This is a genomic window from Streptomyces sp. NPDC029122, assembly GCF_055569445.1.
In genome coordinates, this window is the sequence record NZ_JBVHWK010000002.1 from 66140 (window position 1) to 110244 (window position 44105).

Genomic DNA, 44105 nt, shown 5'->3' on the forward strand with positions numbered 1-44105 from the left:
TCGGCAACACCACGCCCCCTGAATCCCCTCCCAGAGAAGAGTCCCCCCCTCCCCCCCCCCCCCCCCCCCCCCCCCCCCCCCCCCCCCCCCCCCCCCCCCCGGCCCCCCCGGGCCGTGCTCCGTGGCGGGTCGTCAGGTGCGCGTCCAGCGCTGGTTGCTGCCGCCCGAGCAGGAGTAGAGCTGGATCAGGGTGCCGTTGGCGGTGCCGTTGCCGGCGGCGTCCAGGCAGAGGCCGGACTGGACTCCGACGACGGATCCGTCGGAGTTGAGGCGCCACTTCTGGTTGTCGCCGCCCCAGCAGGTGTAGATCTGGACCTTGGTGCCGTTGCCGGTGCCGGCGGCGTCCAGGCACTTGTCGCCGTAGACCCTGAGCTCGCCCCCGGCGGTGTACGACCACTGCTGGTTGGCGCGGTTGTTGCAGTCCCACAGGTTGAGCTGGGTGCCGTCGGTGGTACTGGCACCGGGGACGTCCAGGCAGCGGCCCGAACCGATGCCCTTGACCTGTCCGGTACCGGGCGTGGGGGTCGGAGTGGGGGTGGAGGAGCCGGCGTTGAGCGCGTTCAGCACGGAGGTGTGGGCGGGCTTCTTGTTGCCGTTGCCGTCGAACAGCAGCGGCGTTTGCTCCGACCGCCAGGAGTCGGTGTCGCGCACACCCCAGACGGTGATGCCGAGGCAGCGCGGAACGGCCAGGCAGTCCTTGGTCACGTTGGCGTAGGTCGTGGCCGAGGCGCCCTGGATGTCGAGTTCGGTGACGGCCACGTCCACGCCGAGCGCGGCGAAGCTCTGCAGGGTGGTGCGGAAGTTGCTGTTGTACGGGCTGTCGTTGTTGAAGTGGGCCTGGAAGCCGACGCAGTCGATCGGGACGCCGCGCTGCTTGAAGTCCCGGACCATGGCGTACACGGCCTGCGTCTTGGCCCAGGTCCAGTTCTCGACGTTGTAGTCGTTGTAGCAGAGCTTGGCGGCCGGGTCGGCGGCGCGGGCGGTGCGGAAGGCGACCTCGATCCAGTCGTTGCCGGTGCGCTGCAGGTTGGAGTCGCGCCGGGCGCCGGAACCGCCGTCGTCGAAGGCCTCGTTCACGACGTCCCACTGGGCGATCTTGCCCTTGTAGTGGGCCATCACGCCGTTGATGTGGTGGGTCATCGCCTGGCGCAGCGTGCTGCCGCTCAGGTTCTGCATCCAGCCGGGCTGCTGCGAGTGCCAGGCCAGGGTGTGGCCGCGTACCTGCTTGCCGTTCCGCACCGCCCAGTTGTAGACGCGGTCGCCCGCGGCGAAGTCGAAGCGGCCCTGCTGGGGTTCGGTGGCGTCGATCTTCATCTCGTTCTCGGGCGTCACCATGGTGAACTCGCGGGCCGCGATCGAGGTGTACGCCGGGTCGCCCAGCCTGCCCGAGGCGACGGCGGTGCCGAAGTAGCGGCCGCTCTGCGCCGCCGCGGCACCGAGCGTGCTCTCGGCGGCGTGTGAGGTCAGCGGAGCCACCAGCAGGGCGGCCGAACCGAGGACGCCGGCGACCAGCGCCGTACGGAGAACGCCGGCCTTCCGGCGGACGGTGGACGGGGGAATGGCATTCGAGCCCATGAAAGAGCCTCCAGGAGAGAAATTCCACGGAAGGATGGGAGTGCGGCAGAGTGAATCCGCGTGAACGACGCCCGCGTCCATTGACAGAGGACGCTCACCGGCGTGAAATATCCGAGGCCGGCACCCGGCACCCGGACGCAGACGGGGGATATCGCCTCGGCCTCAGTCTGGAAACACCGCCGAAACATGTCAAGAGTTTCGTAATTGTTTCGAGAATCCGGGTCCCTCCGAATAGTTCAATTCCCGCTTTTCATGGAACGATCCTCATCGAAAGCATTTCGATGAGGATCGCTCGACCGGGGCTGCGGCTGAAAGCCCGGGTCACATCAGAACGGTGGTCAGTAGCCGTAGACCATCTTGTAGGCGACCTCCGGCAGGAACTGTCCGGCCGTGGAGCCGGCCCCGGCGCCGCAGTTGCCGTCGGACTCGCCCGGGATCTTGATCCACAGCAGCATCTCGGCACCGCCACCGCGCTGGGTGGGCGTACCGATCCGGCGGCCGGCGGGGTTGCACCACTGGCCGTCGGAGCCGTTGCCGTTGCGGCTGGTGTCGACGACGAACGGCTTGGTGTGGCCGTAGGCGCGCAGGGCGGAGTTGACCGCGTTGCCGTAGGAGGTGTTCTGGTCGGTGGTGAAGTAGTTGGAGACGTTCAGCGCGAAGCCGCGCGCCCCGCCGATCCCGGCGGCGGCGAGCTGCCGCGCCATGGTCGAGGCGTCGACCCAGCCGGGGTTCCCCGCGTCGAGGTAGACCCAGGTGTTCGGTGCCTTGGCGCGGAACTGGGCGATCGCGTTCTTCAGCATGGCGTTGCGCTCGGCGATCTGAGCGGGGGTCATGCAGCTCTCGTGGCCGAGCGCGTCGGGTTCGAGGACCACGACGGCCGGGCGGCTGCCGATGCCGCCGGCGAAGGCGGCGATCCAGGCGTCGTACGCGGCGCGGCTGCCGGCACCGCCGCCGGAGTGGCCGGCGCAGATGTCGCGGTGGGGGATGTTGTACGCGACCAGGACCGGCAGTTTGTCGGAGGAGTCCGCGCGGCCGGCGTAGGCGCCGACGGCGGTGGCGATGTCGCCGCTCCAGTTGCCGAACCAGCGGGCTGCCGGGGTGTTGGCGATGGAGGTCCGGATCGCCGCCGCCCGCCCGTCGCCGGGGTTCGCGTTGGTCCAGCGCAGGGCGGAGTTGTCGGGGTCGGTGTAGAAGCCGCTGGTCATGGTGGTCGGGTCGGCGGCGTATGCCGGGCCCGCGTTGAGCAGGGCGAGAGCGGCGGTGAGCGCACCGGCCAGCAGGGCGGACGCGGCTCGGACGGACGTGCGCATGGGTCTTCCTCCGGTGGGGGTGGGGAAGCGGAAGCGCTTCCAGTTTTGACAGGGGGACGGACCGAACGGGAACTGATCCTGCTGCCGGCCAACACGCGTTCTCCCGTCGCCGCGGGCGCCTGCGGCGATCGGGGACCCCGGGCCGGCTCAGACGAAGCGCCACAGGTGGTCGGCCGTGCCGCTGTCGTCCCAGAGGACGGCCTGGGCTCCCCGGGCGGTGGAGGCGCCGGAGACGCCGAGGACGCGGCCGCTGCCGGCGCACTCGATCCTGAAGGTGTCGCCGCCGCCGTGGCGCAGGCGCCACCGGTGGCCGGGGGCGCCGTCGTCCGCCCACTGGACGATCCGGGTGCCGTTGGCGGTGCCGCCGTTCTCCACGGCGAGGACCTTGCCGCTGTGGGAGTTGCGCAGGCGCACGTGGCCGCCGGTGTCGGCGACGGCCGTCCAGAGGTGGTCGGCGGTGCCGCTGTCGTCCCACTGGACGGCGAGGCCGCCGTCCGCGGTGGACATGTCCCGGATGCCGAGGACGAGTCCGCTGGCGGCGTTCCGGATGCGTCTGGCACCGTCGGGGACGAACTGCCACTGGCCGGCGGGGGCGCCGGTGTCCGGTACCTGTACGGCCGCGGCGCCGTTGGCGGTGGAGCCGTCGGCGATGCCGAGCAGCTTGCCGGTGTGGACGTTCCGGAGCTTGTGGTAGCCGTCGCCGGTGTCGATGACGGTCCACCGGTGGTCGGCGGTGCCGTTGTCGGACCACTGGATGACCGGGGCGTCGTCGGCGCCCGACATGCCCTGCACGCCGAGGACCTTGCCGCTGTGGAGGTTGCGCAGCCGCAGCGCGCCGCCGTCGACGAGGAGGATCCAGTTGTGGTCGGCGGTGCCGGAGTCGGTCCACTGCAGGGCGGGTGCCCCGTCGGCGGTGGACATGTCCCGGATGCCGAGGACGAGACCGCCGGTGGCGTTGACGAGCCGGAAGCCGCCGGGGCCGTCGGTCCGCCAGTAGACGGTGTAGTTGAAGCCCTGGGCGTCGTGGAACGGGCCGAGGCCGACCCTCGTTCCGTTGGCGGTGGCCGTGAAGGCGAGGGCGGTGCTGCTGGTCCGGGTGATCGACGAGGGGTCCAGGGCCGGGAGGGAGGACAGCCTGGTGCTGCCGTAGTCGCCGGCGAGGACGACGGGGCCGTAGGCGATCGCCGCGACACCGGGGTTGTCGTTGGCCGGCTGGAGGGCCACGCGCATGGGGAGCTTCACGGTGACGGTGTCCCCCGGGGCCCAGGTCCGGGTGAGCGTGGCGTAGGTGCCCGGGGCGGCCGCGACGCTCTGGGCGACGCCGTTGACGCTGACGGTGGCGCCCGAGGCCCAGGCGGGGATGCGGACGCGCATCGACCAGGACCCGCCGGCGCCGCCGGTGACCTTGAGGGTCGTGGTGTCGCCGGCCGGGTAGGAGGTGCTCTGGGTGACCGTGATGCCCCGCTGGGTCCAGGTCAGGACGGAGGGGAGGAACAGGTTCACCGTGAGGGTTGTGCCCTCGTGGAAGTAGATCGAGTCCATCAGCTTGGTGTTGGACTCCACACCCGTTCCCTGGCAGCACCAGAACGTGCCGTAGTCGGTGCTCCAGGTGCCGCCGCCCCACGCCGGGCCGACGCCGCGGCGGCCGCCCGGGTTGAGGGGGGTGAAGTAGGTGACGTGCCCGTGCGGGTCGGCCGGGTTCTGGGCGCCGATGACATGGTTGAGCAGCGCCTTCTCGTAGAAGTCGAAGTACGACGCCCTGCCGGGGTCCAGCTGCCACAGTTCCCGGGTCAGCTTGAGCATGTTGTAGGAGTTGCAGAGTTCGCAGGTGTCGGGGACGAGGAAGCCGGAGATGGCGTCCGGGGCCCGGAAGTGTTCCGCCTGGCTGTTCCCGCCGATGGCGTAGGTGTGCGCGGTGGTGCAGATCGTCCAGGCGTTGGCGGCGATGTCGCGGTAGCGCGTCGCCCCGGTCGCCCTGTACTCCCGGACGGCTCCTGTCCACTTGGGCACCTGCGTATTGGCGTGCAGACCGCTCAGCCGGTCCTGGTTCGCGGCGAGGGGGTCGAAGGCCGCCGCGTGGTCGAACCGCTGGGCTGTGGCCAGCCAGCGTGCGTCGCCGGTCCGCAGGCAGAGGTCGGCCAGTACCTCGTTCATGCCGCCGAACTCGACGCCCAGCACCGACTGCATCCGGCTGGGGCTGAGCGCGGCGGTGCGGCGGTCGACCCAGCCGGCGAGCGCGAGGAGCACGTCGCGGGCCTGTGTGCTGCCCATGAGGCGCCACACGTCGAGCAGACCGGCCATGGTCTTGTGGAGGCAGTAGTAGGGGACGTTGCCGTTCTTCAGTGTGCCCGCTTCGAGGCTGGTGAAGTCGGACTCGGGGAAGCCCGAGAGGTAGCCGGCGGAGAAGCCCGCGGCGGAATTGTTGGCCTGGCACCGGGCGAGTCCGGCCACCATGCGGTCGGCCTGGTCGCGGCAGGTTACGTCCCCCAGGGCGGCGTAGGCCTGGGCCCACGCCGTCAGGAAGTGGCCCTGCACATGGGTGCGGAAGGGGAACGCCGGATCGTCCCAGCCTCCCGGCGGGGCCGCGGCGTTGGTGGAGAGCCGGTGGTTGGCGCGGAAGTTGTACAGCAGGCGGTCGACGTCGACGAAGCGGAGGTAGGCCAGGGTACGGTCCTGGTTGTCGAGCCAGCGGCTGCTGGTGAGCCGGACCTGACCCAGGTCGAAGGGGAGCACCGATACCGCCGCGCCGGATCCCGCCAGGGCCGTGTCGGCCGCGGCGGACACGGTGTTCAGTACGGGGCCGGCAGCCGTGGCCGCGGCCGCGGCCCCGGTGGTCTTGATCATGGCGCGGCGGCTGAAGGGCGGAACCGGCATGGCGAACTCCATGGTCCGTGAGAGTGGGGGTGCCGCGCACGAGGGCGGTCGGGCTTCGGCCGGCGACGGTGGGTCCGGTGCGGAGGCCGCCCGCTGCGCACGAGTGTTAACGCTCACAATTGGGGTGTCAATACCTGCTACGGCATCGACGGCGTCAGGGCCTGCCCGGCGGTTCCTGTGGGCTCGGATACGTGATGTCGAACCCCGTGAAGTGGGCCCGGTTGGTGGAGGGACGGCCGTTGGAAGTGGCGTAGAGCCCGAGCTGGACGCTGGTGAACAGCGGGATGAGGAAGGCGGCTTCGACGGTGGTGAGGTCCTGCCAGGTTCCGTCGGGTGCCGCGTGGGCGAAGGTGTGGCTGAAGCCGCGGATGCGGATCCCCAGGCGGAGGGGGCCCGGGGGACGGGAACCTCGGCCAGGACCTCGGCCCCGCGGCGGAGGCTGAGCCCTGCCGCGGTGCGGAGGAAGAGGAGATGGGCGTCGTCGTCCACCACGACGGCGAGGCCCGCCTCTTCGCCCGGTGTGGTGGGGGCGAAGCGCAGTTCGGTGGAGACGTCGCAGTCGGGCTGTTCCTGGGGGCGGGCCAGGAGCGACGGGGTGGTGCGTTCGCCGAGGCGCTCGGGGCGCAGCTGGAGGCGGAGTCCGTCGCCGGTGGTCCAGAACCGCTCCGGCGGTGTGCGCAGGCAGCTCCAGTCAGGGGAGAGCGTGGTGAAGTCGTCGTGGACGGGACGGCGGGGGCCGGTGTGGACGACGGGGGAGAAGACCGGCCAGCCCGCGTCCCAGGTGATCCGGCTGAGGAAGGTCTCGCGGCCGAGGGCGGAGCCGGGGCGGACGCCCAGGAGGACGGCCCGCCAGTCGCCGTCCGGGGTCCGGACGAGGTCGGCGTGCCCGGTGCAGGTGACCGCACCCGTGGCGGGCGGGAGCACCGGGTTGCCGGGGGCGCCCTCGTAGGGGCCGGTCACCCGGAGGGCGCGGGCGGCCACCACGCTGTGGTCCACATCGGTGCCGCCCTCGGCGGTGACCAGGAGGTAGCTGCCGCCGGTCTTGTAGAGGTGCGGGGCTTCCGACCACCGGGCGCCGGGGCGGCTCCCCGACCACAGGACGTGCTCCGGTCCCGTCAGCCGTCGTTCGTGCGGGAGGTACTCGCGCATCCAGATCTCGGTGCGGCCCGCGGCTTCGTCCACGACCCGTGCGGCCGTGAACCAGGCCCGGCCCCGGCGCCGGCCGTGCCCGTCGCCGTCCCCGTCGCCGTCCCCGTCGTCCGGCCCGTCGTCGAAGAAGAGCGACGGATCGAAGCCCTCACCGTCCAGCCAGTGGGGCTCCGACCACGGCCCCGCCGGGTCGGTCGCCGTGACGACGAAATGGCCGGGGCCGTCCATCAGCGTGCAGACGAGGTGGAAGACCCCGTCATGGTGCCGGATCGTCGGTGCGAACAGGCCCCGAGAGGGCTCGCACCCGTCGAGGTCGAGCTGGGACGCCCGGTCCAGCGCGGAGCCGACGCGCCGCCAGTTCACGAGGTCGCGGCTGTGGAACACGGGTAGGCCCGGGAACCATTCGAAGCTGGACGTCACCAGGTAGTAGTCCGCCCCCGCCCGGCAGACGGACGGGTCGGGCCGGAACCCGGGCAGCACGGGATCGCCGGAGAAGCCGGTCACGGCACCGGGACGATCTCGACCGGCACGGACAGCACCCGGTCGGCCGCCGGGTGGCGTACGGGGCCTTCCAGAGTGAAGGAGCCCTGGAGCGGAAGATCGCCGCTGGACCGTCCGACGGCCACGCCGATCTCCCCGGGCTCCACCCGTCTGCGCAGGTCGAGCCCGGTGAAGGAGGTCCGGTCGGCATGGACCGAGAAGGTGACCCGGGCGGCCGCGCCCGGCCGCAGCTCGACCCGGGCGAAGCCGGCGAGCCACCGCCGCGGCCGGACGACGGACGCCACGGGGTCGGAGAGGTACAGCTGGACCACTTCGGTCCCGGCCACCTCGCCGACGTTGCGCACGGTGACCGAAACGGCGACGGCCCCGTCCGTCGCGGCGACGGGATCCACGGAGAGCTCCGAGCAGGTGAAGCTGGTCCAGCTCAGCCCGTGCCCGAACGGGAACAGCGGGGTCGGGTCCACCGAGCTCCAGTCCGTGCGCCCGCCGAGCCTGGCGTGCAGGTAGGTGCCGGGCTGGCCGCCGACCTGGCGGGGGATGGAGACGGGCAGCCGCCCGGACGGTTCCGCGGCGCCGCTGAGGATCCCGGCCAGCGCCGTCCCGCCCTCCTCGCCGGGGAAGAAGGCCTGCACCACGGCCGATGCGCGCTCGGCCAGCGTGCCGAGCGCGTAGGGCCGTCCGGAGACGAGGACCAGGACGGCCGGCACCTCCGAATCCAGGACGGCGGAGGCGAGTGCGGCCTGATCGCCGGGCAGGCCGAGGGTCTCGGCGTCGCAGCCCTCGCCGGAGGTGCCCCGGCCGAACATGCCCGCCCGGTCCCCGAGCACGAGCAGGTTCACGTCCGGATCGTCCGCGGTGACCGTGAACCCGGCGGCGGTGAGCGCCTCGCCGAGCGTCGGGATCTCCAGCCCGAGGTCCCCGGGCAGCGCGACGTGGTTGGGGAAGGAGTAGCAGCCGAGGAAGGACTGGGGGTCGTCGGCGTAGGGCCCGCTGATCGCGACCCGGCACGGCCGCAGCGGCAGGATGCCGTCGTTGGCGAGCAGTACGGTGGACCGTTCGGCCAGGAGCCTGGCCAGTGCCCGGTTCTCCGGCGGGTCGAGGTCGACCGGCTCGGGTGTGACGGGTTCCCAGTCGGGGTCGAGCAGGCCGAGCCCGGCCTTCTGGAGCAGGACCCGTTCCGCGGCCCGGTCGACGAGCTCCTCGGGCACTCTTCCCGCCCGTACGAGTTCGGTGAGCGGCTCGCCGTAGCACCGGGCCGTGGGCAGTTCGACGTCGATCCCGGCGGTCAGCGCCAGCGCGCCGGCCGCGCCCCGCGATCCGCTGACACCGTGCCGGGTCTCCAGGAAGGAGACGGCGTAGTAGTCGGCGACGACCACACCGCCGAACCCGAGCTCGCCCCTGAGCAGTTCGGTCAGCAGCCCCTGGTCGGCGGCCACCGGGACGCCGTCCACGTCGGTGTAACTGTTCATCACCGACCGGGCGCCCCCCTCGCGCAGTGCCCGTACGAAGGGCTCGACCAGTACGTCGGCGAACTCGCGCGGTCCCGAGGCGACGGGGGCCATGTTCCGGCCGCCGCGCGAGGCCGAGTACCCGGCGAAGTGCTTGAGGGTCGCCACGATCCCGGCGCCCTCCAGCCCCTGCACGTAGGCGGTGCCGATCGCTCCGACGAGGTAGGGGTCCTCGCCGATGCACTCCTCGGTCCTGCCCCACCGGTAGTCGCGGACCACGTCGAGCACCGGAGCCAGCCCCTGATGGACGCCGACCCGCCGCATTCCCGCGCCGATGGCGGCGGCCATCCGGCGCACGAGCCCGGGGTCGAAGGAGGCGCCCCAGGCCAGTGGCCCGGGGAAGACCGTCGCTCCGAACGTCATGAACCCGGTCAGGCACTCTTCGTGGGCGATCGCCGGTATCCCGAACCGGCCGGCTCCGGTCACCTGCCGCTGGAGCGAGGCGAGCCGCTCCATCCCGGCTTCCGCGGTGATCGGCGCGGTGCCGTACACCCGGGTGAGCTGGCCGAGGCCGTGGGCGACGATGTCGTCGAGGCCGGGCGCGGACTCGCCGGAGTCGTCCTCCATCGGGGCGACCGGTGCGCCCGGATCCGAGGGCAGCGCCCAGAAGCCGGCGAGCTGACCCGCCTTCTCCTCCAGCGTCATCCGCTGCAGCAGATCGGCGACGCGTACGGGCACGGGCAGGAGGGGGTCACGCCAGGGCTCGGTCAAGGAGTTCTCCTAGGGACGGGGCGGGGCGGTGGAGAGCCGGACCTTGAGTTCGGTCGAAAGCTCCATCCGGGGGCTGACCAGGGGCTGGCCGTCCAGGAGCTGGAAAAGGCTGCGGGCGGCGAGCCGGCCCATCTCCTCCAGTGGCTGGCGCACCGTCGTCAGCGGCGGTGACAGCCATTCGCACATCGGCAGGTCGTCGAAGCCGACCACGCTGAGGTCCCGCGGGACGCTCAGCCCGGCCTGCCGGGCGGCTTCGTAGACGCCCATCGCCTGCTGGTCGCTCCCGGCGAAGACGGCGGTCGGCGGTTCGGGGAGGGCGAGCAGTTCCCGGGCGCGCCGGAACCCGCCCTCGTGCTGGAAGTCGCCGAACCGGATCAGGTCGCGGTCGACCTCGATCCCGGCCCGCTCCAGCGCGGCGCGGTACCCGTCGATGCGGGCCTGGCTGCAGAGCATCTCCTTGCGCCCGCCGATCGCGGCGATCCGGCGGTGCCCCAGCTCCAGCAGGTGCTCGGTGGCGGCGAGGCCGCCCGCCCAGTTGGTCGCGCCGATGCTCGGCACACCGTTGCCCGGCAGGTCGATCGGGTCGATGACGACCAGCGCCACCCCGGCCTGTTCGACCTGGGCGCGCTGGGCCTGGGTGACCGAGGCGGTGACGAGGATGACGCCGTCGCTGTGGTGCAGGACCGGCAGTGCGGCCCAGCTCGAAGGCGTGGCCTCGCCCGGCGGGACGAGCGATACGACGGTGCCGACGCCGCGCCGGGCGCACTCGGCCTCGACGCCGCGCAGTATCTCCACCGCCCACGCGCTGTCCAGGCCGCCGATGATCAGGTCGACCAGGCCGGACCTGCGGGCCCTGGCCTGCGCGCCGGGATGGAGGTAGTTGTGTGAGCGCAGCAGGCTCTCGATACGTTCGCGCGTCGCGGGTGCGACGTCGGAGCGGCCGTTGACCACCTTGGAGACGGTGGCCTGGGAGACCCCCGCCTCGGCGGCGATGACGGCCAGGGTCGGGCGCTGCTCGCTCAACTTCTCTCCTCCGCGCGGACGCCTTGGGGCGTCGACAGGTATCGCAAACTTTCGAAGAGTTTCCGGGCGGCGCGACCGGGTTGTCAAGGCTCAAGAAGCTTGCTGCTGAGGGAAATTCAGTGAGAAGGCTTGACCGTGGGCCTTCACGTTCCTAGTTTGTGGCAGCGTCAATTCGAGAATGTTACGAAAGATTTTCGAACCGGCGAACCCGTACCGAGCGAACCGAACCGGCATTCCCCACCCCGGAGGTCCCATGGCCAGCACACCCCCGAGTCGACGAACCTTCCTCGCGCTCTCCGGCCTGACCGCTCTGTCCGTCCCGCTCACCGCGGCCTGCGGCGGCGGGGGCTCCGGCCCGGGGTCGGCGGCCGGCGGCAAGGTGTCCTTCGCGTGGTGGAACATCGCCACGACGGAGCCGGGCAAGTCCCTGTTCCCGCAGATCTCCTCGGCGTTCACGGCCGCTCACCCGAACATCACGATCAAGACGACCTCGTTGGAGAACGAGGCCTTCAAGTCCAAGCTGACGGCCAACACTTCATCGGGCAGGCTCCCCGACGTCTTCCAGACCTGGGGCGGCGGCGTTCTGCGGCAGCAGGTCGACGCGGGGCTGGTCGAGGACCTCACCGAGGCGTTCGGCTGGTCGTCCGAGCTCACCCCGGTCTCGTTGCGGGCCTACCAGTTCGAGGGCCGGACCTACGGGGTGCCGTACGACATCGGCATGGTCGGCTTCTGGTACAACAAGAAGCTCTTCGCCCAGGCCGGGATCACCGCTCCGCCGGCCACCTGGGCCGAGTTCCTCGAGGACGTCAGGAAGCTCAAGACGGCGGGCGTCACTCCGATCGCCCTCGCGGGCAAGGAGAAATGGCCGGGCCACTACTACTGGGCCTACCTCGCGATGCGCGTCGCGGGCCTCCCCGCCCTCCAGCAGGCGGCGACCACCAAGGACTTCACCGGCGCCGGCTTCGTCCGGGCCGGCGCCCACCTCAAGGAGCTGGTCGACCTCCAGCCGTTCCAGACGGGTTTCCTCGGCGCCGGCTACTCCACCCCCGGCGGCCAGGCCGCGACCATGGGCAACGGCAAGGCCGCCATGGAGCTGATGGGGCAGTGGGCGCCGTCGGTGCAGAAGGACGCGGGCGCGGACCTCGGAGCGGACCTGGGCTTCTTCCCCTTCCCGACGGTCGAAGGCGGCATCGGCCAGGTCACCGAGGTGTTCGGCGGTGGCAGCGGTTTCGCGCTGCGCAAGGGCGCCCCGAAGGAGGCGCTGGACTTCCTGAGGTTCTTCGTCCTGGAGAACGAGTCCAGACTGCTGGCCTCCAACGGCTACCTGCCGGTGGTCAAGGGCGCGGAGAGCCAACTCACCGAGCCCAACAGGAAGGTGGTGGCCGACAGCCTGGTGAACGCGACGGGCTTCCAGCTCTTCCTCGACCAGGCCTACCCGCCGGCGGTGGGCCAGGAGGTCAACGACAGTGTCGCCGACCTCATGGCGGGCAAGAAGACGCCCGCGCAGGTCACCAAGTCGATCACCGAGGCTGCGAAGGGTGCCTAGCCCCGTGTCCACCCTGACCGAGGAGCGGACGCGGGACGCCGGGCCGGTGCGCCCGCCCGCCCCGGCACGGTCGCTCCTGCGCGGACTGGGCAGCTGGGCGTCGGTCGCCTGGTTCCTCGTCCCGGCTCTGGTCCTCTTCCTCGTCTTCGTCCTCGCACCGATCGCGGTCGCCGTCTGGACCGGCTTCTTCACGTGGGGCGGGGCCGGCCCCATGGACGACTTCGTCGGCTTCGAGAACTACGCCAAGCTCTTCGGCGACCAGGTCTTCCTCGGCGATCTGGGGCGCGGGCTGTACCTGATCGTCCTGTCGGTCACGGTGCAGTTGCCCTTCGCGCTGTTCACCGCGGTCCTGCTCAACCAGCGGCTGCGCGGCCGGGCCGTCTACCGGATGCTGTTCTTCGCGCCGTACGTCCTGTCCGAGGTGGTCACGGCGGTCCTCTTCGCGCTGATCTTCCTTCCCGGTGCCGGCATGGCCGACCACCTCGCCGGCCTCCTCGGCCTGGAGGGGCTGCGGGGCACGTGGCTCGCCGACCCCTCGACGGTCATGCCGACCCTGTTCGTGGTCATGACCTGGAAGTACTTCGGGTTCCACATGATGCTCTTCCTCGCCGGCCTGCAGAGCATTCCGGCCGAGATCCTCGAAGCCGCCTCCATCGACGGCGCCGGCGCCTGGCGGCGCTTCCGGAACGTGACGCTGCCGCTGCTCGGGCCGACGGTCCGGATCAGCGTCTTCCTCTCGATCATCGGGGCCATCCAGCTCTTCGACCTCGTCTGGGTCATGACGGCGGGCGGGCCCAACCACTCCTCCGAGACGATGGCCATCTCGATGTTCCAGTTCGGGTTCAAGCGCTATCAGGTCGGCTACGCCAGTGCGATCAGCGTGGTGCTGTTCATGATCAGTCTGGTCTTCTCCCTCTTCTACCAGCGCTACGTGCTCCGCCGTGACCTGAGCGGGGCCATCACCTCGGGAGGCGGCCGATGAACGCCCGCCGGACGGTAGGGGGCCTGTCGCTGCACGCCGTGGTCTGGCTGATCGGCGCGTTCGTCGTCGTGCCGCTGATCTACGCGGTGGTCTCCGGGTTCAAGAGCACCCGCGAGCTGACGACCAACCCGTTCGGGCTTCCGGAGCACTGGGAGACCGCCAACTACACCGGCATCCTCGGCGACGGGATGTTCTGGCGGCAGATCGCCAACAGCGCGGGCATCGCGATCGGCACGACGTGCTGCACGGTGGCGGCGTCCGCGATGGCGGCGTTCGTGCTGGCCCGCTACGCCTTCCGGGGCAGGGAGCTGTTCTACACACTGTTCACGATCGGGCTGATGTTCCCGTTCGCGGTGGCCGTGCTGCCGTTGTTCCTGCTGCTGCGCACCTTCGAACTGCTCGACAACCCGCTCGGAGTGATCCTTCCGCAGGCGGCCTTCGGGCTCCCCATGACGATCATCATTCTGCGCGGCTTCTTCCGGACGGTCCCGGCGGAGGTCGAGGAGGCGGCCGTCATGGACGGCTGCGGCAAGTTCCGCTTCTTCTGGAAGATCCTGCTGCCGATGGCACGTCCGGCGCTCGGCACGGTATCGGTGCTGGCGATCGTCGCGAGCTGGAACAACTTCTTCCTGCCACTGCTGGTGTTCAACGACCCGAAATGGCAGACGATCCCGGTCGGAGTCCAGCAGTTCCAGGGCCAGTACGCGACCGACTACGCGCTCGTCCTCGCCTACATCGTGCTCGCCATGGTCCCCGCCCTCGCGTTCTACGCCGTCGCCGAGCGGCAGCTGATCGGCGGCCTCACCGCGGGCGCCACCAAGGGCTGACCCGTCCCGCGCGACCCCCACCTCCCGAGGAGACATCGTGAAACGCCTCACCGCACTGGCGCCGCCATTTTTGTTAGCGCTAACAGCATGCCGCCGGATCGTCGTGCCCGACGGCGCACGGACCGCCGGCCGCCTGTCCCGCCACCTCGCGGACCACCCGTGGTGAGCCCGTTCCCCGGGGGCGTGGGAATCTCCGGGCTCACCGTCTACGACTGGGAAGCCGCCGACGGTCTGTGCGGCGGTGCGCCCCACATGCACCTCGTCTGCTCCGAGGCCTACGTCGTCATCGCCGGCGCGGGCAGCGTACAGACCCTCACCACCTCCGGTTTCGACGAGACCCCGCTGCTCCCCGGCGACGTCGTCTGGTTCACCCCCGGCACGATCCACCGCCTCGTCAACGACGGAGACCTGCGCCTCGTCGTGCTCATGCAGAACGACGGACTGCCCGAGGCGGGCGACGCCGTCTTCACCTTCCCCGCTCCCGTGCTGGCCGATCCCCACGCCTACCGCAGGGCGGCCGGCCTGAGCGGCGACCGTTCCGCGGCAGCCCGCCGCCGCCGCGACCTGGCCCTGGAGGGCTTCCTGGCCCTGCGCGACGGCGGGCTGCGGGAGTTCCACATCGCGGCCCACCGCCTGAAGAGCGAGCTCCTGGACGCCTGGCGGATCCGCTGGCGCGACGGCGCCCTCGCCGCGGCCGTCACGACCGGCCGTCAGCTGGAACGGCTGAAGGCCGGAGACCTCTCCCACCTCGACGACGGCGACGTGTCACGGCTGGAGCGCCCGCGGCACCAGGGCTTCGGCATGTGCGGCCGCCTCCACACCTATCCCGTACCCGATCCCTCGACGCGCCCGCCCCGCGGTCCGTCGGGGCCACCCCGCCCCCACCCCCCGAAGGAGCCCTTCTGATGTGGTCCCGCCATCCATCCCCGGTCCACCCGGGACGACGCCTGCTCGCCGTCCTCGCGCCCCTGCTGCTCCTGGTCGCCTTCCTCGGTGCGCAGCCCGCCGCGGCCGCGGCCGTCGACCCCAACGCCTCGTACGTGCTGGTCAACCGCAAGAGCGGCAAGGTCCTGGACGTCTACAACCTGGCGGCCGGTGACGGCGCCCGCATCACCCAGTGGACCAGGAACGACCAGCTCCAGCAGCAGTGGCAGTTCGTCGACTCCGGCGGCGGTTACTACCGCATCACGTCCCGCCACTCCGGCAAGGTTCTGGACGTCCGGACCGGGTCCACCGCGAACGGCGCCGCGATCGTCCAGTGGGCCGACGCGAACGGTACGAACCAGCAGTGGCGGCTCGCCGACAGCCCGGACGGCCACGTGAGGTTCATCGCGCGCCACAGCAACAAGGCCCTCGAAGTGCAGGGCGGCTCCACCGCCGACAACGCGAACATCGTCCAGTACGACGACTGGGGCGGCACCAACCAGCAGTGGCAGCTCGTCCGGGTCGGCGCCGGCAACCCCGGCCCGTGCGATCTTCCGTCGGCCTACCGCTGGACGTCGACGGGCCCGCTGGCGCAGCCCGAGCCCGGGTGGGCCTCGCTCAAGGACTTCACCGTCGCCCCCTACAACGGGCGGCACCTCGTCTACGCGACGACCCACGACACGGGCAAGAGCTGGGGCTCGATGAACTTCAGCCCGTTCACCAACTGGTCGGAGATGGCATCGGCCGGCCAGAACGCGATGCCGGCGTCCACCGTCGCGCCCACGCTCTTCTACTTCGCGCCCAAGAACATCTGGGTCCTCACCTACCAGTGGGGCGGCGGGAGCGCCTTCTCCTACCGGACGTCGAGCGACCCCGCCAACCCCCATGGCTGGTCGCCGCAGCAGGTGCTCTTCTCCGGAAGCATCGCCGACTCCGGAACAGGGCCGATCGACCAGACGATCATCGGTGACAGCACGAACATGTACCTGTTCTTCGCCGGTGACAACGGCAAGATCTACCGGGCCAGCATGCCGATCGGGAACTTCCCGGGCAGCTTCGGCTCGAACTCGACCGTGATCATGAGCGACACGACGAAGAACCTGTTCGAAGCCGTTCAGGTGTACAAGCTCCAGGGCCAGAACCGCTACCTCATGATCGTCGAGGCGGACGGCTCGCAGGGCCGCTACTTCCGTTCGTTCACGGCCACCAGCCTGGGCGGCACGTGGACGCCCCAGGCCGGCAGCGAGAGCAGCCCCTTCGCCGGCAAGGCCAACAGCGGCGCCACCTGGACCAACGACATCAGCCATGGCGAGCTGATCCGCACCACCGCCGATCAGACCTTCACCGTCGACCCCTGCAACCTGCAGTTCCTCTACCAGGGGCGTGACCCCAACATCGGCGGCGACTACGGCCTGTGGCCCTACCGGCCGGGCCTGCTGACGCTGCGTCGCTGACGACGTGACACGGGCCGGCTCCGCGCAAGCCGGCCCGTGCACGCCCACGGCAGCGGTGTCGGTGTGCTGGGCTATTCTTCCCGCCACCGCACACCGACTGTAGGGACCACGAGAATTGACCGGCCTGCCCGCTTTCCCCCTGCCCTTCCAGGCTTCCCGTTCCATAGCGTTCGCCACGCCCCGCACGCTGCGGGAACTCCAGATGATGGAGTGCAGCGCGCACATCCGGGCGAAGCCGGGTTGGTCCGACAAGATGGGCGATGACGGCATCGTCGCCAGGTGGACCCGAGAAGCGGTCGCCCAGGGCCTCACCGAAGCGCAGGTCCGCTACGTGCTCGACGAGCTCGTGCACTACGCCGCGCTGCGGGACGCGCGGACCGGTATCGAGGTGTCCGCCGTCGACGGGGTCTGGCAGTCGGACACGCTGGTCGGCGAGGAGCTGAGATCCCGGCTGCGCGAGGCGGTCCGGGTCCTGGAGCAGGTCCCCGAGGCGGACCGGGACTGGCATCCCGGATCCGACGGGCAGGTGCTGGACCTGGTTCACCCCTCGCTGTTCTGCCTGGTGCGGGGCGTGAGCGGGGGGCCCGAGGAGGCGTGGCGGAATCCGGCGGACCGCTACTCGAAGTACGAGTTCTCGGAGAAGTTCCAGTGGCTCCCCACGGACGTCGACGTCAGTGACGACGGCGAGGCCACCTTCCTCTCGTACGTGAACAACGTCCACCCCGAGACCCATCGCGAACTGGCCGCCGTCCTGCCGGACTTGTTCGCCCGTCTGCGCCCGCTGCTGGAGAACGTACTGACCGATCTGCGCCATCCGCGGCCCCTGCGGATCGAGGCCGATCCCTACGGCTGGTACGACTCGGAGCCGGAGTACCCGGACAAGTCCTCCTACGGTGACGACGAGGCCTACGCGGAGGCCCGCAGCGCATGGGCGGTGGCCCATGGCGAGTGGTGGGAGAACCGCCGGCCGGTCATCCCGGACGCCCCGGCCTTCACCCCGCCCGAGCCGCCCGGCGAATCCGAGCGGGTCGACCTGCGCGGCCGCCGTCTCCAGGTCATCGTCAAGCTCGCCACCGTTCACCTCACGCCGGAGAAGCCCGAGTACCCGGGCGGTTCCTGGCACGTCGAGGGGATGCTGAACGAGCGGATCGTCTCGACCGGCATCTATTACTGGGACAGCGAGAACATCACCGAAAGCCGGCTGGGTTTCCGGGCGGCACTCGACGACCCGGACTACGAACAGAACGACGACAACGGTATGCGTGAGGTCTACGGCCTGGAGGACGAAGACGCGCTGAACCAGACGCTGGGATCGGTACCGACGCCGGCGGGGCGCTGCCTGGCGTTCCCGAACGTCCTGCAACACCGGGTCGGCTCGTTCCGCCTGAAGGATTCCACCCGCCCGGGACACCGCAAGATCCTGGCGTTCTTCCTGGTCGACCCCTCGCAGAGGATCGTCTCGACCTCGGACGTGCCTCCCCAGCAACCGTGGTCCGATACCTCCACCATGACGCTCGAGCAGGCCAAGGAGCACCGCGAGCAGCTCATGCAGGAGCGCAAGTTCTTCGTCGACGAACACAACGACCAGCTCTACGAACGGGAATTCTCCCTCTGCGAGCACTGAACCACCTCCCCAGCCGTCCGCGGCCGGGCCCGGGCTCCCGTCCCGCACGGGCGCCCGGAGTGCCCGGCGCGGTCGTGCGGGGCACCCTGGAGGTATGGGCCGAGCCAACGACCGGGTCGAGGCGATGCTCCAGGAGTACGCCGACCTCATCGCCATCCGGGGCGGGGAGGCCTTCAAGGCCCGCGCCTACGAAAAGGCGGCCCGTGCCGTCGGGGGGCACCCGCAGGACGTCTCGACCCTCGACGCGAAAGGCCTGCGCGAGATCCCGAACGTCGGCAGGTCCGTCGCCGACAAGATCCTGGAGTACCTGCGGACCGGCCGCATGTCGGTCGTCGACGAGGCCCGGGCGTCCGTGCCGGCCGGAGTGCGCGAGCTCGTCGCGATTCCGGGGCTCGGACCCCGCCGGGCGATGCTCCTCTACGAGGAGCTCGGCATCACCTCCGTCGACCAGCTGGTCGAGGCCGTCCACCAGGAGCGGCTGCGCGACCTGAAGGGCTTCGGGGAGCGGACCGAGGAGAAGATCCTGCACGGCGTCGCCCTCCTGCGGAAGGCCGGCGAGGGCCGCATCCTGATCAGCGCCGCCATGGACCTCGCCGAGCAGCTCGTCGCCGAGCTGTCGGACGTCCGCGGCTGCGTCCGGTGCACGTACGCCGGATCCCTGCGCCGCATGAAGGAGACCATCGGCGACATCGACATCCTGGTCGCCGCACGCCGGCCGGCCCCGTTCATGGACGCCCTCACCGCCCTCCCGGACACCGCCGAGATCATCGCGCAGGGGGAGAAGAAGACCTCCGTACGGACCTCCGCCGGCCTCCAGGTCGACCTGCGGGTCCTTCCCCCGGCCTCCTGGGGCGCCGGGCTCCAGTACTTCACCGGGTCCAGGGCGCACAACATCCGCACCCGCGCGCTCGCCGTACGCCAAGGCCTCAAGCTCTCCGAGTACGGCCTCTTCGACGCCGAGACCGGCGAGAGCGTCACCTCCGGCACGGAGGAGGCGGTCTACGCCCGGCTCGGACTGCCCTGGATACCGCCGACGCTCCGCGAGGACCGCGGCGAGATCGCGGCCGGCCTGCGCGGCGAGCTGCCCGATCTCCTCACCGAGAAGGACATCCGCGGAGATCTGCACACCCACACCGACCTCACCGACGGGCTGGCCCCGCTGGAGGAGATGACCGCCGCCGCTGCCGCCCGCGGCTACGCGTACTACGCGGTGACCGACCACGCCCCGGACCTTTACATGCAGCGCATGACCAGCGAGAAGATCCTCGCCCAGCGAGAGCGGGTGCGCGCCCTCGACGACGCGCACCGCACGATGCGGCTGCTGCACGGCACGGAACTCAACATCGGCCCCGACGGCACCCTGGACTGGCCCGACGAGTTCCTCGCCGGCTTCGACATCTGCGTGGCCTCCGTCCACTCCCACTTCGACCAGAGCCGGGAGGACCTCACCCGCCGCCTCGTCCGCGCCTGCGAGAACCCGCACGTCGGCATCATCGGCCACCCCACGACCCGCCGGATCGGCAGGCGACCGCCCATCGACGCCGACTTCGACGAGGTCTTCAAGGCCTGCGCCCGGGCGGGCACGGCGCTGGAGATCAACGCGCGTCCCGAGCGGCTCGACCTGTGCGACGAGGACATCCTGCGCGCGAAGCGGTACGGCGTGAAGTTCGCCGTGAACTCCGACGCGCACGCCACCACCCATCTGCCGTACATGCGGTACGGGGTGGCCACGGCGCAGCGCGGCTGGCTCACGGCGGACGACGTCATCAACACGTGGCCCCTGGCGAAGCTGCGCCGGTTCCTGGGCAAGCCGGGAGGCCGGACGCGCTGACGGGGGCGTACCGGGAGCTCAGTCCGGGGGTTCGGGCACCGGCTCCTCGGGGTTGCCGTCCGGGGGACCGGAGGGCCGCGACGGGGGGTCGGCCGGCTCCGGCTCGCGGGGGACGGGCTGCGGTCCGGACGGGACCGGCTCCGGGCCGTCCGGCGGGGGCGGGCTGGGACGTGTCACGGTGTTCACCTTTCTTCCGGGGACGCCGGCCCGGGCATGAGGCGGGCGCGCGGGGGCAAGCGCTGCATGCGGTCGCCCGGCCCCCGGGCGCCGCTTTCCGGCCGTTCGATTCGGAGGTGGGTCATGGTTCCGCTCCTTCTGGTCCTGTTGCTGATTCTGCTGCTCCTCGGCGCGGGTTTCGCGGTGAAGGTCCTCTGGTGGGTCGCCATCGCGGTGCTCGTGCTGTGGCTGGTGGGGTTCGTCGCCCGGGGCAGCGGCGGGCGCTGGTACCGGTGGTAGCGCGACCCATGGCATCGGCCGGGGGCCCGCCGATCCGGCGGCCCCCCGGGCGTGCCCGCCGCCGTCCGGGTGAACCGGGGCCGGACGTTCCTAGGGATGGAGATGCCGGTCGAATTCCCGCAGGACGGCGCCGCAGAAGGCCTCGAGGTCGTCCGGCTTGCGGCTGGTGACCAGCGTCGACGGCGCAGCCCGGCAGACCCGCACCTCCTCGTCCACCCAGGTGCCGCCCGCGTTGCGGATGTCGGTGGCCAGGCTCGGCCACGAGGTCAGGGTCCGGCCGCGTACGACATCGGCCTCCACCAGCATCCAGGGGGCGTGGCAGATCGCGGCGACCGGCTTGCCCGCGGCGAAGAAGCTGCGGACGAAGCCGACGGCCCGCTCGTCCGTCCGCAGGGCGTCGGGGTTCGCGACCCCACCGGGAAGCACGAGCGCGTCGAAGGCCTCGGACGTGTCCCCGGCGAGGACGTGGTCGACGGTGAAGCGGCCCCCCTTGTCGAAGTGGTCGAACGCCTGCACCTGCCCGGCCTCGGTCGACACCAGCTGGGGGTTCCAGCCGGCCCCCTCGACGGCCTTCCACGGCGCGGTCAGTTCCACTTCCTCGACGCCTTCGGGCGCGGTCAGAAAGGCGATGCGCACCGAATCCACCTCCTTCGGCTCGTACGGATTGCGCGTACGCCCCGCCCCTGCCCGGACACGCGCCGCCCAAGCACCCCCGTTCGTGGGACGGCGGCGGAGGATGGGCGACGAAGAACCCCGCGCCGCCCGGCGCGGCCCCACTTCCCTGGAGACACCGTGACGGACCCCCAGCCCCGACCCGGTCCCGCCCCCGGCCTCGGCGCCTTCGCCGAAGCGGTGGACGGCACGATGTACGTGGTCACGGCCGCCTCGGGCGGGCGGCGGGCCGGCTGCCTGGTCGGCTTCGCCTCGCAGTGCTCGATCGAACCGCCGCGCTTCACGGTGTGGCTGTCCACCGCGAACCACACCTACGACGTCGCCCGCACGGCCCGCCACCTCACCGTGCACGTGCTGGGCCGGGAGCAGCGGGCCCTGGCGGAACTGTTCGGCGGGCAGACGGGCGACAGCGTCGACAAGTTCGCCCGCACCGCCTGGCGGCCCGGCCGGGACGGCAGCCCCGTGCTGTCGGACGTACGCGTCTGGTTCACCGGCCTGGTCGAAGAGACCGTCACGGTGGGCGGCGACCACGTCGGCTTCGTGCTGTCCCCGGTCGAACAGAGCGACGGATCCGCCGGCTCCGGGCCGATGCGCTTCGGCGGAGTCCGCGACCTGGAGGCCGGCCACCCCGCCTGACCCGCCCCGCCCGGCCGACCGCCGAATGGCCCCACCAGGGGTTTCAACCGCCCGCGAACGAGCACCTGCCACACGACGCAGACCCCGACAAAGGAGGCACGGCCATGGCCGCCGAAGCGAAGGAACAGGACGTCGTCGAGGTGATCCTCAAGGACCACCGGACCATGGAAGAGCTGTTCCGGCAGATGCGGAGCGTCGAGGCGGACCGCGCGGCAGCGCTGGCGAGGTTCTCGGCGCTGCTCATCGCCCACGGCGAGGCGGAGGAAGCCGAGGTCTACGGCGCGCTCAAGCGCTTCAAGAACGTGGACGACGACGAAGTCGAGCACGGAGTGGAGGAGCACGACGAGGGCAACCAGGCGCTGCTCGCGCTGCTGGAGGCGGACGACATCGGCTCCGAGGACTGGGACTCCAAGCTGGAGGACCTGGTCAAGGCCGTCTCCCACCACCTGGACGAGGAGGAGCGGACGATCCTCAACGGTGCCCGGGAGAACGTCCCGCACGAGCGCCGGGCCGAGCTCGGCGCCGCGTTCCTGAAGGAACGCCAGAGGCTGCTGGAGTCCGACTGCGGCAGTGTCGAGAACGTACGCGCCGTCGTCAACCGGTGAGCGCCTACGACCGGGCCGGCAGCGGATCGCGGTCCGCAGGCACCCGCTCCGCCAGGGGCGGCGGCCCCGGCGGGGTGCCGTCGCCGAAGGGCCGGCCGCCCAGGCGGGCCCGGTCGTGCGGGGCCAGCCAGGCCTCCGCCCGGGGGCCGGCCGGCACGATGCCGGTGGGGTTGATGTCGGAGTGCACCAGGTAGTAGTGCCGTTTGATGTGGTCGAAGTCGACGGTGTCGCCGAAACCGGGCGTCTGGAACAGGTCCCGCGCGTACTCCCAGAGCACCGGCATCTCGGCGAGCTTGTTCCGGTTGCACTTGAAGTGGCCGTGGTAGACGGCGTCGAAGCGCACGAGCGTGGTGAACAGCCGTACGTCCGCCTCGGTGATGGTGTCCCCGACCAGGTAGCGGGAGCTCGCGAGCCGGTCGGACAGCCGGTCGAGCCGGGCGAAGAGCCGCTCGTACGCCTCCTCGTACTTCTCCTGGGTCCCGGCGAAACCGGCCCGGTAGACGCCGTTGTTCACGTCCCGGTAGACCACCTCGTTCACCGCGTCGATCTCCGGCCGCAGCCGCGGCGGGTACAGCGCGGGCGCGCCCGGACGGTGGTGGGCGGTCCACTCCAGCGACAGGTCGATCGTGATCCGCGCGAAGTCGTTGGTCACCACCGCGCCGGTCGGGACGTCGACGATCGCGGGCACCGTGATGCCGCGGTCGTAGCCGGGCTCCCGGGCCAGATAGGCCTCCTGGAGGCGTTCGATGCCGAGCACCGGGTCCCGGCCGCCCGGATCGAGGTCGAAGGTCCAGCTGTCGTCGTCGTGCACCGGGCCGGCGACGGCCATCGGCAGGGCGCTCTCCAGACCGAGCAGCCGCCGTACCACCACCGCCCGGCTGGCCCACGGACAGGCCCGGCTCACCACCAGCCGGTACCGTCCCGGCTCCACGGGGAAACCCTCGCGCCCGTCGGCGGTGATCCGCGTGCCGATGTACCGGCTGTCGCGGGTGTACTCCTTGCCGGGATTCACGTAGCTCACCCCGTGCGCCTACCCGCGCGGTGCCGTGGCGAACGCGGAGGACCGTCCCGGCCGGGGCCCGGGCGCGGCCCCCGGGTGCGGAGGGCGGGTTTGGCCGGCGGGTCCCGGGGCAGGGGCACGGCGCCGACCGGCTGACACGGCCGGCTCCCGCATCGGCCCGGAGGAGGCAGAGGTGTCCGCGAAGCAGGAGCGACGACTCGTCCTGGTACGGCACGCCAAGGCAGTGCCCAAGGGCGGCATCGAGGACTTCGACCGGCCGCTGGCCGACCGGGGACGCGGGGACGCGGAGGCGATGGGACACCGGCTGGGCGGGTCCCCGCTCGGGGTGGGCCTGGCACTGTGCTCCCCGGCCGCGCGCACCCGGCAGACGTGGCAGCTGATGCGGCCGTCGCTGTCGGACCAGCCGCCGGTCGTGTACGAGGACAGGCTCTACAACGCGGAGATGGACACCCTGCTCGCCGCCGTGACCGCGACGGACGAAGGCGTGTCCGGGCTCCTGCTGGTGGGCCACAACCCCGGTATCCACGAACTGGCCGCCGCCCTGCCCGGCCAGGGCCCGGAGGAACTCCTGCGGCGGATCGGTGCGTCGATGCCGACCTGCGCCGTCGCCGTCCTGGAGTTCCGCGGCGGCTGGGCGGACGTCGCGCCCGGCACCGGCCGGCTGACCATGCTCCTGGCCCCCGGCGACTGATCCGTCCGGCACCCGGCGACCGGCCGGCTGTCAGGACCGGTCGGCCGCGGTCCGCTCGGCCCCCGGGGCGAACACCTCGGCGGCACGCTCCTCACGCAGGGTCTCCAGGATCCACAGCTGGCGTTCCGCCCGCCGCAGGAGCTCGTGGAGGCGTACGCCGTCGATCCGGCCGTCGGCGGCCGCCACGGCGCGCAGCGAGCGCCACACGCACGCGTTGCCCTCGACGGCCAGGCGCATCGCCTCCAGCTCCAGGACGTCGCTGAGCGGGGAGCGGGTGAACAGGCGCCCGTTGAGCTTGAGCCGCCCCATCCTCTCGGCGATCCGCCCGAGGGCGGCGCGCCCCGCTTCTCCGGAACGCCCAGGGCGGCCATGACCCGGCGCAGGCTCTCCCGGTCCTGCGCGGCCTCCTGCGCCAGTGCCGCCAGCGGCGGTCCCAGCGCCGTGCCGCGCCGGGCTCCGGCCGCGCGGCGCAGCAGCTCCACGCCCGAGGTCGCCGCGGTGAGGTGGTCGTTGAGGTAGATCCGCAGCAGGTCCTGGGCGGGGCGGGCGGAGGAGGGCCGCCTGATCATCCGGGTTCCTCCCGGCCGGTGGCGGTACCGGGTCATCCGCTCGCCTCCCGGACGGCGACCGGAGCCCAGCGCGGCGCGCCCCGGTGCGAACCGTTGGGGCTCCCGTCGGGGGAGGCGTGGGGGGAGAGGTGGTACACCGAGAAGGCCTGGCCGATGACGGGCATGGCCACGTTGCGGACCTGGATCCCGCCCGCCGTCATGCCGTGCTCGGTACCGAGGTGGGCGTGGCCGTGTACGGCGAGGTCGGCGCCCTCGTCGTCCATCGCCTCCGCGAGGAGGTAGCTGCCGAGGAAGGGGTAGATCTCCCGGGGTTCGCCCGCCAGGGTGTCCGGCACGGGGGAGTAGTGGGTGAGCGCGATGCGCACCGCGCTGCCGGCCTCGCGCAGTTCGCGCAGGGCCCGTCCGAGGGACTCCGCGCTGGCGCGGGTGGAGCGGAGGAAGGACTTCATCTCCGGTTCGCCGAACTCGCTGGCGCTGCGCCCGGCGAATCCGCCGCAGAAGCCCTTGGTCCCGGCGATCCCCACCGGGGTGCCGCCGACGTCGAGGAGGACGCCGTCGCCCTCGAGCACGTACAGGCCCGCCGAGCGGAGCTCGTCCGCGACGGCCTCCTGCTGGTCGCTCTGGTAGTCGTGGTTGCCGAGCACCGCGACCACGGGCACCGGCAGCCCGGCCGCCTCGGCGGCCACCACGCGTGCCTCGTCGAGGGTGCCGTGCCGGGTCAGATCACCCGCGAGGAGCAGCAGGTCCGCGCACTCGCCCAGGGTGTCGAAGGCGGGCCGCAGCAGTCCGGCGCTGCCCGGGCCGAGGTGGATGTCGCCGACGGCCGCGACGCGGATCATGACAGCTCCTCGGCGTGGTCGGGCGGGAGGGCGCGGCTCAGGGTGATGTCGTCGTACCAGTCGAGACCGGACAGCTCCTCCCCGGCGATCCGCAGTACGGCCGCCTTGCGTTCCTCGTCGCCGACGCAGCCCCGGACGACCGCGCGGGCGCCGTGCAGCTCGACGCGTACGCCCAGTTCGGAGAGCTCGTCACCGGCCAGCCGCTCGCGCAGGTGCTCGATGCGGTACTCGATGATGCGGGTGGCGCTCATGCGCTTTCTCCCGTCGGTCCTTCTCCCGTCGCGTCCGCGCGGTCGATGACGTGGAGCCTTTCGAGCAGGTGGAAGAACGCGTCGGGCAGCGGGGCCGCCCGGTGGTCGCGCTCCAGCCGGGCCCAGTCGATCTGCTCCCGCAGCATGCGGGCCATGGGCAGCAGGTCGCCGAAGTCGCAGTAGTGCTCGCACAGCGCGGCGAGCCGGCTGTCCATGAGGTCGGTGGGGGAGAGGACCGGCATCCACACCGAGTCCACCGCCTTGACGGTCGCCCGCTCCAGCAGCTCCGTGCTGACCGGACGCCGGGCCAGTTCGAAGATCAGGTCGATCTCCTCCCCGCCCGAGCGGCCCTTGACCAGCCAGTCCTCCGGCGCGCGGCGCATGGAGATGCCGCCGTCCTCCAGGGCCTTCACGGCCTGGTCGGCGTCCTCGGGCCGCACGCAGAAGTCGGTGTCGTGCTGGAAGCGCGCCGGCAGGCCGTGGGCGAAGGCGGCCACGCTGCCGGCGAGGGCGAAGGGCGGCCCGGCGCGCTTGAGGAGGGCCGCCACCCGCTTGGTGGTCTCCAGGATCGCCTGGGTGTGGTCCTTGGGCAGGGGGCCCTCGGCCGGCGCGGGAGGGCGCAGGCCCTCGGGCGGAGCGACGCCTCCGAGGGGGGAGGAGGTCCGAGCGGCCATGGGGCGCCTCCCTGGTTCCGCCTGCGCGGTGTCACGGTCGGGCATGGATGCCGCCTAACCGGTTCGGGGCCCGCCGAAACCCCCCGGGTGCCAGGAGTGCGCAGGGGCACCGCGGGTAGGCGCCCGGCATGCCCCCATTGATCGACAGCACGGTCCCCCTGCTGGCCCAGGGCTACGCCTGGGCCCCCGACCTGCGGCGCCGCCACGGCGACCCGCCCGCCGTCCGGACCCGGCTGATGGGTCGGCCCGTGCTGCTGCTGCACGGACCGGCCGCCGTGGAGTTCTTCTACGACGAGCGGCACGTACTGCGCCACGGAGCCCTGCCCGGCCCCGTACTCGACACCCTGTTCGGGCGTGGCGCGGTCCACACCCTGGACGGGGACACCCACCGCGTCCGCAAGGCCATGTTCGTCTCGCTGCTGATGCGGGACGGCTCGGTGGACGAGCTCGCCGCACTCGTACGCCGGCACTGGACGGCCGCCGTCGACGGCTGGCGGGGCCGCCCGGCCGTCCTCTTCGACGAGGCGGCCGCGGTGCTCGCCCGGGCCGTCTGCGACTGGACGGGCCTGGCGGTCCCCGAGGACGCCGCCCGCGAGTTCTCCGAGGACTGCGTGGCCATGGTCGACGGTTTCGCGACCCCCGGACCGCGCCACTGGCGGGCCCGCCGGGCCCGGGCCCGGCAGGAGGAGTCCCTGGCGCGCACCATCGACGAGCTCCGCGGCGGAGTGACCCGCCTCCACCAGGCGCTGCCCCCGGGGAGCGGCGACACCGCGCTGGAGACGGTCGCCCGGCACCGCGACGCGGACGGACGTCTGCTCGACGCCCGCACGGCGGCCGTGGAACTGCTCAACGTCATCCGCCCCACCGTCGCCGTCGCCTGGCTGGTGGCCTTCGCCGCGCACGCCCTGAACCGACGGCCCCGCCTCGCCGACGGACTGCGGGCGGACGACGGGGCGTACGCCAGGGCCTTCGCCCACGAAGTGCGCCGCTTCTACCCCTTCGTGCCCTTCGTCGGCGGACTCGCGGCCCGCGACCTGCGCTTCGGCCGGGAGGCGGTGTCCGAGGGCACCCTCGTGCTCCTCGACGTGTACGGCCACCACCACGACCCGGAGCTGTGGCCCGACCCCTACCGCTTCGACCCGCTCCGCTTCCTCGGCCGGGAACCCGGCCCGGGCGAGATCATCCCCCAGGGCGGCGGCGACGCCCGCACCGGCCACCGCTGCCCCGGCGAGGACGTCACCGTCGGTCTGCTCGCGGAGTTCGCCTCCGCCCTGGCCGACCTGGACACCGACATCCCCGAGCAGGACCTGAGGATCCCGCTCCACCGCATCCCGACACGGCCGCGCAGCGGTTTCACCGTGGCGGTCCCGTCCCGGCAGAGGAGTGACCATGCCCCGCGGTTCCAGTCCCAAGCGTGAACGGCAGTACGAGCACATCAAGGAGAGCGCGGAAGAGCGCGGCGAGAGCCCCGAGCGGGCCAAGGAGATCGCCGCGCGCACCGTGAACAAGGAACGGGCCCGCGCGGGCGAGTCCAAGACGGCCAGCAGGACCTCGCTCGAGGACATCTCCTCCTCCCGGCGCGGCGGGCTCCACTCCCACAGCGGGGCGCAGGGGCCGACGTACGACCAGCTCTACGCGGAGGCCAAGCGCCGCAACCTGCACGGCCGTTCCTCGATGGACAAGGCCGAACTCAAGCGGGAGCTGGGCTACTGACCGCCGAAACCCGGGAGGCCGGCATGAACCGGGCCGCGCTGTTCGACGTCGACGGCACCCTCGCCGACACCAACCACCTCCACGTCACCTGCTGGTGGGAGGCCCTGCGGCAGGCGGGCCACGACGTCGCGATGCACGACATCCACCGCGCGATCGGCCTCCCCGGCGAGGACCTGATCGAGCGGCTGCTGGGCGAGGACCGCGACAGGAACCAGGACGAGGCGCTGTCCGCCGCCCACGAGACCCTCTACGGCACCTACTTCGACCGGCTGCCCCCGCTGGACTCGGCGGCCCGGCTGCTGCGCGAGCTGGACCGCCGGGGCTGGCGGGTGGTGCTCGTCACCTCCGCCAAGGACGCCGAACTCGAGGCCCTGATGCGGGCCGTCGACGCCGACGACGCCATCACCGCGACGGCCAGTTCCGACGACGTCGACGAGGGCAAGCCCGCCCCCGACCCGGTGCACCACGCGCTCCGCCTCGCGGACGCCCCCGCCCGCGGCTCCGTGCTCGTCGGCGACACGGTGTGGGACATGCGGGCCGGCACCCGGGCCGACGTCGCCTGCGTCGGGGTGCTGTGCGGGGGCATCCCCCGGGCCGACCTGGAGGAGGCCGGCGCCCGCGCCGTGTACCAGCACCCGGCCGACCTGCTCGCGCACCTCGACCAGAGTCCCTTCGCACACGAGGAGGCGGTCCGATGACCGGGATCCGAGTGGTGGTCACGGGAGCCACCGGAAACGTCGGCACCAGCGTGGTGCGGGCCCTGGCGGAGGACCCGGCCGTGGAGTCCGTACTGGGCCTGGCCCGCCGGCTGCCCCACTGGCAGCCGCCGAAGACGCGGTGGGAGGCCGCGGACGTCCAGCCCGGGGGAACCCCCCTCGAACCGCTCTTCGACGGTGCGGACGCGGTCGTCCACCTCGCCTGGAAGTTCCAGCCCACCCACGACCCCGCCGAGACGTGGCGCACCAACGTCCTGGGCGGTCTGCGCGTCTTCGACGCCGTCGCCGCCGCGGGCGTCCCGGCCCTCGTCCACGCCTCCTCCGTGGGGGCGTACTCGCCCGGCCCGAAGGACCGTGCGGTGGACGAGTCCTGGCCCACGCACGGCTGGCCGCAGGCCGCGTACACGCGCGAGAAGGCCTACCTGGAACGGGTCCTGGACGCCTATGAGGCCGCCCATCCCGCTATCCGCGTGGTGCGGATGCGGCCCGCCTTCCTCTTCAAGCGGGAATCCGCCTCCGAACAGCGCCGCATCTTCGCGGGCCGGCTGCTGCCCGGCCGCCTGGTGCGGCCCGGGCTGGTGCCCGCCGTGCCCGACCTGCCCGGGCTGCGCTTCCAGGCCATGCACACCGACGACGCCGCCGCCGCGTACCGCGCGGCCGTCCTGCTCCCGGTGCGCGGAGCGTTCAACCTGGCCGCCGACCCGCCGGTGGACGCCGCCGTCCTCGGCCGGATCCTCGGCGCCCGGCGCCTGCCGGTGCCCGTGGCTCCGGTACGCGCGGCGCTCGCGGCGGCCTGGTGGCTGCGCCTCGTACCCGCCTCCCCCGACCTGTTCGACGCCGTCCTGCGGCTGCCCCTCATGGACCCCGCGCGGGCCCGGGAGGAACTGTCCTGGGAGCCGCGCCGCACCTCCGTGGAGGCCGTCAGGGAGTTCCTCGACGGCCTGCGCGGAGGCGAGGGCATGGACACCGCCCCGCTCGCACCCGACCGGCTCAGGGCTTCAGCAGCGTCTTGATCATGCCGTCCTCCCGGGCCTGGAACATCGCGTAGGCCCGGGGGGCCTCCTCCAGCCCCATCGTGTGCGTGGCGAACCCCTCCACCCCGAGCGGGTCCGAGTCGTCCAGCAGCGGCAGGATGTCGTCCACCCAGGCCCGTACGTTGGCCTGGCCCATCCGCAGCTGGATCTGCTTGTCGAACATCGTCATCAGGGGCATCGGGTCCACGGCGCCGCCGTAGACCCCGGAGACGGAGACGGTGCCGCCCCGGCGCACCACGTCGACGGCGGTGTGCAGGGCCTCCAGCCGGTCGATCCCGGCGCGCTCCATCAGCGGCCGGGCCACAGCGTCCGGCAGCCGCGCCGTCATGCGCTGCGCCGCCGCGGCCAGGGGCGCCCCGTGCGCCTCCATGCCCACCGCGTCGATCACGGAGTCCGTGCCGCGGCCGTCGGTCAGCCCGCGGACCTCGTCCGCCAGGCCCTTGCCGTACTCCCGCAGGTCCAGCGTGTGCACGCCGTGCGCGCGGGCCCGCCCCAGCCGCGCCGGCACGAGGTCGACCCCGATCACCAGCCCGGCGCCGCGGTGCAGGGCGACCCGGGCGGCCATCTGCCCGATGGGCCCGAGACCCAGGACGGTGACCGAGCCGCCCGGCGGGACGTCCGCGTACTCCACCGCCTGCCAGGCGGTCGGCAGGACGTCGGAGAGGTAGACGTACCGCTCGTCGGGCGGCCCGGCGGGGACCTTGACGGGCAGGGTGTTCCCGAACGGCACCCGCAGGTACTGCGCCTGCCCGCCGGGGACCTGGCCGTACAGGCGGGTGTAGCCGAAGAGCGCGGCTCCCTTGCCGTACGCGTGGACCTGGGTGGTCTCGCACTGGGAGTGCAGGCCCCGGTCGCACATGAAGCACTGCCCGCAGGAGACGTTGAACGGGACCACGACCCGGTCGCCGGGCCGCAGTGCGGACACCTCGGGACCGGCTTCCTCCACGATGCCCATGGCCTCGTGACCGAGGATGTCACCGGGGTCGATGAACGGCCCCAGCACCGTGTAGAGGTGGAGGTCGGAACCGCAGATCCCGCTGGACGTCACCTTGACGACGATGTCCGTGGGCTGCTCGATGCGGGGGTCCGGGACGGTCTCCACACGGACGTCCCGCGTGCCCTGCCAGGTCAACGCGCGCATGGCCCTGCCTCCCTGAAGGGGTCAGATGAGGGGTGCGAAGGGGGGTGTAACCGACAGTCGGCGCCTTCCCGGGCCCTTCGTGAGTATTCGCCCGCCGCAAGGGCAGGTGCCCCACGGATCCGGGGACCCAGGAGGTGAGCGGCATGCCGGGCAGCGCCCTGATCGTCATCGACATGATCAACACGTATGAGTACCCCGACGCCGAACTGCTGCTGCCCTCGGCGCGCCGCGCCCTGACCGGCATCGGAACCCTGCTCGGCCGCGCCCGTGAGCGGGAGGTCCCGGTGATCTACGTGAACGACAACTTCGGATTGTGGCGCTCCCACCACGGGGAGATCCTGGAGATGGCCCTGGCCGGACCGCACGGTGACCTCGTCGAGCCGGTCCGGCCCGACGAGGACTCCCTCTTCGTCGTCAAGGCGCGCCACTCGGTCTTCTACGAGACCCCGCTCGCCTACCTCCTCGGCCGGCTCGGCGTCGGCCGGCTGGTGCTGTGCGGCCAGGTGACCGAACAGTGCGTCCTCTACTCCGCGCTGGACGCACACATCCGCCACCTGGAGGTGACCGTCGTCCGTGACGCCGTGGCCCACATCCACGAGGAGCTGGCGGACGCGGCACTGCGCTTGATGGAGACGAACATGGACGCGGAGGTCCTCGACGCCGCGGACGTGTCCTTCTGACCGGGCCCCGCATGGGGGCACGGCCTGCGGGTAGGTACGGGGCACTCGGCAAGGAGGACCCGATGGACGTACTGACCATGGGGGTCGAGGAGGAGTTCCACCTCGTCGACCGCGGCAGCAGGGCACCGGTGAACCGGGCCCCGCAGGTGATTCGCGAGCTGGTCCCGGAGCTGGGCGGTCAGGTCCAGGCCGAGTTCTACACGACACAGGTGGAGGTCTGCACCCGGCCCGCCGTCGAGCGGGAGGACCTGCGCGAGCAGCTGGTGCGGCTGCGGAGCTCGGTCGCCGCGGCGGCGGACGGGGCCGGCTGCCTGGCGGTCGCCTCCGGCAGCCCCGTGATCATGCCGCACGAGCCGCTCACGATCACCGACAACGCCCGCTACCGCCTGATGGCGAGCCGGTTCTCCGGGCTCGTGGGCCCCGACCGCCTCGTCTGCGGCTGCCACGTCCACGTGGGCTCCCTGGACCGGGGCCGCGCCCTCGCGCTGGCGAACCAGATGCGGCCCTGGCTGCCGGTGCTCCAGTCGATCACCGGCAATTCCCCGTTCGTCTGCGGCCGCGACACCGGCCTCGACAGCTGGCGCTCGGTGGCCTACTCCTCCTGGCCGACCGTGGGGCCGCCGCCGCTGCTCGACGAGCGCCAGTACCTCGCGCACGTGGACGGGCTGATCAGCGCGGGGGTGCTGCTCGACCGCAAGATGATCTACTGGCACGCCCGCCCCTCGGAGCACGTGCCGACGCTGGAGATCCGCATCTCCGACGTCAACGCCGACCTGGACACCGTGGTCGTGACGGCCCTCCTCGTACGCGGCCTCGCCTCGGTGCTGCTCGAAGAGGCGGACGCGGGCGTGCCGCCGCCGGAGCCGCCCGAGCGCGTGCTGCGGGTGGCCCACCGCCTGGCCGCGCGGCACGGGATCGACGGACCCGGCCTGGACGTGTGGGCCGGCGGCCCGGCGCACGCCGGCCTGCTCGTCGACCGGCTGGTGGAGCGGGCGGCGCCGGGGCTGGAGAAGGCCGGCGACCTCGGCGCGGTGGAAGCCCTGTGGGCCGGACTGCGCCGACGCGGCACCGGAGCCCGCCGCCAGCGGGCGGTGTACGCGGCGACGGGCAGCCTGGAGGCAGTGGTCGACAGCCTGAACGCCGCCACGGGCAGCCTCGCCGTCGAGGCCGCCTGAGCGCCCCGGGCCCGGGTACGCCGACGGGGGCGCACCGGCCGGGGGTGGGCCGGCACGCCCCCGCCGGGGGAATGCGGTCAGCGGTCAGGACCGGGCCGCGGGCTCCAGTGCCTCGTCGGCGGTGCCCGCCGCCGCACGCGCCGCGATCTGCGGGTTGCGCGACTTCAGCACGGCCCAGCCGACGGCCAGGCAGACCGCCCAGCCGGCGCCCACGTACAGGGAGACGCGGCTGTCGGGGTCGATGGCGATCATCACGGTGACCAGCAGCAGGAAGGCCACGGCGATCCAGCTGCAGATCGTGCCGCCCGGCGCGGGGAAGGAGGAGGCGGGCAGCTTGCCCGCGACCACCGCGCGGCGGTACAGGATGTGGCTGACCAGGATCATCAGCCAGGTCCAGATGCCGGCCGTGGTGGCCACCGACATGACGTAGCCGAAGGCCTTCTCCGGGACGATGTAGTTCAGGACCACGCCGATGCCCATGAGGGCGGCGGACAGGGTGATGGCCACGGCCGGGGTCTTGGTGGAGCTGAGCTTGCCCAGCAGCTTGGGCGCCTCGGAGTTGGCGGCCAGGTCGCGGAGCATGCGGCCGGTGGAGTACATGCCGGAGTTGCAGGACGACAGGGCCGCGGTGAGCACCACGAAGTTGACGATGGCCGCGCCGGCCGGGATGCCGATCTTGGCGAAGGCCGCCACGAACGGGCTGACGCCCGGCTGGAACTCGGTCCACTTGACGACCATCAGGATCACGCTGAGGGCACCGACGTAGAAGACGATGATGCGCCACGGCAGGGTGTTGATGGCCTTCGGGAGGGTCTTCTCCGGGTTCTCGGACTCGCCCGCGGTGACGCCGACGAGCTCGACGGCCAGGTAGGCGAACATGACGCCCTGGAGCGTCATCAGGCTGGAGCCGACGCCCTTGGGGAAGATGCCGTCGAAGGCCCACAGGTTGGACACCGCGGCGGTGTCACCGGCCGCGCTGAACCCGAAGGTCACGACGCCGATGCCGATCACGATCATGCCGATCAGGGCGGTGACCTTGACCATCGAGAACCAGAACTCGATCTCGCCGAAGATCTTCACCGAGATGAGGTTGGCGACGTACAGGACCACCAGGAAGATCAGGGCGGTCACCCACTGGGGCACGCTCGGGAACCAGTAGTGCATGTAGATCGCCGCGGCGGTCAGCTCGGCCATGCCGGTGACCACCCACATGAGCCAGTACGTCCAGCCCGTCACGAACCCGAAGAACGGGCTGAGGAACTCGCGGGCGTACTCCGCGAAGGAGCCCGAGACGGGGCGGTACAGGAGCAGCTCGCCGAGTGCTCGCATGATGAAGAAGACGATGACGCCGGCGAGGGCGTACATGAGGATGAGGCTGGGCCCGGCCTTGGCGATGTTCGCCCCGGCTCCCAGGAAGAGGCCGACGCCGATGGCGCCGCCGATGGCGATCATCTGGACCTGGCGGCTGCCGAGGCCGCGCTCGTAGCCTTCCTCGGGCGTGGTGCCCGGGGTGGCGTTGTCGTCGCCGTGGTGGTGTTCGACCTGCGTCGAGGTCATGCTCTGGTGCGCCTTTCCGCTCCATGCCGATCCGCGCCGTGCTCGGCTGCGGATCGGGTTCCGATCCCCCGGATGCTGATGGAGTTGCATGCCGGCGGTCGGCCGACTTCAGCGCCCCTGCCCGGACGTGGGTGGTCCGGCAGGCGGTCGAGAAGATGTACCACGGTGTCCGGCTCCGCACCGTGGCGAACATCACCGGCAAATCGGCCATTCGCCCGCGACAGGCCCAAAGACCCTTGCGCGGTGATGTCATCGTTATCCGGATCTGAGCCTCCGCTGAGCGAACGCACAATGACAGCGAGGCAACCCGTGCCACCGTCGTCCGCCCGCCCCGCCCACCCGGTCACCCAGCGTGAGCGAGGAGCACCCGGGCGGACGGAGCCCCCCGGCTCCCGCGCGGGCGTGCCCCCCGGCGGAAATGCCGGGGAGCCGGGAAGGTCCCCGGGAGTCCGGCGCCGCCGCATAGAGCGCCGGGGCCGGGGAAGGCGTAGGGGGCAGCTGACGGAAGGTGATGCCGGATGGTCTCCGGAACGGACGACAAGCGGTTCACCGTCGCGGTGCGGGCGGTGGAGGACGCTGTACTGCTCACCCTCGGCGGAGAGCTGGACCACGACACGGCGGCCCCGCTGCGCGAGGCCCTGGACGCGGCGGCCGCCCGGGGCGGCCGGCTGCTGGTGGACATGGCGGGCCTGCAGTTCTGCGACTCGACCGGCCTGAACGCCCTCCTGCACGGCCGCCTCGCCGTCCAGGAGGCCGGCGGCAGCCTGGAGCTGGCCGGACTGAGCGGCCCGGTCGCGCGCATGTTCCGCATCACCGGCGCGGACGGGGTCTTCCCGGTCCACGCCGACGTCGACCAGGCGCTGGGATCCGTACGGGGCCGATGAGAGGGGGCGGGAGCCGTGGAGCAGCGTGGCCCGGCCGGACGCAACTGGCTCCTGGTTCTCGAGGGAATGCCCGACCCGGTCCTGCGCAGCCGTGACTTCACCCGGCGGGCGCTGACGGCCTGGCACTGGCTGCCGGCGAAGGGGCAGGCCGCACGGGAGGCGGCGGAGGACGTGCTGCTGCTGGTGTCGGAGGTGGTGGCCAACGCCTGCCTGCACGGCGGTGGACCCGGAGCCCTCGTCCTGGACTGGACGGACGAGCGGCTGCGGATCGAGGTCACCGACAGCAGTCCCACGCCGCCCAGGCGGCCCGCCGACCGCAAGGGCGGGGACCCGCGGCAGCCGGGCGGGCACGGGCTGATGATCGTCGACCGGCTGGCCCGGAGGTGGGGTTCGCGGCCCGGGGTGATCGGCAAGTGCGTCTGGCTGGAGGTGGCGTGCCCCGCCGCCCTCGGGGGAGGTCTTCCCGCGCCACGACGGTCCCGCGGGTGGAGCTGACCCCGCCCGAGCGGTGTCACCCGCCGCTGAGGCGCTCGGGCCGGGGGCGGGTGCCGGAGCGGAAGGTGCGGCGGTAGGTGTCCGGGGGGACGCCGACGGTCCGGTGGAAGTGCCGTCGCAGGGTGGTGGAGGTGCCCATGCCGGTGGCGCCGGCGATGGCCTCGACGGTGTCGTCGGTGGTCTCCAGGAGTTCCTGGGCACGGCGGATCCGCTGGGCGTGGAGCCACTTCAGCGGCGTGGTGCCGGTGAGCGAGGTGAAGTGGCGGGCCAGGTGGCGCGAGCTCATCCGTGCCTGCCGGGCCAGGTCTTCCACGGTGAGCGGCTCGTCCAGGCGCCGGAGGACCCAGGGGAAGAGGCCGGCGAGGGGATGGTTGCCGGGATCGGGAACCGGGGTGGAGATGAACTGGGCCTGCCCGCCGTCGCGATGGGGTGCCACGACCAGCCGACGGGCGATCTTGTTGGCGTTCGCCGAGCCGTGGTCGAGGCGGACGAGGTGGAGGCACAGGTCCATGGCGGCGGCCTTGCCGGCGGAAGTGAGCACGTCGCCGTTGTCTACGTAGAGCACGTCCGGGTCCACCGTGACCCGGGGATGGCGCCGGGCGAGTTCCCCCGTGTGCGCCCAGTGCGTCGTGGCGCGTTTGCCGTCCAGCAGGCCGGCGGCGGCCAGCACGAACGCGCCCGTGCACAGGGAGACCACGCGTGCGCCCGCCGCGTGGGCCGCGCGCACCGCGTCGAGGAGTTCCACGGGCGGCTCCACGTCCGTGTCGGCCCAGCCGGGGACGATCACGGTGTCGGCGTGCGGGAGATGGCCGAGTCCGTGGTCCATGTCCATGCCATAGCGGCCGATCCGCACGGAGCCCGGGCCACAGAGGAAGAAGTCGTACCAGGGGTCCACGATGTGGGTCAGGTCCGAGCCGAACACCTCGATCGCCAGGGACAGTTCGAAATGCAGCATGCCGTCGGTGACGGCCAGCGCGACGGTGGGCATGTCCGGAAGTGTACGAGGCGTGTCGTTCCGGACGCTCGTGGCAGGTGCGGTCCGACGACAGGATGTCCATGACGGATCACCGCGGAGCAGCCGCGGACCAGCGAACACGGGGAGCGACTCATGGGGTCGGACCAGCAGGTGGCGGTTTTCGGCGCGTACGGGCACACCGGACGGTTCGTCGTGGCGGAGCTGCTCGGGCGCGGGTACGCCCCGGTGCTCAGCGGCCGCGACGCGGACAAGCTGAAGGCGCTCGCGCACGGGGCCGGCCTGGACGCCCGCGTGGCGTCGGCCGGCGACCCGGCCTCCCTCGACCGCGCCCTGGCCGGTACGTCCGCCGTGATCAACTGCGCCGGACCGTTCGCGTCGACGACGGCCCCCGTCATCGAGGCCGCCTTGAGGGCGCGGATTCCGTACCTGGACGTGGCGGCCGAGATCGAGGCCAACCTCGACACGTTCGCGCACTTCTCCGACCGGGCGCGCGAAGCGGGAGCGCTCATCGTCCCGGCGATGGCCTTCTTCGGCGGTCTGGGCGACCTGCTGGCGACAGCGGCGATGGGCGACTGGACCGGGGCCGACTCGGCGCACGTCGCCTACGGGCTGAGCCACTGGCACCCCACCGCCGGCACCCGCCTGTCCGGCGCGGTCTCCCGGGAGCGGCGGGGCGGCCACCGCCTGCGCTACACCGGCGGCCGGTGGGAGCGCCGCACCGATGCCCCGCCCGCCCTGGAATGGTCCTTCCCCGAGCCGATGGGACCGCGCCGGGTGATCGGGGAGTTCACCATGGCCGACGTCGTGACCATCCCCAGCCACCTGTCCATCCCGGACGTGACCACGTACATGACCGCCGAGGCGGCCCGCGACGTCGTCTCGCCCGACACGCCCGCGCCGACCGCCGCCGACGGGAGCGGCCGGTCCGACCAGACCTTCCTCATCGACGCCGTCGTGCGGTCGGGCGGCACCGAACGGCGCGCCGTCGCAGGCGGGCAGGACATCTACGCCGTCACCGCGCCCCTCGTGGTGGAAGCCCTCGACCGCGTCCTCGGCGGCCGCACCCGCGCGGTCGGCGTCGCCTCCGCGGGCCGGATGTTCGACGCCGCCGGCTTCCTGCGCGCACTGTCCCCGCACATCTGGCTGGAAATGCCTCCCCAGGGATCGTCCTGAGCCCCGGGGCGGGCCGGTCCGCGCACACGTTCGCCGGACCGCCGGGCCCCGTGCGCCCGTTCGCCCCAAACCCGATCAGACTTGACAAGATCATCCGAAACGATCTTCATATGGCGACGGAAGAGACATACTGACGGACGTGACCGAAGACACCGTTCTCATCGAGACCGACGGTTGTACGGGGCTGATCACCCTCAACCGTCCCCAGGCCCTCAACGCACTCACCCATCCCATGGTGCTGAGGATCGGCGAAGCCCTGACGGCCTGGGAGCAGGACCCGGCCGTCAGTCAGGTCCTCCTGCGCGGGGCCGGTGAGCGCGGCCTGTGCGCGGGCGGGGACATCAGGGCCATCCACGCCGACGCGAAGGCCGGCACCACCGGCTCCCTCGACTTCTGGCGGGACGAGTACCGCCTCAACGCCCGCATCGCCCGCTACCCCAAGCCGTACGTGGCCCTCATGGACGGGATCGTGATGGGCGGCGGCGTCGGGCTCTCGGCCCACGGCGGCGTCCGCATCGTCACCGAACGCTCCCGCGTGGCCATGCCCGAGACCGGCATCGGCTTCGTCCCCGACGTCGGCGGCACCTACCTGCTCTCCCGCGCCCCCGGCGAACTCGGCACCCACCTGGCCCTGACCGGCACCGCGATCGGCCCCGGCGACGCCATGCTGTGCGGACTCGCCGACCACTACCTGCCCTCCGACTGGCTGGAGGAGTTCACCCGGGAGCTGACCGCCGCGCCCGTGGCCGAGGTGCTGCCCAAGTTCGGCGGTGCGACCCTTCCCGGGTCCCCGCTCGCCGCCGAACGGGAGTGGATCGACCGCTGCTACGCCGCCGACACCGTCGAGGAGATCCACTCCCGGCTGCGCGGCTCCGGTCTGTCGGCCGCGCGGGAGGCCTCCGAGCTTCTGCACGCCAAGTCGCCCACCTCCCTCAAGGTCACCCTGGCCGCGCTGCGCCGCGCCCGTGAACTGGACTCGCTGGAGCGCGTGCTGGAGCAGGAGTACCGGGTCTCCGCCGCCGCGCTGTCCACGCCCGACCTGGTGGAGGGGATCCGGGCCCAGGTGATCGACAAGGACCGGCGTCCGCGCTGGTCCCCGGCCGCCCTCTTCCAGGTCCGGCAGGCTTCGGTGGAGCGGCACTTCGCCCCGCTGGGCGAGGGCCGCGAGCTGACCTTCCCGGAGCGCGGGCCGGCCGGCCGCGGCTGATCCGGGTCACCGGGCGTCCCGGAGCGGCCGTGCGCCGGCCCGGGCCACCCGGCCTCCCGTGTCAGCCCCGGCGGGCCCGCGCCCGAGGGCCCGGTCCGCGTTCCCGCCCCGACGGCCGGGCCCGTCCGGCCGCCGGGGCGAGGCTTCCGCTTCAGCCCCGCTCGAGCCGGGCCGCAAGACCGTCGAGGACCCGCTGGAGCCCGTAGTCGAAGTTCTCCTCCCGCAGCCGCTCCGGATCCTTGCCGTGCTTGGAGTAGGCGTGGTCCCTCACCACCGGGTGGTCCTCCAGGGCCGCCTCGGCGGCGGGCAGCAGCGAATCCAGCCACTCCGCCTCGCTCTTCCCGCTGCGGGCGAGCAGCGAGAGGTAGGAGGCCTCGCTGGTCGTGGCGCCGATGACGTAGGAGATGACGGCCTTCACCGCCAGGTCCGCCTCGGCCGCGGGGAACCCGGCCGACAGGGCCAGCCTCAGCAGCCGGTCCGACATCCGGATCAGGTTCGGTCCCAGGTACGCCAGTCCGACCTGGCCGAGGACCGAGGCCACCCACGGGTGGCGCAGCACCATGTCGCGCAGGCTGTACCCGCACTGCGACAGCGCCTCGCGCCACCCGTCCGGGCCGCCGTCCGCGGGCAGCTCCAGCTCTCCGTACACCTCGTCCACGACCAGCTCGATCAGCTCGTCCTTGTTGGCCACGTGCCGGTACAGCGAGGTGGCGGCCGTGCCCATCTCGGCGCCGAGCCTGCGCATGCTCAGCGCCTCGATGCCCGCCGCGTCCAGGAGCCGCACCGCGGCCGCGACGATCTGCTCCTGGCTGAGCGCGGGCTGTTCCTTCTGGCGGCGCGGCCGGGTCCAGACGGAGGGCACGGGCGCGGAGGTCTGCTGCTCTGGAGAGGACATGCCCTCAGCCTAGCTGTCCGTGCGGACAGTGTACGCAGCATGCGTACACCCGTTTCGAGCATGTGCGCGAAAACCCGCCCCGGGCCGCCCCCACCAGGCCCGTCCAGTGGACCGTGCGGACCGGAGCCGGGACGCCCCACCGCATCGGCCATCGGCGGGCGCCTCCTCCGGACCGCCTCTTCCGGAGGCCGCCGGCGGCTCAGCGGTAGCCGGTGGTGTCCGCCGGCAGGCCCCGGTCCTGGACCTCGACCAGGTACCGCCAGGCGTCCGGCCGGCTCCCGTCGAGGTCCGTGAACCCGTAGACGCCCGCGAGCTGCCCGCTGGAGAGGGACTGCCCGTTCCAGCGGGACGCCTCCGGGTCGCCGGCCAGCGCCGCGACCGCGCGGCCCACGTAGGAGGGGGTCTCGGAGATCGCGAAGTGCGGGACCTTCTCCAGCGCGTCCCGCCAGTTGTCCTCCGTCACCCCGAAGGTCTCCAGCATGATCTCCGAACGCAGCCAGCCCGGGGTCAGTGCCACCGCCGTCGCCCCGCGCGGACCCAGCTCGTGCCCGAGGGAGAACGCCATCCGCAGCACCGCCGACTTGGCGAGGTCGTAGAAGAAGGAGTTGCGGTAGCGGGTCGCGTTGTACTCGGCCGTACCGTCCGTCATCTCCACCACCAGACCGCCCCGTTCGCGCAGCATCAGCGGCAGCGCGAAGTGACTGGTCACGGCATGGGTGTCGATCGCCAGCCGGAGCAGCCGGAGCCCCCGGTCCAGGTCGTGCTCCCAGACGGGGCTCTCCCACTCGAAGAGGTGCTCCGCGCCCCAGATGTCGTTCACCAGCACGTCGAGACGCCCCTGCTCGGCGTCGACCCGCCCCACCAGCGCCTCGACCTGGTCCGGCACCAGATGGTCCGCGACCACCGCGACGCCCCGCCCGCCGGCGGCCGTCACCAGCTCGGCCGTCCCCTCGATCGTCTCCGGACGGCCGTACTCCGAGGGCCGCCCGGCGGTGCTGCGCCCCGACACGTAGACCGTCGCCCCCCGGGCCCCCAGCTGGACCGCGATCCCGCGCCCCGCGCCCCGCGTCGCCCCGGCCACCAGGGCCACCCTGCCTTCGAGATCCCGCTCGTCGTCCCGCATGCCGCGACCCTACGCCCGCCGCCCCGCGCGCCGTGGCCGGATGGGCGCTCTTTCCGGCGCGGCGCGGGTACGGCTGGATGGCGGGGAAGCCCCGGCCCCCGAAGCCCCTCGCACCCCCGCTCCCAGGAAGGCACGGTCCGATGAACGCACCCGCCATGACCGGCTTCGACGAGGTCTACGCACTGCCCGACCCGCGCGGCTACTTCACCCGGCTCCAGCCGTACGCCTACCAGACCCCCGCACACGCCCAGCCGGTGTTCCGCGCCCTGGCCGGCGAGCTCGCACCGGGCCGGCGCGCGGTGCTCGACGTCTGCTGCTCGTACGGGATCAACGCGGCGCTCCTCAACCACGACGTGACCCTGGACGAGCTGTACGCGCACTACACCTCACCGTCCGCCGCGCGCCTGAGCACCGCCGAACTCATCCGCCGCGACCGGGACTTCTACGCCGAGCGCCGCCGCCCCGACGCCGTACGGGTCATCGGCACCGACATCTCGGGGCCCGCCGTTCGGTACGCCCTGGCGGCCGGACTGCTCGACGAGGGCCACGCGGAGGACCTGGAGGCCGCCGGACCGGGGGAGCCGCTGCGCCGGTCCCTCTCCGGCGTCGGCCTGATCACCGTCACGGGCGGTACCACCTTCCTCACCGAGCGCACCTTCGGCCGGCTGCTCACCGCCATCGGCGCCCCCGTCCCGGTGGCGGCCTTCGTCCTGCGCACGCACGACTACCGGGCCGTCACCGCCTGCCTGGAGTCGTACGGCCTGGCCGTCGGGCGCGCCCCGGACACCCATCCCCAGCGGCGCTTCACCGACCCCCGCGAGCAGGCCCTCGCCGAGGCAGCCGTCACCGCCCTCGGCGAGGATCCGGAAGGGAAGGAGTCGGCGGGACACTTCCACACCCGGCTCCACCTGGCCCGCCCCGAGGGCGGCGGCCCGTCCTGAGGCGGCCCGGCCCGCTCTACGGGCCCACGTCCACCGTGACGGAGTGCCGGCCCGTCGCCCCGTCGGGCAGGGTGCCCCGGCGCCGCTCCGGCTGCACCGCGCCCAGGCCGTCGGTGGCCCGTACCTGAAGGGTGTGCCGCCCGGGCGCCGCCTCCCACGGCCACACCCACTGCCGCCAGGTGTCCACCCCGTCCGCCGCGCCGAGCCGGGCCTCCCGCCAGGGCCCGCCATCGGCCCGTACCTCCACCCGGGCGATCCCCCGGTGCTGCGCCCACGCCACTCCGGCCACGGCCACCGGGCCGGCCGGCGGCCGCGAGAAGGGGCGCGGGGTGTCGATGCGGGACTGCGTCTTGACCGGCGCCCGCCGCGCCCAGGACCGCCGCACCCAGTAGGCGTCGTACGCGTCGAAGGTGGTCAGCCGCAGCTCGCGCAGCCACTTGCAGGCGGAGACGTACCCGTAGAGGCCCGGTACGACCATCCGTACCGGGAAGCCGTGCGCGAAGGGGAGCGGCTCCCCGTTCATCCCGACGGCCAGCAGCGCCTCCCGGCCGTCCATGACCGTCTCGACGGGGGTGCCGATCGTCATCCCGTCCACCGAGCGGGCCACCAGCTGGTCGGCGGGGCCGCCCTGCGACGGCGGGCGCACCCCGGCCTCGCGCAGCAGGTCAGCGAGGCGTACGCCGAGCCAGCGGGCGTTCCCCACGTAGGGGCCGCCGACCTCGTTGGAGACGCAGCACAGGGTGATGTCGTGCTCGGTCAGCGGGCGGGCCAGCAGCTCCGCGAAGGTCAGGGTCAGCGGTCTGGCGACCCCGTCCCCGCGGATGTCCAGCTGCCAGGTGTCCGCGTCCACCCGGGGCACCACCAGGGCGGTGTCCACGCGGTAGAAGTCCCGGGCGGGGGTGAGGAACGGCCCCAGGCCCGGCACGCCCAGGTCCGCCCCGGCGGGTACCGGCGCCGCGCGGACGGCCGGGGGCGGCAGGACCAGGTCCGCCCGGGAGGAGGTGGCCCCCGCCGAGCCGTGGGCGCCGAGACGCCGGCCCGCGTATCCGGCCGCCGCCGAGGCGGCCACGGTGGCCGCCAGCAGCCGGCCGAAGCCGCGCCGGTCCAGTGGCCAGGTGCCGCCGGAGCGGCCCGAGCCCGGGCGGGGCCGGCGCAGGGCGGCGGCCAGTACGTACAGCACTCCGGCCGCCACCGCCCCGCCCGCCAGCGAGGGCAGCGCGTCCTGCCAGGCCGCCCCGGGGCGGCTGAGCGCGGCCACCGCCCCGACCGCCCCCACGGACGCGGCGAGCGCGCAGCCCGCGCGGGGACGGCGTACCGCGAGGATCCCGGCCGTGGCGGCCAGCAGGGCCAGCAGGAGCAGCGTCCCCAGGGTCAGCACCAGCTTGTCGGAGGTGCCGAAGGCCCGTACGGCCCATTCCCTGACGGCCGCCGGGGTACGGTCCACCACGGCCCCGCCGACCGCCGTGAGCGGGGCCGCCTCGGGGCGTACGAGCGCGGCGGCCGGCTCCGCCGCCGCCAGGCCGGCGAACGCGGCGGCCAGGCCGGCGAACGCGGCGGCCATTCCGCCGACGGCGCCCGCCCGCGCCGACGGGCGGCGCCCCGGCTCCTGCCGCGTACGAGTCATCCGGAGCCACCTCCGCCGGGACGGGTCGGCCATCTCTCCCCCGTCCTGTCACGGTAGCGCCGGCGCCTTCACCGGCGCGTGGCTCCGGGAGGCTGTGCCCGCGCGGTCTCGCGGCCGGGGCTGCCGGCGCGCGCGTCCGGGGCAAGGCCGGCCGGGCGGCGCTTGCGCAGCTCGACGACACCGTCGGTGATGCCGGCGGCCGGTGCGGGGGCCGGGGTGAGCTCGTGCGCGGTCTCGGACATGTCGGTGCACTCCTGTCGCCTCGTGGCCCTGGGGCGTGGGAGGGGCAGCCCGCCGAATCGTTCCGGCGGCCGCCCCCCGGCCCGGGCCGGTGAACCCAGCGCGCCGGCCGGGCGGGCGCGGCCGGGCGCCGGTTCCCCCGGAAGGGTGAGGGGCGGGGCGCGGTGCGGGCGGGCGCCCCCCCCCCCCCGCGGGGGGGGGCGAAACCCCCCCCTGCAGGGAACCAAGCCTGTCCCCCCCTCGGTTCCCCCCCATCGCCCCCACCCACCCCCCTCCTC

41 protein-coding genes and 1 pseudogene are annotated in these 44105 nt (G+C 72.7%); 22 read left to right on the top strand and 20 right to left on the bottom strand.

Features of this window, described 5'->3' with window-relative positions:
• Positions 1-132: 132 nt before the first annotated feature.
• The 6 genes and pseudogenes from ACZ4WZ_RS02730 to ACZ4WZ_RS02755 form a co-directional block, all read right to left on the bottom strand.
• Complete coding sequence (locus ACZ4WZ_RS02730) at positions 133-1575, bottom strand: endo-1,4-beta-xylanase (protein WP_467884327.1); 1443 nt, start codon at positions 1573-1575, stop codon at positions 133-135.
• Between the two features lie 338 nt (positions 1576-1913).
• On the bottom strand, positions 1914-2885 hold the full coding sequence (locus ACZ4WZ_RS02735) for a glycoside hydrolase family 6 protein (RefSeq protein ID WP_467884329.1): 972 nt from the start codon (positions 2883-2885) through the stop codon (positions 1914-1916).
• A gap of 147 nt (positions 2886-3032) precedes the next feature.
• On the bottom strand, positions 3033-5759 hold the full coding sequence (locus ACZ4WZ_RS02740) for a beta-L-arabinofuranosidase domain-containing protein (protein ID WP_467884942.1): 2727 nt from the start codon (positions 5757-5759) through the stop codon (positions 3033-3035).
• 516 nt (positions 5760-6275) lie between these two features.
• A pseudogene (locus ACZ4WZ_RS02745) lies at positions 6276-7412 on the bottom strand (glycoside hydrolase family 43 protein); the annotation flags it as partial.
• Positions 7409-9628: a glycoside hydrolase family 3 N-terminal domain-containing protein gene (locus ACZ4WZ_RS02750; protein WP_467884331.1), complete on the bottom strand. Its 2220-nt coding sequence runs from the start codon at positions 9626-9628 to the stop codon at positions 7409-7411. The gene ACZ4WZ_RS02750 and the pseudogene ACZ4WZ_RS02745, both read right to left, overlap by 4 nt.
• Before the next feature lie 9 nt (positions 9629-9637).
• Positions 9638-10651 carry a LacI family DNA-binding transcriptional regulator gene (locus tag ACZ4WZ_RS02755; RefSeq protein ID WP_467884333.1) on the bottom strand — a complete coding sequence of 338 codons (1014 nt, stop codon included), beginning with the start codon at positions 10649-10651 and terminating at the stop codon, positions 9638-9640.
• Between the two features lie 253 nt (positions 10652-10904).
• Between ACZ4WZ_RS02755 and ACZ4WZ_RS02760 the strand changes: the two genes are divergently transcribed.
• The 7 genes from ACZ4WZ_RS02760 (at position 10905) to polX (ending at position 19839) form a co-directional block, all read left to right on the top strand.
• Entirely contained in the window at positions 10905-12197 is a 1293-nt protein-coding gene (locus tag ACZ4WZ_RS02760; RefSeq protein WP_467884335.1) for an extracellular solute-binding protein, read from the top strand.
• Complete coding sequence (locus ACZ4WZ_RS02765) at positions 12190-13179, top strand: carbohydrate ABC transporter permease (RefSeq protein ID WP_467884337.1); 990 nt, start codon at positions 12190-12192, stop codon at positions 13177-13179. Before ACZ4WZ_RS02760 ends, ACZ4WZ_RS02765 begins: the two co-directional genes overlap by 8 nt.
• Positions 13176-14006: a carbohydrate ABC transporter permease gene (locus ACZ4WZ_RS02770; protein ID WP_467884339.1), complete on the top strand. Its 831-nt coding sequence runs from the start codon at positions 13176-13178 to the stop codon at positions 14004-14006. The genes ACZ4WZ_RS02765 and ACZ4WZ_RS02770 overlap by 4 nt, the downstream gene beginning before the upstream one ends.
• A gap of 183 nt (positions 14007-14189) precedes the next feature.
• A complete protein-coding gene (locus ACZ4WZ_RS02775; RefSeq protein WP_467884341.1) occupies positions 14190-14912 on the top strand; it encodes a cupin domain-containing protein in 723 nt (240 codons plus the stop codon).
• Positions 14912-16384 (top strand): non-reducing end alpha-L-arabinofuranosidase family hydrolase, encoded by a 1473-nt coding sequence (locus ACZ4WZ_RS02780; RefSeq protein ID WP_467884343.1) that lies wholly within the window; start codon positions 14912-14914, stop codon positions 16382-16384. Before ACZ4WZ_RS02775 ends, ACZ4WZ_RS02780 begins: the two co-directional genes overlap by 1 nt.
• 115 nt (positions 16385-16499) lie before the next feature.
• Complete coding sequence (locus ACZ4WZ_RS02785) at positions 16500-18008, top strand: DUF4246 domain-containing protein (protein WP_467884346.1); 1509 nt, start codon at positions 16500-16502, stop codon at positions 18006-18008.
• Between the two features lie 94 nt (positions 18009-18102).
• Positions 18103-19839: a DNA polymerase/3'-5' exonuclease PolX gene (gene polX / locus ACZ4WZ_RS02790; RefSeq protein ID WP_467884348.1), complete on the top strand. Its 1737-nt coding sequence runs from the start codon at positions 18103-18105 to the stop codon at positions 19837-19839.
• An 18-nt stretch (positions 19840-19857) separates the two neighbouring features.
• Here the strand turns inward: polX and ACZ4WZ_RS02795 are convergent, their stop codons facing one another.
• A complete protein-coding gene (locus ACZ4WZ_RS02795) occupies positions 19858-20016 on the bottom strand; it encodes a hypothetical protein (protein ID WP_467884350.1) in 159 nt (52 codons plus the stop codon).
• Positions 20017-20139: 123 nt separating this feature from the next.
• Between ACZ4WZ_RS02795 and ACZ4WZ_RS02800 the strand changes: the two genes are divergently transcribed.
• Positions 20140-20295: a hydrophobic protein gene (locus tag ACZ4WZ_RS02800; protein ID WP_388931438.1), complete on the top strand. Its 156-nt coding sequence runs from the start codon at positions 20140-20142 to the stop codon at positions 20293-20295.
• Positions 20296-20385: 90 nt separating this feature from the next.
• Here ACZ4WZ_RS02800 and ACZ4WZ_RS02805 read toward each other — a convergent pair whose 3' ends face one another.
• Positions 20386-20931, bottom strand: coding sequence for a type 1 glutamine amidotransferase domain-containing protein (locus ACZ4WZ_RS02805; protein WP_467884352.1), 546 nt, complete (start codon positions 20929-20931; stop codon positions 20386-20388).
• A gap of 228 nt (positions 20932-21159) precedes the next feature.
• Between ACZ4WZ_RS02805 and ACZ4WZ_RS02810 the strand changes: the two genes are divergently transcribed.
• Together ACZ4WZ_RS02810 and ACZ4WZ_RS02815 are read left to right on the top strand one after the other, a co-directional pair.
• On the top strand, positions 21160-21603 hold the full coding sequence (locus ACZ4WZ_RS02810) for a flavin reductase family protein (RefSeq protein ID WP_467884943.1): 444 nt from the start codon (positions 21160-21162) through the stop codon (positions 21601-21603).
• A 104-nt stretch (positions 21604-21707) separates the two neighbouring features.
• Positions 21708-22208: a hemerythrin domain-containing protein gene (locus ACZ4WZ_RS02815; protein ID WP_467884354.1), complete on the top strand. Its 501-nt coding sequence runs from the start codon at positions 21708-21710 to the stop codon at positions 22206-22208.
• A 4-nt stretch (positions 22209-22212) separates the two neighbouring features.
• Here ACZ4WZ_RS02815 and ACZ4WZ_RS02820 read toward each other — a convergent pair whose 3' ends face one another.
• Entirely contained in the window at positions 22213-23229 is a 1017-nt protein-coding gene (locus tag ACZ4WZ_RS02820; RefSeq protein WP_467884356.1) for a glutathione S-transferase family protein, read from the bottom strand.
• A 172-nt stretch (positions 23230-23401) separates the two neighbouring features.
• Between ACZ4WZ_RS02820 and ACZ4WZ_RS02825 the strand changes: the two genes are divergently transcribed.
• Complete coding sequence (locus ACZ4WZ_RS02825) at positions 23402-23920, top strand: SixA phosphatase family protein (protein ID WP_467884358.1); 519 nt, start codon at positions 23402-23404, stop codon at positions 23918-23920.
• A gap of 30 nt (positions 23921-23950) precedes the next feature.
• Here ACZ4WZ_RS02825 and ACZ4WZ_RS02830 read toward each other — a convergent pair whose 3' ends face one another.
• The 4 genes from ACZ4WZ_RS02830 to ACZ4WZ_RS02845 form a co-directional block, all read right to left on the bottom strand.
• On the bottom strand, positions 23951-24229 hold the full coding sequence (locus ACZ4WZ_RS02830) for a hypothetical protein (protein ID WP_467884360.1): 279 nt from the start codon (positions 24227-24229) through the stop codon (positions 23951-23953).
• A gap of 292 nt (positions 24230-24521) precedes the next feature.
• Positions 24522-25328, bottom strand: coding sequence for a metallophosphoesterase family protein (locus tag ACZ4WZ_RS02835; RefSeq protein WP_467884362.1), 807 nt, complete (start codon positions 25326-25328; stop codon positions 24522-24524).
• Entirely contained in the window at positions 25325-25579 is a 255-nt protein-coding gene (locus ACZ4WZ_RS02840; protein WP_467884364.1) for a hypothetical protein, read from the bottom strand. The genes ACZ4WZ_RS02835 and ACZ4WZ_RS02840 overlap by 4 nt, the downstream gene beginning before the upstream one ends.
• Positions 25576-26253: a nucleotidyltransferase family protein gene (locus tag ACZ4WZ_RS02845; protein ID WP_467884365.1), complete on the bottom strand. Its 678-nt coding sequence runs from the start codon at positions 26251-26253 to the stop codon at positions 25576-25578. Before ACZ4WZ_RS02845 ends, ACZ4WZ_RS02840 begins: the two co-directional genes overlap by 4 nt.
• A gap of 128 nt (positions 26254-26381) precedes the next feature.
• On the opposite strand from ACZ4WZ_RS02845, the gene ACZ4WZ_RS02850 reads away from it, so the two are divergent.
• Genes ACZ4WZ_RS02850 through ACZ4WZ_RS02865 form a run of 4 tightly spaced genes read left to right on the top strand, consistent with a single transcriptional unit; the run spans position 26382 to position 29695 of the window.
• Positions 26382-27671 carry a cytochrome P450 gene (locus ACZ4WZ_RS02850; protein ID WP_467884367.1) on the top strand — a complete coding sequence of 430 codons (1290 nt, stop codon included), beginning with the start codon at positions 26382-26384 and terminating at the stop codon, positions 27669-27671.
• Positions 27643-27966, top strand: coding sequence for a plasmid stabilization protein (locus tag ACZ4WZ_RS02855; protein ID WP_467884369.1), 324 nt, complete (start codon positions 27643-27645; stop codon positions 27964-27966). The genes ACZ4WZ_RS02850 and ACZ4WZ_RS02855 overlap by 29 nt, the downstream gene beginning before the upstream one ends.
• Positions 27967-27989: 23 nt before the next feature.
• On the top strand, positions 27990-28664 hold the full coding sequence (locus ACZ4WZ_RS02860; RefSeq protein WP_467884371.1) for an HAD family hydrolase: 675 nt from the start codon (positions 27990-27992) through the stop codon (positions 28662-28664).
• Positions 28661-29695 carry an NAD-dependent epimerase/dehydratase family protein gene (locus ACZ4WZ_RS02865; protein WP_467884373.1) on the top strand — a complete coding sequence of 345 codons (1035 nt, stop codon included), beginning with the start codon at positions 28661-28663 and terminating at the stop codon, positions 29693-29695. The genes ACZ4WZ_RS02860 and ACZ4WZ_RS02865 overlap by 4 nt, the downstream gene beginning before the upstream one ends.
• On the opposite strand, the gene ACZ4WZ_RS02870 is transcribed toward ACZ4WZ_RS02865, so the two are convergent.
• The gene (locus ACZ4WZ_RS02870; RefSeq protein WP_467884375.1) at positions 29673-30857 is read right to left on the bottom strand and encodes an alcohol dehydrogenase catalytic domain-containing protein; all 1185 of its coding nucleotides are present in this window, start codon (positions 30855-30857) and stop codon (positions 29673-29675) included. The two genes, ACZ4WZ_RS02865 and ACZ4WZ_RS02870, sit on opposite strands and share 23 nt — an antisense overlap.
• A gap of 143 nt (positions 30858-31000) precedes the next feature.
• On the opposite strand from ACZ4WZ_RS02870, the gene ACZ4WZ_RS02875 reads away from it, so the two are divergent.
• Together ACZ4WZ_RS02875 and ACZ4WZ_RS02880 are read left to right on the top strand one after the other, a co-directional pair.
• The gene (locus tag ACZ4WZ_RS02875; protein ID WP_467884377.1) at positions 31001-31537 is read left to right on the top strand and encodes a cysteine hydrolase family protein; all 537 of its coding nucleotides are present in this window, start codon (positions 31001-31003) and stop codon (positions 31535-31537) included.
• Positions 31538-31599: 62 nt separating this feature from the next.
• Positions 31600-32712 (top strand): carboxylate-amine ligase, encoded by a 1113-nt coding sequence (locus ACZ4WZ_RS02880; protein ID WP_467884378.1) that lies wholly within the window; start codon positions 31600-31602, stop codon positions 32710-32712.
• A gap of 84 nt (positions 32713-32796) precedes the next feature.
• Here the strand turns inward: ACZ4WZ_RS02880 and ACZ4WZ_RS02885 are convergent, their stop codons facing one another.
• Complete coding sequence (locus ACZ4WZ_RS02885; protein WP_388931478.1) at positions 32797-34269, bottom strand: amino acid permease; 1473 nt, start codon at positions 34267-34269, stop codon at positions 32797-32799.
• Positions 34270-34787: 518 nt separating this feature from the next.
• On the opposite strand from ACZ4WZ_RS02885, the gene ACZ4WZ_RS02890 reads away from it, so the two are divergent.
• Both ACZ4WZ_RS02890 and ACZ4WZ_RS02895 read left to right on the top strand, forming a co-directional pair.
• Positions 34788-35153 (top strand): STAS domain-containing protein, encoded by a 366-nt coding sequence (locus ACZ4WZ_RS02890; protein WP_467884380.1) that lies wholly within the window; start codon positions 34788-34790, stop codon positions 35151-35153.
• A 15-nt stretch (positions 35154-35168) separates the two neighbouring features.
• Positions 35169-35648 (top strand): ATP-binding protein, encoded by a 480-nt coding sequence (locus ACZ4WZ_RS02895; protein WP_467884382.1) that lies wholly within the window; start codon positions 35169-35171, stop codon positions 35646-35648.
• Positions 35649-35664: 16 nt separating this feature from the next.
• Here ACZ4WZ_RS02895 and ACZ4WZ_RS02900 read toward each other — a convergent pair whose 3' ends face one another.
• Positions 35665-36636 (bottom strand): helix-turn-helix domain-containing protein, encoded by a 972-nt coding sequence (locus ACZ4WZ_RS02900; protein ID WP_467884383.1) that lies wholly within the window; start codon positions 36634-36636, stop codon positions 35665-35667.
• A 120-nt stretch (positions 36637-36756) separates the two neighbouring features.
• Here ACZ4WZ_RS02900 and ACZ4WZ_RS02905 point away from each other — a divergent pair, with 120 nt between their 5' ends.
• Positions 36757-37797 (top strand): saccharopine dehydrogenase family protein, encoded by a 1041-nt coding sequence (locus ACZ4WZ_RS02905; protein WP_467884386.1) that lies wholly within the window; start codon positions 36757-36759, stop codon positions 37795-37797.
• A 130-nt stretch (positions 37798-37927) separates the two neighbouring features.
• Positions 37928-39004 carry an enoyl-CoA hydratase/isomerase family protein gene (locus tag ACZ4WZ_RS02910; protein ID WP_467884945.1) on the top strand — a complete coding sequence of 359 codons (1077 nt, stop codon included), beginning with the start codon at positions 37928-37930 and terminating at the stop codon, positions 39002-39004.
• A 151-nt stretch (positions 39005-39155) separates the two neighbouring features.
• Here ACZ4WZ_RS02910 and ACZ4WZ_RS02915 read toward each other — a convergent pair whose 3' ends face one another.
• The gene (locus ACZ4WZ_RS02915; protein ID WP_467884388.1) at positions 39156-39899 is read right to left on the bottom strand and encodes a TetR/AcrR family transcriptional regulator; all 744 of its coding nucleotides are present in this window, start codon (positions 39897-39899) and stop codon (positions 39156-39158) included.
• A gap of 199 nt (positions 39900-40098) precedes the next feature.
• The gene (locus tag ACZ4WZ_RS02920) at positions 40099-41022 is read right to left on the bottom strand and encodes an SDR family oxidoreductase (protein ID WP_467884390.1); all 924 of its coding nucleotides are present in this window, start codon (positions 41020-41022) and stop codon (positions 40099-40101) included.
• A 140-nt stretch (positions 41023-41162) separates the two neighbouring features.
• Between ACZ4WZ_RS02920 and ACZ4WZ_RS02925 the strand changes: the two genes are divergently transcribed.
• Positions 41163-41963, top strand: coding sequence for a hypothetical protein (locus ACZ4WZ_RS02925; RefSeq protein WP_467884391.1), 801 nt, complete (start codon positions 41163-41165; stop codon positions 41961-41963).
• 16 nt (positions 41964-41979) lie between these two features.
• Here the strand turns inward: ACZ4WZ_RS02925 and ACZ4WZ_RS02930 are convergent, their stop codons facing one another.
• Both ACZ4WZ_RS02930 and ACZ4WZ_RS02935 read right to left on the bottom strand, forming a co-directional pair.
• On the bottom strand, positions 41980-43524 hold the full coding sequence (locus tag ACZ4WZ_RS02930) for a molybdopterin-dependent oxidoreductase (RefSeq protein WP_467884948.1): 1545 nt from the start codon (positions 43522-43524) through the stop codon (positions 41980-41982).
• Between the two features lie 131 nt (positions 43525-43655).
• Positions 43656-43829, bottom strand: a complete 174-nt coding sequence (locus tag ACZ4WZ_RS02935; RefSeq protein ID WP_467884393.1) for a hypothetical protein — start codon at positions 43827-43829, stop codon at positions 43656-43658.
• Between the last annotated feature and the right edge of the window lie 276 nt (positions 43830-44105).

Excerpts from the sequence above, each read along its gene's own strand:
- ACZ4WZ_RS02730 (WP_467884327.1), bottom strand. The coding sequence starts at position 1,575 with ATGGGCTCGAATGCCATTCCCCCGTCCACCGTCCGCCGGAAGGCCGGC.
- ACZ4WZ_RS02935 (WP_467884393.1), bottom strand. The coding sequence starts at position 43,829 with ATGTCCGAGACCGCGCACGAGCTCACCCCGGCCCCCGCACCGGCCGCC.
- ACZ4WZ_RS02920 (WP_467884390.1), bottom strand. The coding sequence starts at position 41,022 with ATGCGGGACGACGAGCGGGATCTCGAAGGCAGGGTGGCCCTGGTGGCC.
- ACZ4WZ_RS02875 (WP_467884377.1), top strand. The coding sequence starts at position 31,001 with ATGCCGGGCAGCGCCCTGATCGTCATCGACATGATCAACACGTATGAG.
- ACZ4WZ_RS02815 (WP_467884354.1), top strand. The coding sequence starts at position 21,708 with ATGGCCGCCGAAGCGAAGGAACAGGACGTCGTCGAGGTGATCCTCAAG.
- ACZ4WZ_RS02915 (WP_467884388.1), bottom strand. The coding sequence starts at position 39,899 with ATGTCCTCTCCAGAGCAGCAGACCTCCGCGCCCGTGCCCTCCGTCTGG.
- ACZ4WZ_RS02845 (WP_467884365.1), bottom strand. The coding sequence starts at position 26,253 with ATGGCCGCTCGGACCTCCTCCCCCCTCGGAGGCGTCGCTCCGCCCGAG.
- ACZ4WZ_RS02735 (WP_467884329.1), bottom strand. The coding sequence starts at position 2,885 with ATGCGCACGTCCGTCCGAGCCGCGTCCGCCCTGCTGGCCGGTGCGCTC.
- ACZ4WZ_RS02930 (WP_467884948.1), bottom strand. The coding sequence starts at position 43,524 with ATGGCCGCCGCGTTCGCCGGCCTGGCCGCCGCGTTCGCCGGCCTGGCG.
- ACZ4WZ_RS02925 (WP_467884391.1), top strand. The coding sequence starts at position 41,163 with ATGAACGCACCCGCCATGACCGGCTTCGACGAGGTCTACGCACTGCCC.
- ACZ4WZ_RS02905 (WP_467884386.1), top strand. The coding sequence starts at position 36,757 with ATGGGGTCGGACCAGCAGGTGGCGGTTTTCGGCGCGTACGGGCACACC.
- ACZ4WZ_RS02885 (WP_388931478.1), bottom strand. The coding sequence starts at position 34,269 with ATGACCTCGACGCAGGTCGAACACCACCACGGCGACGACAACGCCACC.
- ACZ4WZ_RS02880 (WP_467884378.1), top strand. The coding sequence starts at position 31,600 with ATGGACGTACTGACCATGGGGGTCGAGGAGGAGTTCCACCTCGTCGAC.
- ACZ4WZ_RS02835 (WP_467884362.1), bottom strand. The coding sequence starts at position 25,328 with ATGATCCGCGTCGCGGCCGTCGGCGACATCCACCTCGGCCCGGGCAGC.
- ACZ4WZ_RS02860 (WP_467884371.1), top strand. The coding sequence starts at position 27,990 with ATGAACCGGGCCGCGCTGTTCGACGTCGACGGCACCCTCGCCGACACC.
- ACZ4WZ_RS02760 (WP_467884335.1), top strand. The coding sequence starts at position 10,905 with ATGGCCAGCACACCCCCGAGTCGACGAACCTTCCTCGCGCTCTCCGGC.
- ACZ4WZ_RS02780 (WP_467884343.1), top strand. The coding sequence starts at position 14,912 with ATGTGGTCCCGCCATCCATCCCCGGTCCACCCGGGACGACGCCTGCTC.
- ACZ4WZ_RS02810 (WP_467884943.1), top strand. The coding sequence starts at position 21,160 with ATGTACGTGGTCACGGCCGCCTCGGGCGGGCGGCGGGCCGGCTGCCTG.
- ACZ4WZ_RS02870 (WP_467884375.1), bottom strand. The coding sequence starts at position 30,857 with ATGCGCGCGTTGACCTGGCAGGGCACGCGGGACGTCCGTGTGGAGACC.
- ACZ4WZ_RS02865 (WP_467884373.1), top strand. The coding sequence starts at position 28,661 with ATGACCGGGATCCGAGTGGTGGTCACGGGAGCCACCGGAAACGTCGGC.
- ACZ4WZ_RS02890 (WP_467884380.1), top strand. The coding sequence starts at position 34,788 with ATGGTCTCCGGAACGGACGACAAGCGGTTCACCGTCGCGGTGCGGGCG.
- ACZ4WZ_RS02855 (WP_467884369.1), top strand. The coding sequence starts at position 27,643 with ATGCCCCGCGGTTCCAGTCCCAAGCGTGAACGGCAGTACGAGCACATC.
- ACZ4WZ_RS02740 (WP_467884942.1), bottom strand. The coding sequence starts at position 5,759 with ATGCCGGTTCCGCCCTTCAGCCGCCGCGCCATGATCAAGACCACCGGG.
- polX (WP_467884348.1), top strand. The coding sequence starts at position 18,103 with ATGGGCCGAGCCAACGACCGGGTCGAGGCGATGCTCCAGGAGTACGCC.
- ACZ4WZ_RS02800 (WP_388931438.1), top strand. The coding sequence starts at position 20,140 with ATGGTTCCGCTCCTTCTGGTCCTGTTGCTGATTCTGCTGCTCCTCGGC.
- ACZ4WZ_RS02830 (WP_467884360.1), bottom strand. The coding sequence starts at position 24,229 with ATGGGGCGGCTCAAGCTCAACGGGCGCCTGTTCACCCGCTCCCCGCTC.
- ACZ4WZ_RS02850 (WP_467884367.1), top strand. The coding sequence starts at position 26,382 with ATGCCCCCATTGATCGACAGCACGGTCCCCCTGCTGGCCCAGGGCTAC.
- ACZ4WZ_RS02840 (WP_467884364.1), bottom strand. The coding sequence starts at position 25,579 with ATGAGCGCCACCCGCATCATCGAGTACCGCATCGAGCACCTGCGCGAG.
- ACZ4WZ_RS02900 (WP_467884383.1), bottom strand. The coding sequence starts at position 36,636 with ATGCCCACCGTCGCGCTGGCCGTCACCGACGGCATGCTGCATTTCGAA.
- ACZ4WZ_RS02770 (WP_467884339.1), top strand. The coding sequence starts at position 13,176 with ATGAACGCCCGCCGGACGGTAGGGGGCCTGTCGCTGCACGCCGTGGTC.